Annotated in this window: 54 protein-coding genes and 2 pseudogenes (1 of these 56 cut by a window edge); 43 read left to right on the forward strand and 13 right to left on the reverse strand. The window is 45.0% G+C overall.

All coding sequences use genetic code 11. The features are described 5' to 3' along the window. Positions 1-103 precede the first annotated feature (103 nt). Positions 104-896, forward strand: a pseudogene (gene lgt / locus E8Q33_RS07095) (prolipoprotein diacylglyceryl transferase). Here the strand turns inward: lgt and E8Q33_RS07100 are convergent. Continuing rightward, the gene (locus E8Q33_RS07100; RefSeq protein WP_069294826.1) at positions 868-1227 is read right to left on the reverse strand and encodes a diacylglycerol kinase; all 360 of its coding nucleotides are present in this window, start codon (positions 1225-1227) and stop codon (positions 868-870) included. The pseudogene lgt and the gene E8Q33_RS07100 overlap by 29 nt on opposite strands. Positions 1228-1381: 154 nt before the next feature. On the opposite strand from E8Q33_RS07100, the gene mnmG reads away from it, so the two are divergent. The 17 genes and pseudogenes from mnmG to E8Q33_RS07185 all read left to right on the forward strand — a co-directional run bounded on the left by mnmG (position 1382) and on the right by E8Q33_RS07185 (position 18540). Next, positions 1382-3265 (forward strand): tRNA uridine-5-carboxymethylaminomethyl(34) synthesis enzyme MnmG, encoded by a 1884-nt coding sequence (mnmG, locus tag E8Q33_RS07105; protein WP_136553832.1) that lies wholly within the window; start codon positions 1382-1384, stop codon positions 3263-3265. After that, positions 3265-3891 (forward strand): 16S rRNA (guanine(527)-N(7))-methyltransferase RsmG, encoded by a 627-nt coding sequence (rsmG, locus tag E8Q33_RS07110; RefSeq protein WP_069294824.1) that lies wholly within the window; start codon positions 3265-3267, stop codon positions 3889-3891. Before mnmG ends, rsmG begins: the two co-directional genes overlap by 1 nt. A gap of 5 nt (positions 3892-3896) precedes the next feature. Then, positions 3897-4678 (forward strand): annotated as a pseudogene (locus E8Q33_RS07115) (ParA family protein). Between the two features lie 18 nt (positions 4679-4696). Then, positions 4697-5560, forward strand: a complete 864-nt coding sequence (locus tag E8Q33_RS07120) for a ParB/RepB/Spo0J family partition protein (RefSeq protein ID WP_136553834.1) — start codon at positions 4697-4699, stop codon at positions 5558-5560. A 245-nt stretch (positions 5561-5805) separates the two neighbouring features. Continuing rightward, complete coding sequence (locus tag E8Q33_RS16540) at positions 5806-7659, forward strand: methyl-accepting chemotaxis protein (protein WP_136553836.1); 1854 nt, start codon at positions 5806-5808, stop codon at positions 7657-7659. 261 nt (positions 7660-7920) lie between these two features. After that, positions 7921-8295 carry an ATP synthase subunit I gene (locus E8Q33_RS07130; RefSeq protein WP_136553838.1) on the forward strand — a complete coding sequence of 125 codons (375 nt, stop codon included), beginning with the start codon at positions 7921-7923 and terminating at the stop codon, positions 8293-8295. An 8-nt stretch (positions 8296-8303) separates the two neighbouring features. Continuing rightward, complete coding sequence (gene atpB / locus E8Q33_RS07135) at positions 8304-9203, forward strand: F0F1 ATP synthase subunit A (protein ID WP_069294819.1); 900 nt, start codon at positions 8304-8306, stop codon at positions 9201-9203. Between the two features lie 59 nt (positions 9204-9262). After that, on the forward strand, positions 9263-9496 hold the full coding sequence (gene atpE / locus E8Q33_RS07140; RefSeq protein WP_069294818.1) for a F0F1 ATP synthase subunit C: 234 nt from the start codon (positions 9263-9265) through the stop codon (positions 9494-9496). A gap of 52 nt (positions 9497-9548) precedes the next feature. Continuing rightward, complete coding sequence (locus E8Q33_RS07145) at positions 9549-10019, forward strand: F0F1 ATP synthase subunit B (protein WP_069294817.1); 471 nt, start codon at positions 9549-9551, stop codon at positions 10017-10019. A 12-nt stretch (positions 10020-10031) separates the two neighbouring features. Next, positions 10032-10562 carry a F0F1 ATP synthase subunit delta gene (locus tag E8Q33_RS07150; RefSeq protein ID WP_136553840.1) on the forward strand — a complete coding sequence of 177 codons (531 nt, stop codon included), beginning with the start codon at positions 10032-10034 and terminating at the stop codon, positions 10560-10562. Between the two features lie 24 nt (positions 10563-10586). Then, complete coding sequence (gene atpA, locus E8Q33_RS07155; protein ID WP_069294815.1) at positions 10587-12128, forward strand: F0F1 ATP synthase subunit alpha; 1542 nt, start codon at positions 10587-10589, stop codon at positions 12126-12128. A 14-nt stretch (positions 12129-12142) separates the two neighbouring features. Beyond that, on the forward strand, positions 12143-13012 hold the full coding sequence (gene atpG, locus E8Q33_RS07160) for a F0F1 ATP synthase subunit gamma (protein ID WP_136553842.1): 870 nt from the start codon (positions 12143-12145) through the stop codon (positions 13010-13012). Between the two features lie 46 nt (positions 13013-13058). Next, the gene (gene atpD, locus E8Q33_RS07165) at positions 13059-14435 is read left to right on the forward strand and encodes a F0F1 ATP synthase subunit beta (RefSeq protein WP_069294813.1); all 1377 of its coding nucleotides are present in this window, start codon (positions 13059-13061) and stop codon (positions 14433-14435) included. A gap of 18 nt (positions 14436-14453) precedes the next feature. Beyond that, positions 14454-14876, forward strand: coding sequence for a F0F1 ATP synthase subunit epsilon (locus E8Q33_RS07170; protein ID WP_069294812.1), 423 nt, complete (start codon positions 14454-14456; stop codon positions 14874-14876). 95 nt (positions 14877-14971) lie between these two features. After that, positions 14972-16333 carry a bifunctional UDP-N-acetylglucosamine diphosphorylase/glucosamine-1-phosphate N-acetyltransferase GlmU gene (gene glmU, locus E8Q33_RS07175; protein ID WP_136553844.1) on the forward strand — a complete coding sequence of 454 codons (1362 nt, stop codon included), beginning with the start codon at positions 14972-14974 and terminating at the stop codon, positions 16331-16333. Positions 16334-16349: 16 nt separating this feature from the next. Beyond that, positions 16350-17045, forward strand: a complete 696-nt coding sequence (locus E8Q33_RS07180; protein ID WP_136553846.1) for a hypothetical protein — start codon at positions 16350-16352, stop codon at positions 17043-17045. Positions 17046-18063: 1018 nt separating this feature from the next. Then, positions 18064-18540: a cupin domain-containing protein gene (locus tag E8Q33_RS07185; protein WP_069294808.1), complete on the forward strand. Its 477-nt coding sequence runs from the start codon at positions 18064-18066 to the stop codon at positions 18538-18540. A gap of 130 nt (positions 18541-18670) precedes the next feature. Here E8Q33_RS07185 and bfr read toward each other — a convergent pair whose 3' ends face one another. After that, positions 18671-19150: a bacterioferritin gene (gene bfr / locus E8Q33_RS07190; protein WP_069294807.1), complete on the reverse strand. Its 480-nt coding sequence runs from the start codon at positions 19148-19150 to the stop codon at positions 18671-18673. Between the two features lie 238 nt (positions 19151-19388). On the opposite strand from bfr, the gene E8Q33_RS15605 reads away from it, so the two are divergent. The 6 genes from E8Q33_RS15605 to E8Q33_RS07215 all read left to right on the forward strand — a co-directional run bounded on the left by E8Q33_RS15605 (position 19389) and on the right by E8Q33_RS07215 (position 24617). Beyond that, positions 19389-20294, forward strand: a complete 906-nt coding sequence (locus tag E8Q33_RS15605) for a TonB-dependent siderophore receptor (protein ID WP_211116117.1) — start codon at positions 19389-19391, stop codon at positions 20292-20294. Beyond that, positions 20273-21580 (forward strand): TonB-dependent siderophore receptor, encoded by a 1308-nt coding sequence (locus E8Q33_RS15610; RefSeq protein ID WP_211116118.1) that lies wholly within the window; start codon positions 20273-20275, stop codon positions 21578-21580. Before E8Q33_RS15605 ends, E8Q33_RS15610 begins: the two co-directional genes overlap by 22 nt. 32 nt (positions 21581-21612) lie before the next feature. Continuing rightward, positions 21613-21906, forward strand: coding sequence for a hypothetical protein (locus E8Q33_RS07200; protein ID WP_069294805.1), 294 nt, complete (start codon positions 21613-21615; stop codon positions 21904-21906). Positions 21907-22245: 339 nt separating this feature from the next. Next, on the forward strand, positions 22246-23406 hold the full coding sequence (locus E8Q33_RS07205; RefSeq protein ID WP_069294804.1) for a Na/Pi symporter: 1161 nt from the start codon (positions 22246-22248) through the stop codon (positions 23404-23406). A 29-nt stretch (positions 23407-23435) separates the two neighbouring features. After that, positions 23436-23657 (forward strand): hypothetical protein, encoded by a 222-nt coding sequence (locus tag E8Q33_RS07210; protein WP_069294803.1) that lies wholly within the window; start codon positions 23436-23438, stop codon positions 23655-23657. A gap of 24 nt (positions 23658-23681) precedes the next feature. Next, a complete protein-coding gene (locus E8Q33_RS07215) occupies positions 23682-24617 on the forward strand; it encodes a PstS family phosphate ABC transporter substrate-binding protein (protein WP_136553848.1) in 936 nt (311 codons plus the stop codon). Between the two features lie 96 nt (positions 24618-24713). On the opposite strand, the gene E8Q33_RS07220 is transcribed toward E8Q33_RS07215, so the two are convergent. Next, on the reverse strand, positions 24714-25205 hold the full coding sequence (locus tag E8Q33_RS07220; RefSeq protein WP_247869965.1) for a TetR/AcrR family transcriptional regulator: 492 nt from the start codon (positions 25203-25205) through the stop codon (positions 24714-24716). A 103-nt stretch (positions 25206-25308) separates the two neighbouring features. Between E8Q33_RS07220 and E8Q33_RS07225 the strand changes: the two genes are divergently transcribed. Then, positions 25309-25785 (forward strand): nuclear transport factor 2 family protein, encoded by a 477-nt coding sequence (locus tag E8Q33_RS07225; protein WP_136553850.1) that lies wholly within the window; start codon positions 25309-25311, stop codon positions 25783-25785. 50 nt (positions 25786-25835) lie between these two features. On the opposite strand, the gene E8Q33_RS07230 is transcribed toward E8Q33_RS07225, so the two are convergent. Together E8Q33_RS07230 and E8Q33_RS07235 are read right to left on the reverse strand one after the other, a co-directional pair. Further along, a complete protein-coding gene (locus E8Q33_RS07230; protein WP_136553852.1) occupies positions 25836-27098 on the reverse strand; it encodes a DegQ family serine endoprotease in 1263 nt (420 codons plus the stop codon). A 144-nt stretch (positions 27099-27242) separates the two neighbouring features. Further along, positions 27243-28133 carry a DnaJ C-terminal domain-containing protein gene (locus E8Q33_RS07235; protein ID WP_069294799.1) on the reverse strand — a complete coding sequence of 297 codons (891 nt, stop codon included), beginning with the start codon at positions 28131-28133 and terminating at the stop codon, positions 27243-27245. Between the two features lie 154 nt (positions 28134-28287). Here E8Q33_RS07235 and E8Q33_RS07240 point away from each other — a divergent pair, with 154 nt between their 5' ends. After that, positions 28288-30363, forward strand: a complete 2076-nt coding sequence (locus E8Q33_RS07240) for a TonB-dependent receptor (RefSeq protein WP_136553854.1) — start codon at positions 28288-28290, stop codon at positions 30361-30363. Between the two features lie 78 nt (positions 30364-30441). Here E8Q33_RS07240 and E8Q33_RS07245 read toward each other — a convergent pair whose 3' ends face one another. Beyond that, positions 30442-31926, reverse strand: a complete 1485-nt coding sequence (locus E8Q33_RS07245; RefSeq protein WP_136553855.1) for a RimK family protein — start codon at positions 31924-31926, stop codon at positions 30442-30444. 167 nt (positions 31927-32093) lie between these two features. Between E8Q33_RS07245 and E8Q33_RS07250 the strand changes: the two genes are divergently transcribed. The 9 genes from E8Q33_RS07250 (at position 32094) to E8Q33_RS07285 (ending at position 40016) form a co-directional block, all read left to right on the forward strand. Next, a complete protein-coding gene (locus E8Q33_RS07250; RefSeq protein WP_136553857.1) occupies positions 32094-33164 on the forward strand; it encodes a DUF2817 domain-containing protein in 1071 nt (356 codons plus the stop codon). Further along, positions 33148-34278 (forward strand): GNAT family N-acetyltransferase/peptidase C39 family protein, encoded by a 1131-nt coding sequence (locus tag E8Q33_RS07255; protein WP_136553858.1) that lies wholly within the window; start codon positions 33148-33150, stop codon positions 34276-34278. Before E8Q33_RS07250 ends, E8Q33_RS07255 begins: the two co-directional genes overlap by 17 nt. A 51-nt stretch (positions 34279-34329) precedes the next feature. Beyond that, the gene (locus E8Q33_RS07260; protein ID WP_136553860.1) at positions 34330-34785 is read left to right on the forward strand and encodes a TerB family tellurite resistance protein; all 456 of its coding nucleotides are present in this window, start codon (positions 34330-34332) and stop codon (positions 34783-34785) included. 152 nt (positions 34786-34937) lie between these two features. Continuing rightward, on the forward strand, positions 34938-35477 hold the full coding sequence (locus tag E8Q33_RS07265) for a sigma-70 family RNA polymerase sigma factor (protein ID WP_069294794.1): 540 nt from the start codon (positions 34938-34940) through the stop codon (positions 35475-35477). Beyond that, positions 35474-36448 carry a FecR domain-containing protein gene (locus tag E8Q33_RS07270; RefSeq protein WP_136553862.1) on the forward strand — a complete coding sequence of 325 codons (975 nt, stop codon included), beginning with the start codon at positions 35474-35476 and terminating at the stop codon, positions 36446-36448. Before E8Q33_RS07265 ends, E8Q33_RS07270 begins: the two co-directional genes overlap by 4 nt. 81 nt (positions 36449-36529) lie before the next feature. Next, entirely contained in the window at positions 36530-38602 is a 2073-nt protein-coding gene (locus E8Q33_RS07275; protein WP_211116119.1) for a TonB-dependent receptor, read from the forward strand. Between the two features lie 11 nt (positions 38603-38613). Continuing rightward, positions 38614-39000 (forward strand): TonB-dependent receptor domain-containing protein, encoded by a 387-nt coding sequence (locus tag E8Q33_RS16415; RefSeq protein WP_211116120.1) that lies wholly within the window; start codon positions 38614-38616, stop codon positions 38998-39000. A gap of 173 nt (positions 39001-39173) precedes the next feature. After that, complete coding sequence (locus E8Q33_RS07280; protein WP_136553864.1) at positions 39174-39695, forward strand: MauE/DoxX family redox-associated membrane protein; 522 nt, start codon at positions 39174-39176, stop codon at positions 39693-39695. A gap of 24 nt (positions 39696-39719) precedes the next feature. After that, complete coding sequence (locus tag E8Q33_RS07285) at positions 39720-40016, forward strand: Rho termination factor N-terminal domain-containing protein (RefSeq protein ID WP_069294791.1); 297 nt, start codon at positions 39720-39722, stop codon at positions 40014-40016. A 40-nt stretch (positions 40017-40056) separates the two neighbouring features. On the opposite strand, the gene E8Q33_RS07290 is transcribed toward E8Q33_RS07285, so the two are convergent. The 4 genes from E8Q33_RS07290 to E8Q33_RS07305 form a co-directional block, all read right to left on the reverse strand. Continuing rightward, entirely contained in the window at positions 40057-41232 is a 1176-nt protein-coding gene (locus E8Q33_RS07290; protein WP_136553866.1) for a DUF748 domain-containing protein, read from the reverse strand. 112 nt (positions 41233-41344) lie between these two features. Next, complete coding sequence (locus E8Q33_RS07295) at positions 41345-43417, reverse strand: catalase (protein WP_136553868.1); 2073 nt, start codon at positions 43415-43417, stop codon at positions 41345-41347. Positions 43418-43695: 278 nt separating this feature from the next. Further along, entirely contained in the window at positions 43696-46161 is a 2466-nt protein-coding gene (locus E8Q33_RS07300; RefSeq protein WP_136553870.1) for an acetamidase/formamidase family protein, read from the reverse strand. Between the two features lie 58 nt (positions 46162-46219). Further along, positions 46220-47677, reverse strand: coding sequence for an acetamidase/formamidase family protein (locus E8Q33_RS07305; protein ID WP_136553871.1), 1458 nt, complete (start codon positions 47675-47677; stop codon positions 46220-46222). 421 nt (positions 47678-48098) lie between these two features. Here E8Q33_RS07305 and E8Q33_RS07310 point away from each other — a divergent pair, with 421 nt between their 5' ends. Genes E8Q33_RS07310 through E8Q33_RS07325 form a run of 4 tightly spaced genes read left to right on the forward strand, consistent with a single transcriptional unit; the run spans position 48099 to position 50613 of the window. Next, positions 48099-48380, forward strand: a complete 282-nt coding sequence (locus tag E8Q33_RS07310) for a DUF3649 domain-containing protein (protein WP_069294786.1) — start codon at positions 48099-48101, stop codon at positions 48378-48380. After that, entirely contained in the window at positions 48377-50020 is a 1644-nt protein-coding gene (locus tag E8Q33_RS07315) for a PepSY domain-containing protein (RefSeq protein ID WP_069294785.1), read from the forward strand. The genes E8Q33_RS07310 and E8Q33_RS07315 overlap by 4 nt, the downstream gene beginning before the upstream one ends. Next, complete coding sequence (locus tag E8Q33_RS07320) at positions 50020-50370, forward strand: DUF3325 domain-containing protein (protein ID WP_136553873.1); 351 nt, start codon at positions 50020-50022, stop codon at positions 50368-50370. Before E8Q33_RS07315 ends, E8Q33_RS07320 begins: the two co-directional genes overlap by 1 nt. Positions 50371-50397: 27 nt before the next feature. After that, positions 50398-50613 carry a hypothetical protein gene (locus E8Q33_RS07325; RefSeq protein WP_069294783.1) on the forward strand — a complete coding sequence of 72 codons (216 nt, stop codon included), beginning with the start codon at positions 50398-50400 and terminating at the stop codon, positions 50611-50613. On the opposite strand, the gene E8Q33_RS07330 is transcribed toward E8Q33_RS07325, so the two are convergent. Then, positions 50610-51935, reverse strand: coding sequence for a DUF5924 family protein (locus E8Q33_RS07330; RefSeq protein ID WP_136553875.1), 1326 nt, complete (start codon positions 51933-51935; stop codon positions 50610-50612). The two genes, E8Q33_RS07325 and E8Q33_RS07330, sit on opposite strands and share 4 nt — an antisense overlap. Before the next feature lie 143 nt (positions 51936-52078). Continuing rightward, entirely contained in the window at positions 52079-53461 is a 1383-nt protein-coding gene (gene argH / locus E8Q33_RS07335) for an argininosuccinate lyase (protein WP_136553877.1), read from the reverse strand. A gap of 118 nt (positions 53462-53579) precedes the next feature. Between argH and hemC the strand changes: the two genes are divergently transcribed. The 4 genes from hemC to E8Q33_RS07355 are packed head-to-tail and all read left to right on the forward strand — an operon-like array spanning position 53580 to position 57489. Then, complete coding sequence (gene hemC / locus E8Q33_RS07340) at positions 53580-54512, forward strand: hydroxymethylbilane synthase (RefSeq protein WP_136553879.1); 933 nt, start codon at positions 53580-53582, stop codon at positions 54510-54512. Beyond that, positions 54499-55266 (forward strand): uroporphyrinogen-III synthase, encoded by a 768-nt coding sequence (locus tag E8Q33_RS07345; protein ID WP_069294778.1) that lies wholly within the window; start codon positions 54499-54501, stop codon positions 55264-55266. Before hemC ends, E8Q33_RS07345 begins: the two co-directional genes overlap by 14 nt. Further along, positions 55256-56290 (forward strand): uroporphyrinogen-III C-methyltransferase, encoded by a 1035-nt coding sequence (locus E8Q33_RS07350; RefSeq protein ID WP_136553881.1) that lies wholly within the window; start codon positions 55256-55258, stop codon positions 56288-56290. The genes E8Q33_RS07345 and E8Q33_RS07350 overlap by 11 nt, the downstream gene beginning before the upstream one ends. After that, complete coding sequence (locus E8Q33_RS07355) at positions 56287-57489, forward strand: heme biosynthesis HemY N-terminal domain-containing protein (RefSeq protein WP_136553883.1); 1203 nt, start codon at positions 56287-56289, stop codon at positions 57487-57489. The genes E8Q33_RS07350 and E8Q33_RS07355 overlap by 4 nt, the downstream gene beginning before the upstream one ends. Before the next feature lie 83 nt (positions 57490-57572). Here the strand turns inward: E8Q33_RS07355 and dnaN are convergent, their stop codons facing one another. Beyond that, on the reverse strand, positions 57573-57671 hold the end of the coding sequence (gene dnaN, locus E8Q33_RS07360) for a DNA polymerase III subunit beta (protein ID WP_247869966.1). The gene runs 984 nt beyond the window's last position; 99 of the gene's 1083 nt are visible here — the last part of the coding sequence; the start codon falls outside the window, past its right edge — the gene reads right to left on this strand; its stop codon occupies positions 57573-57575.

Raw genomic sequence — 57671 nt, forward strand, 5'->3', positions numbered from 1 at the left:
GCGATGATGAAATTGCTTTGCCCAAAAATGGTGCAAATTCTGTTAATGAAGATTAATAGCTGGCTTGTTATGATGCCTGCACCTACGAAGATGAGAACGACAAATGAATTATCCACAGATTGATCCAGTTGCCCTTGAGCTTGGGCCATTAGCCATACATTGGTATGGCTTGATGTACCTATTTGGTTTTGTAGCAGCCTGGATGCTGGGCAGATGGAGAGCCAATGATCGAGGATGGGAAAAATCCCAGGTAGAAGATCTGCTTTTCTATGGTGCGATTGGTGTAATTTTGGGGGGCAGGATTGGTTACGCTTTATTCTATGATCTACCGAATGTTATTGATAATCCACTGAATTTGTTCAAGGTTTGGCAGGGAGGGATGTCGTTCCATGGTGGTTTAATTGGTGTACTTGTTGCAATTTGGCTATTTGGTCGCAAGTCGGGTAAATCCTTTTTCGAAATCAGTGATTTTGCTGCACCTTTAGTGCCCTTGGGTTTGTTTTTTGGCCGGATAGTAATTTTATTAATGGCGAATTATGGGGGCGAGCATCGGATGTGCCGTGGGCAATGGTATTTCCTACCGGAGGACCGTTAGCACGTCATCCTTCACAGCTTTATCAGGCCATGCTGGAAGGCCTGTTACTGTTTATTATTCTTTGGTGGTTCTCGGCAAAAACGCGTCCCCGTGCAGCAGTATCAGGTCTGTTTTTATTAGGCTACGGCTGTTTCCGTTTTGTAGCAGAGTTTTTCCGGGTGCCCGATCCGCAATACGGCTATCTGGCGTTTGATTGGTTCACAATGGGCAGCTACTCTGCGTCCCGATGATTATTGCAGGTGCAGCTATGATCTTCTGGGCCTACCAAAGCGCTAATCCAACAAAATCATCAACCAGGTAGCGGCACTGAGTAATAAGGTTAATAACACCGCAAGCGATCCATAATCCTTGGCTCGGCCAGACAGTTTGTGAACATCGGTGCTCACTCTATCGACCACACACTCAATGGCCGAGTTAAGTGCTTCAACAATTAACACAGCGACCAGAGAGGCTATCATCAACAACCTTTCAGCTGGTGTGACATCAAGGAAAAAGCTGACTACGCCCAGTAATAACAGCAGAATAAATTCCTGGCGGAATGCTGATTCATAGCGAATTCCGGCATACAGTCCCTGTAATGAATAAACCAAAGCAAACATTAAGCGTTTGATGCCGGTGTTTTTTTCAATCATCGTTACACTGTCCAGTGAGTTTGTTAAAAATGGATAGCCAGATTGCACGGATTTTTAGCGAAATCTGACCATAAATGATTGAAATATTAGGCAAAGATTATGACTGACATGTTAAAATCCTCAGTCTTTTTATATGTTTTGTCATGGGTGAGTTATGCAGTATCAGGATCAATATGACGTTATAGTCGTTGGCGGCGGCCATGCCGGTACCGAAGCTGCATTAGCAGCGGCTCGTCAGGGTGTAAAAACGCTATTGCTCACACAAAACATCGAAACCATCGGTCAAATGAGCTGTAACCCGGCAATTGGTGGTATCGGTAAAGGCCATCTGGTTAAAGAGATTGATGCCCTTGGCGGCATCATGGCAAAAGCAGCCGATCGTGCCGGTATTCAATTCAGAATTCTTAATGCCAGCAAAGGCCCAGCGGTTAGAGCGACTCGTGCTCAGGCTGATCGTATTCGTTATAGAGCAGCTATCCGCGCCGTACTTGAATCTCAACCAAATCTTTATTTATTCCAACAAGCCGTAGACGATCTGATTGTTGAAAATGATCGTGTTGCCGGTGTGGTCACCCAATCAGGTTTACGGTTTGGTGCCAAAACGGTTGTACTTACCGTCGGCACTTTCCTTGGCGGGGTAATTCATATTGGTTTACAGCGTCACCAAGGTGGTCGTGCTGGCGACCCTGCTTCTGTTGCCTTGGCAGAACGTCTTAGAGCATTACCGTTCCGTGTTGATCGATTAAAAACCGGCACCCCACCGCGTATTGCGACCAGCAGTATCGATTTTTCACAGTTGGCTGAACAACCAGGTGATACGCCCACGCCGGTATTTTCATTTCTCGGCAAGCGTGAACATCACCCGCAACAGATTTCCTGCTATATCACCCATACCAACGATAAAACCCATGAAGTGATCCGTAATAATCTGGATCGTTCACCGATGTACAGTGGCGAAATCGAAGGTATTGGTCCACGTTATTGCCCTTCCATTGAAGACAAAGTGGTGCGGTTTGCTGATCGTAATTCACATCAGATCTTTCTTGAGCCTGAAGGATTGGATTGTAACGAAGTTTATCCCAACGGTATTTCCACTAGCCTGCCGTTTGATGTGCAATATGAAATTGTTCGATCAATGAAAGGTCTGGAAAATGCCCATATCACTCGTCCGGGCTATGCCATTGAATATGACTTTTTTGATCCGCGTGATTTAACACCGTGGCTGGAAACCAAACATATGCCGGGCCTGTTTTTCGCCGGACAGATTAATGGTACGACTGGCTATGAAGAAGCCGCTGCCCAGGGTTTGATTGCTGGTCTGAATGCCGGATTGCAGGCACGTGAGCTGGAACCCTGGTATCCACGTCGTGATGAAGCCTATATCGGTGTATTAATTGATGACTTGATCACCTCTGGCACTAAAGAGCCGTATCGTATGTTCACCAGCCGTGCGGAATATCGCTTGATGTTACGTGAAGATAATGCCGATTCACGTCTGACACCAATTGGTCGTCAGTTAGGCATTGTCGATGATGAGCGTTGGGCAATATTCAGTGCCAAGCTGGAAGCGATAGAGGCGGAAAATACCCGCTTGAATACCACACGAGTATCGGCAGATAAAATCGATCAGCAGCGCGCTATTTCAGTGCTGGGTGAACCTCTGGCAAAAAGCAGTACAGCAATCGAATTACTACGTCGACCCAGTGTGGATTATCAGGGCTTGATGACATTATTGGATGAAGAGCAATCAGTCGCCGATGACGTAGCCGAGCAGGTGATGATTCAAGTGAAATACGCTGGCTATATCAATCGCCAGCAAAATGAGGTGAATCGCCTGCAACGTAATGAAAGTACCACGCTACCGGCCGATTTGGATTATAAAAATGTACGTGGCTTATCCAACGAAGTTCGGGAAAAGCTGCAAAATGCCAAACCACAAAGTTTAGGACAAGCAGCGCGGATTTCGGGAGTAACCCCTGCTGCCGTTTCATTATTGTTAGTTCATCTGAAACGTTCAGGCTGGAGTGAAGCGAGCTGATGGGATTCGATTTAAAAGCACAGCTCGATGCGGGCTGTGCAGAACTGCAATTACAACTTTCCGACGAACAAAAAACCTTATTGCTGGATTATCTTGCACTGCTGCAAAAATGGAACAAGGTTTATAACCTGACCTCAGTACGTGATCCGCAAAGCATGCTGACACGGCATATCCTCGACAGCTTATCGCTCATTCCTTACCTGAACTGTAAAAGCTTGTTAGATGTTGGCAGTGGCGCTGGGCTTCCCGGTATTCCCATTGCCATCTGTTTTCCGCAAATGGCCGTGACCTTGCTAGACAGCAATATCAAAAAGACACGTTTTTTACAGCAAGTAAAAGCTGAATTGAAATTGAATAATGTCACGGTAGTACATGGGCGAGTCGAACAAATAAGCCTGCCCAAGGTAGAAGTTGTTACTGCCAGAGCATTTGCTACCATTGCCGAGATTATTGATTTAGCCGCAAGACACTGCGATGATGCGGGCAGCCTGATATTGATGAAAGGCGTATACCCTGAACAAGAACTGGCAGCGGTTCAAAACGGTTTCAAACTGCAAGATGTTGTAGCGCTGAGAGTACCGGGAGATCAGGCTGAGAGGCATCTGGTAAGACTGATTAAGGATTAGTATCAGTGGGAAATATATTTGCGGTTACCAATCAGAAAGGTGGTGTCGGTAAAACCACGACCACAGTAAATCTGGCGGCTTCACTTGCTGATTCGGGCAAAAAAGTGCTGATGATTGATTTGGATCCGCAAGGTAATGCGACCACCGGCTGCGGCATTGATAAAGATGCCATTGAAGTCAGCAGTTACGAAGTCATTATGGCGGAAGCCAAAGCCAGCGATGCCATCATTCGTCCCGAAGGTCTTGGCTTTGATGTGATGCCCACCAACACCGATCTTACGGCTGCCGAAGTCCAATTGCTGGACATCAAACTACGTGAACACCGTCTCAGATTAGCGCTGGAATCCAGCAAAGAAAAATACGACTTCATTCTGATCGACTGCCCGCCATCATTGAGCATGTTAACGGTCAACGCTCTGGTGGCCTCTAAAGGTGTATTAATACCTATTCAATGTGAGTATTACGCGTTGGAAGGTTTGACCTCTTTGCTGCGTACTATTGAAAGAGTAAAACAACGTGCCAATCCCGCTTTAGAAGTCACCGGCATGGTGCGAACCATGTTTGATGCGCGTAATAACCTCGCCAATCAGGTTTCACGTCAGTTGATCAGTCATTTTCAAAACAAAGTCTTTCATTCGATAATTCCACGAAATGTTCGCTTAGCGGAAGCGCCCAGCCATGGCCTGCCTGTGTTAAATTATGACAGGACCTCGCGAGCTCAATTGCTTACATGGCACTGGCCAGTGAATTGATGCGTCGTGATAAAAAAGCAACATCAGCAAGCTAACAGACAGGTATTCCTAGCATGGTAAGTAAAAAAAGAGGATTAGGCAGAGGACTTGATGCACTGTTAGGTGACGTCAATCAGGACGAAAACAGCCTGAACGATAGCTTGCAGCATTTCCCTCTGGACATGATCCAGCCCGGTAAATATCAGCCGCGGATGGATATGTCGCAGGAGTCCCTTGAAGAACTTGCCGACTCCATTCGGTCTCAGGGTCTGGTTCAACCTATTGTGGTTCGACCGATTGAAGGCGGACACTACGAAATTATTGCTGGAGAACGTCGCTGGCGGGCATCCAAGCTGGCTGGTTTAGAAAGTGTTCCGGTTTTAATCAAAGATGTTTCGGATCGCAATGCTATTGCGATGGCATTGATTGAGAATATTCAACGCGAAAATCTGAACCCTATGGAAGAGGCGAATGCCTTGTTCCGGCTGCGTGAAGAATTTGAATTGACTCATCAGCAAACCGCAGAGGCCGTCGGTAAATCTCGTGCCACCATCACCAATCTACTACGTTTGCGAAATCTGAATGATGATGTGAAAAAGTTGCTGGAAAACTGCGATCTGGAAATGGGTCATGCGCGAACTTTATTGGCTTTAGAAGGTGAAAGCCAGTCTGAAGCAGCATTGCAGATTGTTGAAAAAGGTCTGTCGGTTCGTGAAACAGAACAACTCGTTCGTCGTCTATTAAAACCTTCAGCTACAGATAAGCCCGAAGTGCCTCAACCTTCAGTCGAAGAAATCGAGCAAATCGAACAGCGTATTATGGAGAAGCTCGGCAATGGTTTCAGTATTAAACATCGCGCCAATGGTAAAGGTAAGCTGGTTTTTGATTATGCCAATGTTGATGAACTAAAACGGCTGATCAAACAAATTGGCGTTTAAAAGATAAGCTAATTTTTTCAGGTATTTTAATCTCTGAAACGCACAGAATTAGGGAAGCCCTGAGTCACTCTGGTGCAACTTAGTTTCATGATCTGCAATATCTAACAACTCTTGGTAAGGCACTAAGCATCAATTTGTGCTTGAAATCACATTTTTAAAGCCTTTTAATCCGTTCCACTCAATCAATCCGTTCGCTGGACTGACAATTGCATATTCCGACTTAATCAAAAGTTATGGAATCAGCAATGAAATTGTTGAACAGGATATTCAATTCATCAGAGCTCAGTGAAGCCAAGCTAAACAACGTGTTGGTGCCGGAGCTTCCTATCAGCCAGCATTTCTCTGAGGAAGAAAAACGTTTTTATCGTTCGATTCAACTGGTGAGCAGTCAGACAGCCCAACTTTCCAGACAGATTTTTCGCGCGCTGGAAGTTCAGCAAAACTTTTTATCGGAGATCGGTCAACGTACTGAGAAACTGGATACCGAATTAAAACAAGCAAATGATTATCTCAACAGTTCAAATTCCACTGTTGGTGCATTGCAAACGCAGATTGATGTTGAGGTAAATGATGTCAACACCGCAGTCGGCCTGGCAATGCAACAGATCACCGTGACTTTGAATGAAAAATCGCACAACGTTACGGATGTACTTGATGGCATTCTGGAAATTGGCCGTGGAGTTAACATGCTGGCGCTAAATGCTGCCATTGAAGCCGCGCGTGCCGGTGAGCATGGACGGGGCTTTGCAGTTGTTGCAGATGAAGTTCGACGACTGGCAGCGGTCACTATGGAAAGGGCAGAACAAGCCTCCAAACAACTCGACTTTACGCAAGTCAATGCTGAACTGGATAACATCAGCAAGACAAATGCTGAACGACTCAACAATTTTGTAGAGGTTATTCAATCTGCCACAGGTCAGTTAACTGAACTGTTTCACTCAATTAGTGAGCAGTTGACTGCGGTAATGGAAAATACCGCGGTGATCTTTGAAACGCTGGATCTAAGTAATGGCGTCATGCGGCGCATTCATAGTAAAAACACAATCATTAATGAAGTTGTTGAAGACACCTCAAAAGGCTTGGAAAAAATTGATATTCAAGCAGCAGATATTCATTCTGCCGTCAGATCCATGGATTCCACACTGAAAAAGCTCTATCTGGTGCCCGATGCAGCGCACGATCAGCTGGATGATATCTTGCTTCGTGGCAAACTTCGCGTTGCTATTGAGCCAAATTTTGTTGGCCTATCTTTCCGTGAAAAGTTGGGTGAACCACTTAAAGGAATGGATGTTGACTATGCCAAAGCCTTTGCCCGTTTTCTCGGTGTTGAATGTGAATTTATCGAAGCGCCATGGGATATGTGCACTGAATTACTTACGGCGGGTAAACGCTATGGTGAACCGCCGGCAGACATTGTAATCAGTGCGCTACCTCCATCTGCCGAATACGATAATATTGCTTACTCTGAAGCATATACCTATCTGCACTGGGTTTTGGCTCGCCGAAAAGGTGACAACAATATTAATCGGCTTGAAGATTTGGATGGCAAGGTAGTTGGCATCATCAATGATCCTGCGGCATTTCAAGTGCTCGAAGATCGAGGACTTCGTTGGAGTAGTAACGAAAGCAAAGCCGGAGGAAGAATTAAGCTGGATAATCTGATTGCCTATTCCGATCAATCACGAATTCATAATTGTCTTGCCGATGGGGTAGTGGATGCCTTTGGCGTCGATTTACCGATTTATTACTGGGCCTGTGAAAATCCTGGCAGTCCCTGGCATGGCAAAATTGAAATTGTTCCAGGTAATATTGCTCAGCAGCCTTACTACTACACCATGGCGGTCAATGCATGGGGGTCAAGTTATCGACTACTGGCAAAAGCCAATGAGTTTATTGCCTGGTTCAAGCAGCAGCCCGAACGCAAACAGATCGAGCAAAGATGGCAGGGAGCTGCGGTCACTGGCAATATCAGCTACCGTGACGAACCAGGAAATTTGATGGGCGAAGCTGAACTTAAATCCCTATATGAAGCGCATTGTCTGAAATTTGATTTGCAGCCAAAATCGCTAGAATTACCAGTAAAGTACAAAACGGCATAGTAAATTCTCTAGTCCCTGTTAACTAAAGAACAGAGACTAGTAATAGCTTGGTCGGGAAAATATCACAGACAATTTCTCTCAAAACCAGAATCCAAAAATGGAATCTTTCACAAATAAAAAATTGCGGGTGAGTTAATTCATAAATCTGCAATTTTCTTCTGCCTAGAATAAATTAACCGAGATAGTCGTTGACCATGCAAAGCATAGGTCTATATAATTCCCTGATTTGCTTAAGGCAAAACTAAGATCCAGCGGATAAAAATGGAGCAGTTAACCAGAGTTGAGCCCATAAATCGTTTGCTAAAAACTCAGTTTATAGCATTGATTATCATAGTGGCTTGTGTCTCCTGGTTACAAGGCAAGGATGTCGCCATAGCCCTAAGCTTTGGCGGAATGATCAGTTTGGCCAACACATTGCTGCTTCGGTGGCATTTACTGAAAACAGTCAAGAAGGCTGGTGCAAACCCAGAGCTTAACCTTGGGGGAGCATTCAGGTGTATTGCAGAGCGATGGTTTCTCACCATAGCTATGTTTGCAGTGGGATTTGCGGTGCTAGAACTTAGCCCATTACCTTTACTGCTCGGCTTCGCGGCAATGCAAATAATTTTATTTATTGGACATATGAGACAGGCTTGAGATAAATCATGGCAGAAGAGCTAACAGTATCATCACATATCAAGCACCATCTACAGAATCTGGCCTTTGGTCGGAAACATGAAGAGATTGAACCAGGTGTTTGGGTGCCAACTGGCGATTGGGGTTTTGCCTTATCATCTGGTGAAGCATCACAGATGGGGTTCTGGTCGATTCACGTAGACACCATGTTTATGTCCATCATGCTTGGCGTGCTGATGATGTGGTTCTTCCGCAGCGTTGCCAAAAAAGTTTCTGCCGGCGTTCCAACCCCGATGCAAAACTTCGCCGAATTAATTATTGAATTTATTGACACCACCGTTCGTGGATCATTCTCAGGTGGCAAAACCACCTTTGTCGCCCCACTCGCTTTGACCATTTTTGTCTGGGTCTTCTTAATGAATCTGATGGACCTTGTGCCGGTCGATGTTTTCCCTCAAATCGCTGCACACACTGGTTCTTTCCTCTTCGGCGTCGATCCTCACGACGTATATTTCAAAATCGTACCAACAACTGACATCAATGCACCGCTAGGTATGGCGTTGACCGTGTTGTTACTGATCATCTTCTTTAGTATCAAGATTAAAGGCTTAGGTGGATTCTTTGGAGAGCTTGCTTTCCAGCCATTTGGCAAGAAAATGCTGCCGTTCAACTTTGTGCTGGAAGTCGTAACACTGCTGGCAAAACCCTTCTCATTAGCAATGCGTTTATTCGGTAACCTTTACGCCGGTGAAATGATCTTCATCCTGATCGCCACTATGTATAGTGCCGGTCTGGTTATTGGCTCACTGGGCGCGCTGTTACAAGTTGGCTGGGCAATTTTCCATATCCTGATTATTACTTTGCAAGCATTCATCTTTATGGTGCTGACGGTTGTATATCTGGATATGGCACATCAGGAACATCACTAATTTTTTGAGTGGTTTTTAGTTTTACTTTTTATTTATCAAAGAAGTTTTAGGAGAAAGAAATGGAACTAGGTTTAATCTTAATTGCAGGTGCTTTAATGGCTGGTCTGGGCGCACTGGGTGCCGCTTTAGGTATCGGTTTGCTGGGTGGACGTTTTCTTGAAGCCGCTGCACGTCAACCAGAATTAGTACCAGTATTACGTACGCAATTCTTCTTGGTTGCAGGTCTGCTTGACGCGGTGCCAATGATTTCTGTTGGTTTGGCAATGTACGTGTTGTTCGCAGTAGCGGTTTAATAGTTTAAACATTAACTACTACAAACCATTGCGATAACAAAGAGGTACAGGCATGAATATCAATGCAACCTTGATAGGTCAAGCAATTGCGTTCCTGTTTTTTGTTGGCTTTTGCATGAAATATGTATGGCCACCGATTATGCAGGCGCTTGATGAGCGTAAAAAGAAAATTGCTGATGGCCTGGCTGCTGCAGAACGTGGCAGACATGAACAGGAACTGGCAGAGAAGCGTGCTCAACAAGTGATTCACGAAGCCAAAGATCAGGCAAGCGAAATCGTTTCCCAGGCACAACGTCGTGGAAATGAAATTGTCGACGAAGCTAAAGGTACTGCACGTATTGAAGGTGAGCGAATTGTGTCATCTGCTCGTGCGGAAATTGAGCAAGAAGCTAATCGTGCTCGTGATGAACTGAGAGTTCAAGTCGGTGCAGTTGCACTGGCCGGTGCTGGCAAAATCCTTAGTCGTGAGATTGATGATAAAGCCCACAGTGATCTGCTCGATGAGTTAGTCAGCCAAATCTAGAGGAATCATAGGATGGCAGAATCAATAACCATCGCTCGCCCCTACGCATCAGCCGTATTTGCGATAGCACAAGAAAAAGGTGACATGCAGACATGGTCTGAGCTGCTCGCAGTTTTGGCTCAATGTGCTGAAAGCAGTGAAATTCAGGCAATTCTGGATAACCCTGCCGTCAGTGATCAGCAAGCAGTTGATTTCCTGGCTGGTATTACAGGTGAGTTGAATGCGGATGCTCGTGGCTTTCTGCTGTTATTGGCAGAAAACAATCGACTGATGCTGTTGCCTGAAATTGCTGAGCTATATGAACAGTTACGCGCCGATGCGGAACAAAAACTGTTTGCAGATGTGATCACTGCGCGTCCATTGACCGATGAGCAAAAAAGCAAGATTGCTGCAGCACTGAAAAAACGTTTAGGCAAAGAAATTACGCTCAGCGAGAGTGTGGATGAAAGTCTGCTGGGCGGCGCAATCATTCGGGCAGGCGATCTGGTAATCGATGGATCTGCCTTAGGTAAATTGAACAGACTGGCCAGCGCGATAAGCTAAGCGGCCCGTAAAGAGGAAACAGAGATGCAACTGAATTCAGCAGAAATCAGTGACCTGATTAAAAAGCGAATTGAAAGCTTTGACGGGGCTACTGAAGCACGAACAGAAGGCACCGTAGTCGGTGTAACCGATGGTATCGTGCGTATTCATGGTCTTGCCGATGTCATGTCCGGGGAAATGCTTGAGTTTCCAGGCAACACTTTCGGTATGGCCCTTAACTTGGAACGTGACTCAGTCGGTGCCGTTGTTTTAGGTGCTTACCAACACATTTCGGAAGGCGACAAAGTCAAATGTACTGGTCGTATTCTGGAAGTACCAGTAGGTGAAGGCCTGTTGGGACGTGTTGTTGACTCATTGGGTAAACCAATTGACGGTAAAGGCGATATCCAGGCCAGCGGTACTTCTCCAATTGAGAAAGTCGCACCCGGCGTTATCGCGCGTAAATCAGTCGACCAACCACTGCAAACTGGTCTGAAATCTATCGATGCGATGATTCCAGTAGGTCGTGGTCAGCGTGAGTTGATTATCGGTGACCGTCAAACAGGTAAAACCGCTATCGCAGTTGATGCCATCATCAATCAAAAAGGTACAGGCGTTAAATGTATCTATGTTGCAATTGGTCAAAAAGCTTCTTCTATCGCGAACGTTGTTCGTAAACTTGAAGAACACGATGCGTTGGGTCACACCATCATCGTTGCTGCCTCTGCTTCTGATTCAGCTGCATTGCAATTTATTGCTCCTTACGCGGGTTGCTCAATGGGCGAATACTTCCGTGATAAAGGTGAAGATGCACTGATTATCTATGATGACTTAACCAAACAAGCCTGGGCTTACCGCCAAGTGTCATTGTTGTTACGTCGTCCACCAGGTCGTGAAGCTTATCCTGGTGACGTTTTCTATCTTCACTCACGCTTGCTGGAACGTGCAGCTCGTGTAAACGAAGATTACGTAGAAAAATTCACCAACGGTGAAGTGAAAGGCAAAACGGGTTCTTTAACTGCGTTGCCAATCATCGAAACCCAAGCTGGTGACGTATCTGCATTCGTACCAACTAACGTAATTTCGATTACAGACGGTCAGATCTTCTTGGAAACTGACTTGTTTAACGCTGGTATCCGTCCTGCGATTAACGCCGGTCTGTCGGTATCACGTGTTGGTGGTGCTGCTCAAACTAAAATCATCAAGAAACTTGGTGGTGGTGTACGTCTTGATTTGGCTCAGTACCGTGAATTGGCAGCATTTGCTCAGTTTGCTTCTGACCTTGATGAAGCGACTCGTGCACAAATCAGCCGTGGTCAACGTGTCACAGAATTGATGAAGCAAAAGCAATATCAGCCATTATCAATTGCTGAAATGGCGATCTCATTGTTCTCAGCCAACGAAGGCTTCCTGGATGATGTTGACGTTAGCAAAGTCGGTTCATTTGAAGCGTCACTGTTGTCAACCATGCGTTCACAGCATGCTGACCTGATGAACACTATCAACACCACTGGTAATTTTGATGACAATATCGCTGGCCAAATGCGCAGCGCGATTGAAAAATTCAAAGCCAACGGCAGCTGGTAAGCGAGGCATAATTCATGGCTAGCGGTAAAGAGATACGCACACAGATAGCAAGCATTAAAAGCACGCAGAAGATCACCTCTGCGATGGAAATGGTGGCTGCCAGTAAAATGCGTAAAGCTCAAGAACGCATGGCGGCAACGCGTCCATATGCTGACAAGATCTTAAATGTCATCCAGCATTTGGCGCATGCCAACCCGGAATACAAACATGTGTATTTGCAGGACCGTCAGGAAACGCAACGCGTTGGTTACATAATCGTTTCTTCTGACCGTGGTTTGTGTGGTGGATTGAACAACAATTTGTTCAAAGAAGTACTGCATGAAATCAAAACAAAATCAGATGCCGGGCTGCAAGTAGATATTTGTGCAATTGGACAAAAAGCTTCTGCGTTTTTTAGCCGCTTGCCAGTAAATATGGTTGCACAAGTCACGCAATTGGGTGACGCACCTCGTGTACATGAGTTGATTGGTTCGATTAAGGTGATGTTGGATGCCTTTGAGTCTGGTCATATCGATAGTCTGTACCTTGTATATAACCAGTTTGTGAACACTATGACGCAGGAAGACAAATTTATTCGTTTGTTGCCTGTAAGCTCAGTTGAGCCAAGTCAGGATTTGCTTGCTCATTGGGATTACATTTATGAGCCGGATGCGAAAGAAGTTTTGGATGATTTGCTGGTCCGCTACATCGAATCAGTGGTTTATCAAGGTGTTGTTGAAAACATTGCATCTGAGCAAGCATCACGCATGATTGCGATGAAAAATGCGTCTGACAATGCCGGCGATCTTATTGATGACCTGCAACTGGTTTACAACAAAGCTCGCCAGGCTGCGATTACACAGGAAATCTCTGAGATTGTTGCGGGTGCGCTGCGGTCTAACTGAATTAAAAGGGCTGAGCAGCCCGAACTTATTTGAAAGAGGAAGCAAGATGAGCTCTGGAAAGATTGTACAAATTATCGGTGCGGTCGTTGACGTGGAATTTCCCCGCGACAGTCTGCCAAAAGTCTACGATGCCTTGATGGTTGAAGAAGTCGGTTTAACACTTGAAGTTCAGCAGCAGCTGGGTGATGGTGTTGTTCGCACAATCGCCATGGGTACCACAGATGGTCTGAAACGCAGCCTGGCAGTGAGCAACACTGGCAAAGCGATTAGCGTTCCAGTCGGTCAGAAAACTCTGGGTCGTATCATGGACGTATTGGGTAACCCAATCGACGAGAAAGGCGACATCGGTGAAGAAGAGCGTTGGGGTATCCACCGTAAAGCACCAGCATTTGATGAACTGTCTGCCAGTAACGAATTACTGGAAACTGGTATCAAAGTTATCGACTTGGTTTGCCCGTTCGCTAAGGGTGGTAAAGTCGGTCTGTTCGGTGGTGCCGGTGTAGGTAAAACCGTCAACATGATGGAGCTTATCCGTAACATCGCTATCGAGCACAGTGGTTTCTCGGTATTTGCTGGTGTAGGTGAGCGTACTCGTGAAGGTAACGACTTCTACCACGAAATGACAGACTCAAACGTAATCGATAAAGTATCGTTGGTTTACGGTCAGATGAATGAGCCACCAGGTAACCGTCTGCGTGTAGCGTTGACAGGTTTGACCATGGCGGAATTTTTCCGTGATGAAGGTCGTGACGTATTGTTCTTCGTTGATAACATTTACCGTTACACATTGGCCGGTACCGAAGTATCAGCCCTGTTAGGCCGTATGCCTTCAGCGGTAGGTTACCAGCCAACACTGGCCGAAGAAATGGGTGTACTGCAAGAACGTATTACCTCAACCAAAACCGGTTCTATCACATCTATCCAAGCGGTATACGTACCTGCGGATGACTTGACTGACCCATCTCCTGCAACCACCTTCGCTCACTTAGACGCGACTGTTGTATTGTCACGTTCAATTGCTGAATTGGGTATTTACCCTGCGATTGACCCGTTAGATTCAACATCACGTCAGTTGGATCCGTTGGTTGTTGGTAACGATCATTATGATATTGCTCGCGGTGTTCAAAACACGCTGCAACGTTATAAAGAACTGAAAGATATTATTGCGATCCTGGGTATGGATGAATTGTCTGAAGAAGACAAACTGTCTGTATCACGCGCTCGTAAAATTCAGCGTTTCATGTCACAGCCATTCTTCGTTGCTGAAGTATTCACCGGTGCACCTGGTAAATACGTTTCACTGAAAGATACTCTGGCTGGTTTCCGTGGCATTCTGGATGGCGAATATGATTCACTGCCAGAACAAGCGTTCTACATGGTTGGCACCATTGACGAAGCGATTGAAAAAGCCAAAAAGTACTAATCTCTTGGGAGGTAGCTGATGGCTATGACAATTCATGTTGACATCGTAAGTGCTGAAGAATCCATTTATTCTGGATTAGCAGAAGTGGTAATTGCCTCGGCACAAGAGGGTGAGGTGGGTATTTACCCACGTCACGCTCCGTTACTAACGCGTTTAAAAGCGGGTGAAGTACGTTTGCTGAAAGATGGTAAGGAAGAGCAGTTTTATATCTCTGGTGGCATTTTAGAAGTTCAGCCACAAATCGTTACTATTTTGGCCGATACTGCTTTACGCGCAGCCGATGTAGATGAAGCGGCGGCGTTAGAAGCAAAAGCCAGTGCAGAAAAGGCCTTGGCAGATAAATCCACAAAAATGGAATATGCTGAAGCCCAGGCACAATTGGCAGAAGCAATGGCACAGCTACGCGCCATTGAAAGAGCACGTAAAACACGTAAGCATTAATCACGAAAGTGATGACCCAGAAAAGGCTGTCTTCGGACGGCCTTTTTTGTTTGCAGGTCTTTGCTAAACTACAGAGCTGATACAAGGAATCTTTTATGTCTCTGGCTATTATTATTCTCGCTGCCGGTAAAGGCACCCGCATGAAATCCGCCAAGCCCAAGGTAATGCATACCCTGGGTGGCAAACCCCTGTTACAGCATGTTATTGATACCGCTAAACAGCTTTCTCCAAGCAAGTTAGCCGTGGTCTGTGGTAATGGCGCAGACGAAGTCGTGCCGTACCTGCAAAATCAGCAAATCGATGTTGTGATGCAGCATGAACAGAAAGGCACTGGTCACGCTGTAGAGCAGGCCAAAGCCAGTTTTGTTAACAGTGAACAGGTGTTGGTGTTATACGGTGATGTACCGTTAATCACAGCGGATACGCTGCAGGATTTGATTGAATCAGGCGACAACAACAGCCTGAAAGTACTGACAGCAATATTGGACGATCCCACTGGTTATGGCCGTATTGTTCGCGATTATGAAGACAATATGTTGTGCATCACCGAAGAAAAAGATGCCGACGAAGAAATCAAACTCATCAATGAAATCAATACCGGCATTATGTGTATTCCAGCCAAGTGGCTGACCGAAGCCTTATCACAGCTAGATAACAATAATGCCCAAGGCGAGTATTACCTGACTGATCTGATTGCCAAAGCGGTTGCTCAAGGTATCGAAATTAACTCTGTCACCTGTGAAGATGAAATGGAAGTGGCCGGTATCAATAATCGCGTGCAGCTGGCCGAGGTAGAAAGTTATTATCAGCAACTCAAAGCAACTGACTTAATGATGTCAGGTGTCACATTCCGAGATCCGGCACGAGTGGATATACGCGGTGATATCAAAGCAGGGCAGGATATCACTATCGATATCAACGTCATTTTTGAAGGCATCAACAGCATAGCCGATAACGTCAGCATCGGTGCCAACTGCATCATCATCAATAGCGTCATCCATGAAGGGGCGGAAATACTGCCCAACAGCATTATTGAAAATGCCGAAGTGGGTACTAACTGTTCAGTAGGGCCTTTTGCCAGACTACGTCCAGGCAGCAAGCTTGCTGCCAAAGCCAGAGTCGGTAACTTCGTTGAAATCAAAAATGCCAACATCGGCCTGGGTTCCAAGATCAACCATCTTAGCTATATCGGCGATACCGATATGGGGGCTGATGTAAATATAGGTGCAGGCACTATTACCTGTAACTATGATGGGGCGAATAAACATCGTACGGTGATTGGCGATCGGGTGTTTGTTGGTTCAGATACGCAGTTGGTTGCACCTGTTACTGTTGAGGATGGGGCGACGATTGGGGCGGGATCTACTATTCGGAAGACTGCACCTGCTAATGCGTTGACGTTGACTAAGTCGGAGCAGAAGACGGTTAAGGGGTGGGTTAGGCCGGTTAAGAAATAATAGACGTAGATAAGATATGAATGAAGCTCGTTATTTAGCCTTGATAGGTTGCGTTAATAGAACGATATTGGATGTGCAATTAACTGGCGATTTCAAGATTGAAAAGTGGCCGGTTGAGAAATTCATTGAGCTTTATTGTGATTTAACAACATTACCTGAAGTTGAAGCTTGGATAAGGTTAGATAATGAGTGGGGCTATGGGATAGATGGTAGGTCAATTTATCAATTAGAAAATGTATATGTAATAAGCAAGTGTTTACCTGAATATCCAATGCCCCATTTCAGTAAAAAAATGGGTGAAAATTTTTTAACAAATTTTCAAGAAACTGATCATATCCAGTCGAAAGTTATGCTTGAAGTAAAGGATATGTTAACAAAATTAAGACTTTTCGATGATGGATCAATAGCAATATGCTATGAAGCATTTTATGGCTATGAAGATTCGCATTATGAAATGTATTGTGCAAAAGAAGAAAATTTGTTTTGTGAAAAACAAGTTTATAAAGTTAAGAAAAAGAATATTCATATAATTAATGAAATTCTTCAATCAGGTCCAATATTTACTAAACATAAATATATTAACTTTGCATTAGATAACTTTTCTGAGTCGTATAGAGTGGCACACCCGTATCTGGGGTTTATATCTCTAATGATGGCAATGGAGGCAATATTTAATGATGGTAAGAATGAGTTAAGAAATAAAGTATCTTGAGGGGGAGCCGTTTTACTTGGCAAGAACATAAATTCATCAAGAAGGATATTCTCCGATTTGAAGAAGTTATATGACATTAGGTCTTCACTAGTTCATACAGGTGATATATCAAAAATTGGAAATGAAGAATTATTACTTTTAAGATCTTATGTGCGTCAGAGTTTATTAAGAGTCATGGAATTAAATTTGTCAAAGCAGTCCCTTTCAATTCAGTTATCTGAAAATGGTTTTGGGTCATACAAAAGATTAGCGTGGTAGGTTGGGTTGAGGAACGAAACCCAACAATCGGGACCATCTCTTAATTCTATCGCTGCCGCTGGGCGTTCATTTATTTTGCTTGCCCAAAATAAACGAACCAAACAAAAGGCAGCCCATGCTTGCCCTGCGGGTTCCCTGTGCTTCTCAATCAGTTTGGAACATGACGAAAACTCGCTGCGCTCAAACACTCGTCATGTTTGATCCAAACTGATCTGCGATGCTCGGCTTCGCATAAGGGCGTTATCAGCACTTTTCGTAGGTTGGTGCTGAGCTTGCGAAGCCCAACGTTTGGAATTTCACACAAAAGATTGTTGGGCTTCATTTCATTCAGCCCAACCTGCATCCATTCCCTAACCCCCCCTTTTGTGTTGACGAGTAGCGGCTTTTTGTCAGGATTAGAGACTTACCTGTTTGAGCGCAGCGAGTTTGGTGAGTCTCCCTGACAAAAAACGCAACGCAGTGAAGCCGAAGGCCAACACAAGGGGTGCCTTTTCTTTTGGTTCGTTTTCTTTGGGCAAACAAAGAAAATGAACTCGCCCAATAGGGCGAAACCTTTAAGACATAACTTCTTGAGTTGTAGAGTTTCATTACATTCAACCCAACCTAAATTTTTAACCCAAATTCACAATTATCTTTTCAGGAAAATTCCTATATAAAATCGGATTAATACTGAGCAACTGTCTTTATCACAAAGCCTAATATTGGACGATTTCCAGAACAATGGATTTATCTCCATTTCGACTTTTAAAAGGACATTATTGTGAGAATTCTATTAATCATTTCAATGTTATTTAGTTTTACGGCAACGGCATTTGCAGAAGACCTGATTGAGCGGATGACGGCGGAGAAAATGCAGTCATTTCGTGCTGATGAGGTAAATTGGCAGCCGGAGGCGATTCTGCCAAAAGGAGCTGAAAGCGTTATTTTGCTCGGCGATCCGACCAAAGCGGGTGTGTTTATCGCCTGGTTGAAATTCCCACCAAATTATCCAATTCCAGCCCATACGCATCCATACACCGAAGTTATTACCGTGTTGAAAGGCCAATTAGGTAATGGCATGGGCGAGACGTTTGATAAGGAAAATGGTGAGGTGTTGAATGTAGGTGACAGCTTTGTGTTGCCAGCAGGGCATGCTCATTATGTATGGACTTCGGAAGAGGAAACCATTGTGGAATTGATCGCTACAGGACCGTGGGATATTACCTACATTAATCCAGAGGATGATCCTAGAAACTAAACTTACAGCTATCCCCGATCTATGGTTTTACGGTAGGTTGGGTTGAACCTGCGAAACCCAGCATCATAATTATGATTGTTGGGTTTCATGGCATTCAGCTCAACCTACCATTCGGTCATTAATGAAATTTTTAGGCTTCAGCCAGTGTCATGGCTTGCTGGTAATTTCTTAAACCCATTTTATCAATCAAGCCCAGCTGTTGTTCCAACCAGTGGGTGTGATCTAACTCAGTATCTTCCAATTGTTTCAACAACATCTGGCGGGTTTCGTAATCGCCTTCTGCTTCACACAGGGCAATACCTTCTCTCAAGGCTTCAACCACAGCGTATTCCAGATTCAGGTCGTTTTGCAGCATTTCCGGTACGGTGTGCCCAACATGTAATGGTTCGCGATGTGTCAGATCTGGCATGCCTTCGAGAAATAAAATGCGTTTGATCATGAGATCAGCATGGTGGGTTTCATCCTGCATTTCATGCGAAATGCGGTTATATAGCCTTGTCAGGCCCCAATCTTCGTACATTCTGGAATGGATAAAATATTGATCCATTGCGGTCAGTTCACCGGCAAGTAGTTTATTGAGTAAATCAATGACTTTTTGGCTACCTTTCATAAGCGTTTCCTTTTGTTGCTCGTGTTTAGGTCAGAGCGTGTTTTAATGGCAACAAGCTTGCATCATCTGCCTGTGGTCTTGTCACGGTTTGCATTAATTTTTATATCAGTGCCGATTTGTGTAGGTTGGGTTGAGCTTACGAAACCCAACATCTCAAATTGATGCGTTTTATTTGGTTTCATTGCATTCAACTCAACCTACGATCCTCAATTAATTATCCCCAGATAAACACGATAAATTGACAGGCTTGTTACACTTCTTTACATTACGCAAATCTAAATCACTATCATTTAGCTTTAACTTAAATAATCTGGGAATTGTAATGTATCCACCTGTTCATAAAATCCGGCTGTTTTGTGCTCCGGCCATATTGGCTATGTTTGTATTTACACCTTATGCAATCGCTGAGGAGACCGAAGAAAAGTCTTTGGATTTGCCAACCGTTGAAGTTACTTCTACTACGAATGATGCGTTAGGTTATATCGAGCTGGAAAAAGAGCCGAATGTAGGCAAATTGAATGTGCCAATAATGGACCAACCATTCTCAATGTCCATCATCGATGATGATTTCATGAAAGATACTGGTGCAAAAAATATCCAGGATGCTCTGCAATATACTTCAGGTGTTTACTCTGGTGCATTTGGAGCAGATACCCGAATTGACAGTGCCAAGGTACGTGGTATTTCTCCTGGACTTTACCTGGATGGTTTAAGACAGGTTTATGGTTCTTATAACAGTGTTCGAACCAATGTTTATGCGTTGGAAAGCATAGAGGTGCTCAAAGGCCCCTCATCCATGCTATATGGACAAGGAGATCTTGGCGGCGTGATTAACTCTGTATCAAAATTACCAAAGGCTAAGCAGCAAGGTGAGATATGGGGACAATATGGTTCATATAACCGTAAGCAGATTGCATTTGATGTTACAGGACCCGCGACAGATGATGGCAAACTGCTCTATAGAGTTGTTGGTTTGCAACGTGATGCTGATACTCAGGTAGATCATGTCAAAGATGATGGATATGTAATCGCCCCTTCACTTACTTGGCAACCAACTGAAGATACAACGTTTTCATTCTTGTTAAACCGTCAGGAAAATAGGGCCAGGTTTCTGCTCAATTTTTGCCACAATCCGGAACCCTAGATCGTGGGCCTTTAGGATATGTTGGTTCTGAAACCTTTGTGGGTGAGCCCGATTGGGATCGATATGATGGAGAGAAAACGGAATTTACCTTCTTTTTCGATCATAAATTCAATGATAATTGGTCATTTTCCACTACTGCTCGATATACAGAATCGAGTACTAAAACCAGAGAACATTGGGCTCGGGTGGGGGCAGTTGTTTCGCCCGAAGGTAATATTGCACGAACTATTCATACGGCCGATCGGCAGACTCGAATATTTAATCTTGATACGCGTCTTTCTGGGGTATTTGATCTTGGTATAACTCGCCATAACGTCATTATCGGCTGGGATAGACAAGAAGCATTGTGGGAGGAAGAAAATTATATCTCTAATTCGACTGGTGGCGGAATAATCAATTTATACGATCCGCAATACGGAAACTTAAATACTGCAGCATTAGCTAATCCGGTGGATCGCGATGATAATGAAATACAACAGGTGGGTTTCTATCTGGCAGATCATATTGAAATTGGAAAAGTAGTTTTATCTGCCGGTTTACGACGTGATTTCGCCAAAAACCGCAAACTTGCTGTAACTGGACCCAATACCACCAGCGATGAACAGGAAACCACCGGACGTATTGGTCTGATGTACAGGTTTGATAATGGACTATCGCCATATATTAGTTATTCTGAAGCATTTAGTATGAATCTTGGCACCGACGGTACTTCAGCAGCCAATACCTTAAAGCCAACAACGGGTGAACAGGAAGAAATTGGTATTAAATACCTCTCTCCCGATAAATCATTGGCAGTGACATTAGCCTATTTCGATATTACCGAAACCAATCGCATCGTTCAGGGACAAACCCCCGGTGGTGTTGAACAGGTGGGCTCCGTGATTGATGGCTGGGAATTGCAAGTCAATAAACGCTGGCAGAGCTTTGAAACTCAATTTGCTTATACTGATTTAAATGCCAAAAATGATAGTACTGGTGACCGCCTGTCCTCTTTGGCTGAGAAAACAGGTTCTTGGTGGAATAAGCTCTACTTGGGTAATCATTGGCGTGTCGGTGCTGGAGTCCGATATATTGGTGATGTCGTAGGTGGTAGTGGCGCTCCTGAGATTCCATCCGAAATGCTATATGACGCCATGATTGGCTATGCGATAGGAGATTGGGACTTTACAGTAGATGCAAAAAACCTGACCGATGAAGAATTTATTTCCTGGTGTCGTTATGAGGGAGGAGATTGTGGTTATGGCGAACGCCGATCTGTTGCTGCCAATGTGCGTTATAGCTTCTAACTCAATAAGAAAGCCCCGAAAGGGGCTTTTTTATGTTGAGCAGAAAATGGCTTCTTTGTTGGGAGAGACTGCTGCTTATCGATAATAACGGTGGTTCCGATGTCCGTAATCACGATGGTGGCCTCGAGATTCATATCGATAATGGTCACGGTGTTTTCCATGTCCACGATAGGATTTTGGATGATGATGTTTGTGCTTTGAATAATATTTTTTTGGTTGATGATAATGGTGTCGGTTATAACTATAAACCGGTGCATGGTGATGCACGATATAACCATGGTGACGATGATCTATATAGCCGATGGGATAACCTAAACCAATATTAATTCTTACATCAGCCCTTGCCTGATTAATTGAGAAACCAACGATAAATAATGAAAACATGAGCAATAAAATTGTTTTTGTCATTTTTGAATTTTGCATTGTCATTACCTCTTTTTATAAGGCCTGTCACTGGAAATCAGACTAGGCCTTTTTTCTGTAAGTTTGGTTCAAGCTGTGTAAATCTTTGTAAGTCTTGAGAAATTAACAAGATCTTAAAACTTTTATGAATATCAATTCGCGAGGCTTAACAGATATACAAATTAATAAATGAGAATCATTCATCAAACTGTCATAGAAGATAATTAAATTGCTTGAGTGAATTTCTATAAGAGTGATCACTCATGTCTACCATTACCCAGCAAAACCCTTCATTAAACGCACAGGCATCACAATCGAATTGGCAGGCATGGTTGATGGTTGCAGCATTAATTTATCTATTGCTAGCCTCTGTCGGGGCCATTGGCAGTGGATTTAAAATGGCCACAGCCAGTAATGCCAAAGAATTATTCTCTTTTGCATCAAACCCGGTAATTGCTTTAATTATCGGTATCGTTGCTACAGCATTGATTCAAAGCTCAAGTACCGTGACATCGATTATTGTTGGTATGGTGGCTGGTGGCTTACCCTTAAGCATTGCTATCCCGATGGTGATGGGCGCGAATATCGGTACCTCATTAACCAGTACATTGGTCAGTTTGGGACATGTTCGTAACGGTGAAGAATTCCGCCGTGCCTTTGCTGCTGCCACAGTCCACGATAGCTTCAACATCCTTGCAGTGGCAATATTGCTTCCCCTCGAGCTTTTGTTTAAACCCTTGCAGAATACCGCTGAGTTTATGTCCGGATTTTTCATCTCAGATGCCAGCGTCAGCATGAGTAATATGAATTTCATGAAGACTCTGCTGGCACCTGCCGATGATGCATTGAAGTTTATAACAGGCTGGCTACCAGAAGTTTGGGCGGGCATTGCGTTGATTGTGATTGGTATAGCATTAATTCTGTTTGTAGTTTCAGCGATTGGTAAACTGCTGCGTAAGGTGATGGTCGGCAAAGCAAAAGACATTTTGCATAAGGCAGTGGGTCGTGGTCCGATTGCCGGCATGACTTCCGGTTCAATTATTACTGTTTTGGTCCAATCCTCTTCTACAACAACTGCCTTAATCGTTCCTCTGGCGGGTACCGGTGTGTTTTCGATTAAACAGATTTATCCGTTCACCTTAGGTGCAAATGTCGGTACTACCATCACGGCATTACTTGCTGCTACAGCAATATCGGGTCCAACGGCTGAACTCGCTTTACAGATAGCGCTGGTCCATCTGTTTTTTAATGTGATGGCGATATTGTTGATATATGTGCTGCCGGTATTTCGCCAATTGCCCATCAAGATGGCTGAGACACTGGCTATTTATGCCCAGAAAAACAAACTGTATGTTGTTGCCTATATAGGTGGCGTATTTTTTGTGATTCCATTGTTGATCATTGGCCTGAGTCAGATCTTCTAATTATTACAAATTATTTTGAGGTTTAAGCCATGTCCAATTTGACACCACAGGAAAGACAAGTACGTATTCGTGAACTCAAGCATGCGATTGAAGAGCTTGAAGCAGGCATGCCAAGTGAAATGGATGAACAGCAGCACGAAAAGATTGATGAGCTGGAACAATATTTTGATGCTGTTGAAACCAAATTCACCAGTTTGAAAATTTTCTGGGAAGATTTGAAGCAATCCTTGAAAGATTCCAAGCAAGACTAACTCGACGAGCCGGAGTAAATCTCAGTGAAACAACAATATGTGAGCGTGATTGCTGGTCTTGTTTTGGTTATGTTGGCTGGGTGTTCACAGCGAGATGATCTATCAGAAACCAGCATTACAGAAAATACCATTGTTATTAATGGTTCTAGTACGGTTTTCCCGATCTCTACTGAAGCTGCAAAACGTTTTATACGTCAGCAACCGGAAACCGAAATTTCGGTGAAGTTTTCAGGAACAAATGCTGGTTTTCGTTTGTTTTGTGAAGGGAAAAGCGATGTCAGTAATGCTTCCAGGCCTATCAATGCCGAAGAAGTTGCTTTATGTGCAAAAAATCAGATTGATTATGTCGAGCTCCCATTGGCTCAGGATGCCTTAGCGGTTGTTGTGCACTCGGCTAATGATTGGGTTGATTCTCTGACCATGAGTGAATTAAAGACCATCTGGTCGAAACAAAGTGATGGCGAAATCTTAAACTGGAATCAGGTTAGATCGGAGTGGCCAGATAAACTGTTGTCGTTGTATGGCAGAGGTCAGGATTCAGGTACCTTTGATTACTTCACCACTCATGTGACCGGGGTTACTCGGGAAAGTCGTTCTGATTATGTTGCCAGCGAAGATGAAGAATATTTAGCAGCACAGATAGCCAAAGATAAAAATGCATTGGGATTTTTTGGTATCGGCGGCTATCACCGTCATTGGGATACTTTAAAGCTGGTGCCGATTGATAATGGAAATGGTCCTGTTTATCCTTCGATTGAAACAGTTGCGAATGGTCAATACACACCGTTTTCAAGACCACTGTTTTTATATGTTAATAAACAGTCTTTAGAGGATAAAGCTAATCTTAAGGTGTTTTTAACACACTATTTTTCCAACATTGTGACGTGGCTACATTTCACCGGCTACATGCCGTTAACCCAAGAGCAATATGCTGAGAATATCCAACAATTGCTTAAATAATTAATTAGAACTTCTAGCTCAGATAAGCGGCTAACACAATCCAGGCCATATCTTTTGCTTTGTTTGCTGCAGTTAAATCTCCTTGTACGTGGGCCATTACGATGGCCCTTCTTTTAATAGACTGATGGAATCAGTGACATGATGAGTCGCTGGTTCAAGTATTCCTAAAGCCCGGATCTGTCTTTCAATTAAGCTATTAATTTTCTTTTTATGATGCTGGCATTGTTGATATATCGGCTGTTGTGGATCATTAAATTCCGCACAGGTGTTAATAAAAAAGCAGCCATGGAAATCTGATAGTAAATCCACACGATTATTGATCCAATCATCCACTGCATCAAACAATTCATTGAGTCCGTCGTAGCCCGGTTTTACCAGTTCCAGGCGTGATGCTAACCAGCTGTAAAATTTCTCATCACGATATTCCACCACTGCCGCAATCAATTCCTCTTTGCTGGCAAAGTGATGATAAAGCGTTTTTTTGGCAACTCCCGCTGTTTGCAGAATCTGATTGATACCCACAGCATGAATGCCATTTCGATAAAACAATTCAAAAGCGCTATGAATTAATTGCTGACGTTTATCCATGGTGGTTTCTCATAAAATTTCATGTCAGTTTGACAGAGGTATACCGATCTGTCTATTCTTCTGGTAGACAAATCTGTATACCTTGTTGGTGGAGAAGAAAATCATGTTACAAACCGAACAAAAACAACCATTTCCGCCGTTTACAATTGAGACAGCAAAACAGAAAGTCCGCATGGCCGAAGATGGCTGGAATAGTCGCGATCCGGAAAAAGTCTCCTTAGCGTATGCCACTGACAGTGAATGGCGTAATCGATCAGAGTTTCCGGTTGGTCGAGAGCAAATAAAGACGTTTTTGCAGAAAAAATGGCAAAGCGAATTGGAATATCGATTGGTAAAAGAGCTCTGGGCATTCACTGATAATCGCATTGCAGTGCGCTTTGCCTATGAATGGCATAACGAGAAAGGCCAATGGTTTCGATCATATGGCAATGAAAACTGGGAGTTTGATGACAACGGTTTAATGACAAAACGTTATGCCAGTATTAATGATTTGGCGATTGAAGAAAGTGAACGGAAATTAACCTGGCCTTTAGGTAGACGACCAGATGATTATCCTGGTCTGAGCGAGTTGGGTTTATAGGCCGATATAGATGTTACAGGGCGCGGAGTTGAAACTCCGCGCCAGTTGATTTATCGCAGTAACAAGAACATCGCCTGATTTTCCCGAACGATATTTAATAATAGTTCAGGTTGATTAGTGACCATTTGTTTGAACTGTTCCAGATTATTAACCGGCTGGCGGTTTACTGAGGTCACGATGTCATAGCTACGTAAACCGGCATTCCACGATGGGCTGCCACGTTGAACGGAGTAAAGCATAATACCTTCAACTTTGCCGTAAGCCGGTGAGCTTGGTTCAATATCACCAAACGTAGCTCCAGCTAGTTTGGGGTGCACTTCACCCGTTTGAGTTGCTGCGCTACGTTGAGCTTCTGTTACTTCAGCAGTTAAGGTTTGCGCTTTACCATCACGAATGATTTCCAACTGGATAGTTTGCCCAACCATTAACAGTCCAATGGTATTACGTAGATTATCGGCATTAACCAGCGAAACGCCGTCAACAGCTGTCACTACATCACCCACTTTTAATCCGGCTTTTTCAGCAGCAGAGCCCGGGATCACATTGGTTACAACCGCACCACCACGATTTTTTTCAATACCAAAGGCTTGGGCAAGTTCGGGTGTAATATCCTGCATTTGCACACCTAAATAAGCGCGGCGTACTTCCCCATGTTCCAGTAGTTGATCGGTGATTTGTTTGACCAAATTGCTAGGAATAGCAAAACCAATTCCGATATTACCGGTTTGACCCGGTGAGAAAATGGCGGTGTTAATACCGACCAGTTCGCCGCGTAAATTCACCAATGCACCACCCGAATTACCTGGGTTGATTGATGCATCAGTTTGAATAAAGTTTTCATAGCCTTCGAGACCTAAACCACTACGACCCAACGCACTGACAATTCCCGAAGTCACAGTTTGTCCGAGTCCAAAGGGATTACCAATTGCTACAACGAAGTCCCCTACACGCAGGCTATCTGAATCCGCCAAGGGCAGAGCAGTAAGGTTTTCAGGAGGAATACGAATTACAGCAACATCAGTGGCTGGATCGCTACCAACCACTTCAGCCTGGAAACTACGGCCATCATGCAGTGAAACAGTAATTTCATCAGCACGTTGAATCACGTGATTGTTGGTTAATACCAAACCTTCTTTGGCATTTACGATAACGCCACTTCCCAGGCTTTGCGCCTGACGGGTACGAGGCTGTTGTTGTTCAGGTAGGTTAAAAAAACGCCGGAAAAAAGGATCGTTTAATAACGGGTTATCCTGAATTCTCACTTCGCTTCGTGTTGCAATATTAACAACAGCTGGTTTGGATTGATCCAGCATTGGTGCAACGTTGGCATTTGGTTGTCATCGCCGAGCCATGGGAAAGGCAGTGCAGCAACAGCAACCTGTGTTAAAAGTGTAATACCAGCTAACCAGACAACAGCAGATTTTAGCTTGTTCATCATCTTGTTTTCCTCAAATGCTTCAAATGTTCTCACGAGGGTTAAAGGGTAATTTTTCAGCCATTTCTTGGTAAAACTTTTTAGCTTCAGCAGTGGTTGCCGGAGGCGTTATGATTTGTAAAACGACAAACTGATCTCCAGCGGTTTTGCCGGGCAGGCCTCGTCCTTTCAAACGCATTTTTTGACCACTTCTAGCACCTGCCGGGATATTCAGACTAATTTTTCCGGCTAAAGTTGGCGCAGTTATTTTGGCACCTAAAGCGGCTTCCCAAGGGGCAATAGGCAGGTCCAGATAAACATCCCTACCTTCGAGACGATAAAGCGAATGCGGGGCAATCTGAATTTCCAGATATAAATCTCCGGGTTTGCCGCTCATTCCGGCTTTACCTTGTCCGGTTAAGCGAATTTTTTTACCAGGTTCAATACCGGCAGGAATCTTCACATTAACGGTACCAGACTGAGAGGCTCCCGCAGGTCGACGAATGGACTTGTTAGCACCATTAAACGCATCTTCTAATGAAATAGTGATTTTGGCGTTAACATCTTCACCTCTTGCAAAGAAATTATCACTCCGGCCGCCACCCATTCCGCCCATGCCACCGAACATGTTTTCAAAAAAGCTGCTGAAGTTACCTTGTCCAAACCCGCCAACGTTTTCTTCCCAGCCTGGTGGAGGAGAAAACGATTGGCCATGGCGGAACTGACCACCAAATTGATCGTATTGAGCACGCTTTTCTTTATCTCGCAGCACCTCATAGGCTTCACCGACTTCTTTGAACTTCTCTTCGGCATTTTCTTCTTTACTGACATCGGGATGAAACTTACGCGCCAGGGTGCGATAGGCTTTTTTAATTTCCTCTGGTGTCGCGGTGCGGCTTACGCCGAGGATCTTGTAATAGTCTTTATATTCCATGGGCTCATTCGGATTTAAAATTGATCTGGGTCAATAGATGGGGATGATAGGACGTTTTTCAACGTTATTTAAGGATTTTTCTGATGTGTTGCAAAAACACAACATGAGAGAATGCGTCATCTTTTTACAACACATTGCTCAGGAATCATAGCTCATGCCGACTTTACGGAAGTTGCCACTCTTAATGGCGTTAGCCAGTTTGAATATTGCTTTGCCAGCTCAAGCTCAGGAAGATCAGGATTTATCTCTTGACGAGTTGGTTGTCACCGGAACTCGCTCTGGTACACCCATTCTGGAATTAGCAGGCAATACCGGCAAAATTTCAGAAGAAGAAATCGATCTGGTACGTCCTGATCACATCACCGAAGTGATTAATCGTATCAGTGGTGTCAATATTCAACGGGGTAATGGTCAGGAACATTTGACCTCTATTCGTTCTCCTGTGTTAACCGGTGGCGCTGGTGCAGGTTCATTTTTGTTTTTGGAAGACGGCATCCCATTGCGCGCGGCAGGTTTTGCCAATGTAAATGGTTTGTTTGAATCTAATTATGAACAGGCTGGCGGCATTGAAGTGGTACGTGGCCCAGGCAGTGCGTTTTATGGTTCCAATGCGGTTCATGGTCTGGTGAATGTGTTAACTCGTGCGCCGTCATTAAACCTTGAACGGCAAGTTGATCTGTCAGTTGGCCCGCATGATTTATACAAATTCAAAGGGACCGTCAGTGACACAGTTGGGCGTCATGGCTACCGTGTCAGTGTTAACGGCACAACGGATAATGGTTATGCTGAAGATGCCGGATATGATCAGCAAAAAATCACTTTGCGTCATGACTATTACGGCGATCAGGACAGTTTCAAAACCATTTTCAGTGCAACCAATCTCAATCAGAAAACAGCGGGTTACATTGAAGGTTTTGAAGCGTACAAAGATGGCAGTCTTGCAAGAAGTAATCCTAATAAAGAGGCAGGTATTGATGCCTACCGTAATGCAAAGGCTTTCCGTTTATCAACTGAATGGGAACGCCAACTTAATGAAACAACTTCATTTCGTTTGACACCATATATGCGTCATACCGAAATGGATTTTTTAATGCATTTCTTAACCGGTCGACCGGTTGAAAAAAATAAACATACTAGTGCGGGATTGTTGTCGGCATTAACCCATGAGCTCGATGGCGGTCATACCATTATCGTGGGTACTGATATTGAATACACAGAGGGCGATTTATCCGAAGTGCAATTTAATCCAACTGTATTTTTTGGCCCGAATCCTAGTGATTTTGTCCAAGGGGTGCATTATGACTATGATGTGGATTCGACAGTGCTAGCTCCATACATTCATAGTGAGTGGCAAGTCATGGATAAAACTCGTGTAACCGCCGGTGTTCGTTATGAATATACAAAATACGATTACACCAACAACACAGATTCTGAGACGATACCTGGTAATAATCGTTATTTACGTCCTGATAGTGGTAAAGATACCTTCAGTAATCTCAGTCCAAAGCTGGGGCTGGTGCAAGAATTGACAGACAATACTGCTGCATTTATCAATTATGCTCGTGGTAATCGCGCTCCACAAACGACCGATTTATATCGAATCCAACAACGTGGTGCGACCGGTGGTGCTGCAGATTCTGAAACAATTGATAGCGTAGAGATCGGTGTCCGTCGGGTGGGTGCTGGTTTGCAATATGAAATTGCTGCCTATCAGATGAAGAAAAAAGATTATTTCTTTACTGACAGCACTCAAATAAACGTCCCAGATGGTAAGACCAAGCATACTGGTATTGAACTGGGTGTTTTTTATCCTTTCAACGAATTGTTTGATATCGGTGCCAATGTCACTTTTGCCAAACATGAATATGACTTTGATAGAGCCACTAGCAATATCGATAAAGGCAATTATCTGGTTACTGCACCAAAACGTATGGGTAACATACGTTTAGGTTGGAATGTGACGCCAAAAAGTCGTGCTGAACTCGAATGGGTGCATATGAGTGAGTATTACCTTAATGATGCAAATGATAAAAAATATGAAGGTCATGATTTATTCAATCTGCGTGCTTCACATGCCGTTACAGAGAGCTTAACGCTTTATGGACGCGTACATAATCTGTTCGATACTGACTATGCTGAGCGTGCAGACTTTAACGGTTTTAGCCAGCAATATCGCTACTTTGTTGGCGAGCGTCGCGGCTTGCATGTTGGTGCCAGTTACTCGTTTTAATTAAACGATAGGCTCCAAACAAAAAAGCGGTGGTTGAGTTATCAACCACCGCTTTTTTTATATTTTTAATCTGATGTTTTACTGACGATGCGATTTTCTGGCTTCAAGTCTGCGTAAAAACTCTCGCATTATATCGTCGTAAAGAGCGGGTCCCAGATAAGCATCTTCAACACCGCTTTCAATGCTGGGATTATCGTTGATTTCGATTAATACCACGCGACTTCCACTTTGCTTGATATCTATACCGTAAAGACCATCTCCAACCAATTTTGCTGTTTTTATGGCAATTTTCAGTACTTTTTCCGGAACTTCGGAAATAGGTACGGCAGCTGATTTACCTGAATCAGTGCCTTTTTTGGTGTTGTGGTTATAAATCTGCCAGTGGCCCTTACTCATAAAATACTGACAGGCGTAGATCGGTTTATTGTTAAACACACCGATGCGCCAGTCATAATCAGTAAACATAAATTCCTGTAACAGAATGATCGCTGATTGCTGGAAAAAATCGGCGGCATTACTGCGCAGTTCATCGGCATTATTGACCTTGATAACACCTTTAGAAAACGCGCCATCAGGGATTTTCATCACCAATGGAAAGGTCGCTTCGGTGCAGATTTTTTCCAATCCAACTTTGTCATTCCGATATAAAAGATGCGATTCCGGCATTGGTAAATTATGCTTTTCCAGCAATTCTTTCAGATAAATCTTATTGGTACAGCGAATAATCGAGGTGGGATCATCAATAACCACCAAGCCTTCGCTTTCTGCACGTCGGGCAAATTTATAAGTGTGGTTATGAATCGCTGTGGTTTCGCGAATAAACAGGGCGTCATATTCAGCGATACGGATATAGTCTCTTGGGGTTATCAGTTCAACATCAATGCCAATACGTTTGCCGCTGGAGATAAAGCGTTTTAATGCTGTGGCATCACTGGGCGGCATTTTTTCATCTGGATTATGCAAAATCGCCATGTCATAACGATACTGTCGGCGTTTAGATGGTTTACGCCATAGTTTATGACTAAACGCATCCAGCGCATTGGCAAAGTTATCCTGTTCGCTATCACTGAGCTGATTCAGTGGGGCTGCTTTGATGGCAGAAATTAACCAATGGCCTTTATGACTGAATTCGATTTCAATGATCGGGCAGGGATACTGTTCGAAAATCTGTCTTGCCAGTTTTTGCAGGCCTTTAAATTCACACTGGCCAAAGAATACTTTCAGATTAAAGCTGGTTTCAGATTGCTTATCACTGGCTGCAATGACTTTATCAAGCTGTGTTCCAAAATCTGACAAGTCATAGGCATAGAGACTTTTACGTGACAGATCATTGATAGTTCGCAGACTCGGCATTACCCGATGCCCGCGTGCTTCGGCCACCATTGAACAGTAGTAGCCTGGACTTAAGTATTCCAGACCGTGACAAAGGTTAATAATTTGCGCACGACCGCTCGCGATATGAGATGGGGTTTGCAGATAATCATCCACTGCGATGACTTGTGCACTGGGAAAATAAGGCGCCCAGTCTTCGATATTTTCCAGAATTATCAAGTGGTTAGTCATATGACTTTAACGGTGCTCCGATTCAGGTTAGCCAGACGATTTGTGCATCATAAAGTGATTGTGTCATGGTTGTGATAAATATTTTTGCCACTGCGCCGATTATCTGGTCAAAATCATAAAAGTCGCCTATTCTTCGCCGAAAATTTAAGTACAGGAGAGTTGTTGTCATGTATGCAGAAGCCGTTCTGAGTGTGTTTTCTCAACGCTATGCTGGTGCACGAGACAAGTTCATATCAGCAGTGGAAACAAGCTCCATTGTCGAACGGGTCAACAATATTGTCCACCCCGTTCGTGGACCTAAAAACGAACGTTTGTTCTGCGATATTGCCTGGGCCGGCAGTCCCAAGGCAAAAAATGTTTTAGTGTTGGTGTCCGGCATCCATGGTGTAGAAGGCGGCGTCGGCTCTGCCATTCAATCTGATTTTGTTGGTCGTCATCGACGCTTACCTGCCGATGTTTGTGTGGTGATGGTGCATGCCTTAAACCCTTGGGGATTCGCCTGCGCCAGCCGAAATGACCATGAAGGCATTGATATCAACCGTAACTTCGTCGATTTTAATGCCAAGTTGCCTGACTCAACTGAAGCCGTGGCAATTTGGGATAAGCTGAGCAAAAAGACCGATTCTATTGAACTGATTGGTGAGCAACGTGAACAGTTCGATAAACTTAGCCAGGGTCAATACAGCAAGGCCGATGCACTTTATTATGGCGGTGAAAAAGCCAGCTGGTCACGACAAACGATTGAGGATCTGGTCGCTCAACTGAAACCAGACAAACGCGATAATGTCATTGTTATTGATATTCACAGTGGACTCGGACCATATGGCTACGGTGAATTAATCTGCGATCATCCCCCTGAAACGGCTGGACAGAAAAAAGCACGAGAATTATTTGGCGCGACAGTAACCGAACCTGCTCTGGGCACATCAACTTCAGGTGTTAAACACGGTCTGCATGATTATTACTGGCACCAGCAAGGCGACAATGTGTGTTTTCTGACATTGGAATTCGGCACTTTTGGTAATCAGCAAATGCTGAACGTGCTTTTTGCCGATCAGCAATTGCAACATTCTGGCAAGATTGACTGGTCTGATCAGAAAACATTGGATATCAAACATGCGATGCAGGATTTTTTCTGTCCTGCTGAAACGCAGTGGCAGGAGCTGGTATTGTTTCGTGGACGCCAAGTCATCGAAATGGCTTTGGAGGGTTTGACCACTAATGCAAATGGCAGCTAAACAGCAGACAGATTCGATAACATTTCGTGCGGCCACTTTAGCGGATGTAGATGCCCTGCTGGCGATTGAAAATATCTGTTTTGACAGCGATCAGCTATCTCGTCGCAGTTTTAAATGGATGATCAATAAGGCCAACGCCTTGTTACTGGTCGCCGAACAACAACAAAACATAATGGGATATGTATTGTTGCTTTACGCCAGAGGCACCTCGTTGGGGCGCATATACTCGCTGGCGGTTTTACCCGAATATCGCAATCAGAAAATTGCTCGTGCTTTAATGCGTGAAGCCGAGCAGGCAGCATTGACGGCCGGTCGTAGTTTTATTCGTCTGGAAGTACGCCCAGATAATGTTGGTGCGATAAAGCTTTATGAAAGCCTTGGCTATCACCAGTTTGAAATTGTCAGTGACTACTACGAAGATCATGCCAACGCATTACGCATGATGAAAGTGTTACAGCCACAACCCGAAGAACTGCATCAGCAGGTATTTCATTATTCACAAAGCACGGACTTTACCTGTGGCCCGGCCAGTTTGATGATGGCGATGAAAACGCTACAACCGGTAATGCATCTGGACCGTGGTCTGGAATTACAGCTTTGGCGGGAAGCCACGACCATATTTATGACCTCCGGGCATGGTGGTTGTAGTGCTCAGGGGCTGGCCTTGGCAGCTTGGCGACGTTATTTCAAAACCACATTGATAACCAATAGTGCCGAGGTACCGTTTGTAAATGGCGTGCGTAGTGAAGATAAAAAAGCGGTAATGGAATGTGTGCATCAAGACTTTATGCAGCAACTGGAAACATCGGAAGTCGAGCAGCAGATGCGGCAAATCGATGTGAATTTACTGCGTGACTATCTGAACCAGGGAGCACTGGCAGTAGTGTTGATCAGCTCTTACCGGCTCAATCAGAACAAATCACCGCATTGGGTGGTTTTGGTATCCATTTCAGATACCTTTGTGTATTTTCATGATCCGGATATTGATTGGGATGATGACAAAACCCTGACTGACAGCTTCTATGTGCCAGTGACTCATAAAGAATTCAATCGCATGTTGGGCTACGGCAAGCCGCGCTATCAGGCGGCGGTGATTTTGCACTCGACAAAATAATCTGTACGAACTGCTATGTAATTAATCTGTCATTTGAGTACAGGAGAACCTATGCTCGATAAGCTCAAACAACTGTTACAACGCGAATTACTCGATGATGAGGATACCGGTGATGCCGCGCATCTCTCCGTCAGACTTGCCGCTGCCTCACTGATGGTGGAAGTAATTGCTGCAGATTATCATTTCAAAGATGAAGAGCGGGACATGCTGTTAGCCATTTTTCAGAAACGTTTTTCACTTGATAAAGCTGCAGCTGAAAGCCTGCTGGCTGAAGCTGAAAAGGCACACAAATCTGCAACAGATTATTTTGCCTTTACCTCAGAGATCAACCGTCGTTACAGCCAGAAAAAGAAAATTGAACTGATCCATATCCTTTGGCAACTTGCCAACGCCGATCACGAAATCCATCAAATCGAACAGCATGTCATCCGTCGCATCAGCAACCTGTTACATGTTGAACACAGTGATTATATTGCTGCGAAACTGGCAGCTACCGGACATAGTTAACCCAATAATATATAAATATTGAAATTCACGGGATGAATTTTTGATATGAAGGGGACAATTAAAAAGTAACAGTTCATGTTATTGCTCAACACAATTTATTATCATAGAATGCAACTGCGAATCATTATCATTAACGGTTGTGAATAATTTCTATGAATGCCCCTTTGTCGCCACCCCCTACAGAAAGCTTGGAAAAACTTTATCAAAACAATTTCAGCTGGTTGCAAAACTGGTTACGTGAGCGTTTGAATTGTTCTCATCAGGCGGCTGATCTGGCGCAGGATACTTTTGTCAGATTACTTACTGCACCTGATTTTGAGGGTAAAGTTGAGTCCATACGCGAACCGCGCAGTTATCTGGTAACAGTTGCCAAGCGGGTGATGATCGACCATTTTCGGCGGCGCACAATTGAGCAATCTTATCTACAAGCATTAATGCAGCAACCAGAGCAGGAAGGTATTTCGTCTGAACAGAGCATGATTTTGCTGGAAACCTTATATCGCATTGATGCAATGCTGGATGGCTTGGGTGCAAAGGTGAAAAAAGCCTTTTTAATGTCTCAACTCAAGGGCATGACTTACCGTGAAATCGCGGATGAGATGGGAATGTCTGAAAGCTCGGTGAAAAAATATATGGCAAAGGCCACCCAGCATTGCCTGTTATTTTCATTATATGAGCAGCTCGATGCATGAAAGCGGCTTTAGCGAGATTAACACCGCAGCAACAGAAGGCGCTGGCGGATGCTGCCCAATGGCATGTGGAACTCACGGCAAACACCAATATCGACAAAACGCAGCAAGCCTGGCAAAGCTGGTTATCGAAACAACCTGAAAATCACTGGGCCTGGCAGCAACTGGAAAAACTGCAACAACAACTCAAGCAACTTCCCGGAGATGTTGCATTTAATTCTCTTACACCAGATTCAGAAGAGCATCCTTCAAATACTCGAAGGAACGTGCTCAAAAGCATCGCCGGTATTGTGGGTATTTCTTCATCAAGCTGGCTTGCCTGGCAATATTCACCTGCTGGTTTGATGCTGGCAGATCATTCCACGCACACCGGAGAAATCCGGGAAGTGCAGCTGACGGATGGCTCAACCATCATGTTGAACAGTGCGTCGGCTATCAATGTTCATTTTTCTGAAGTCGAACGACGGATCAACTTGCAACAAGGCGAGATCATGATCTCCACCAGTTCGAATAGTGATATCCGGCCTTTTTATGTGCAAACCCGCCAAGGTTTATTAAAACCATTTGGGACGCGGTTTTCTGTTCAGCAACAAAAAGATTACACGATTCTGTCGGTGTTTGAGCATCAGGTAAAAGTCAGTTTGCCTAATAAACAGCAGACCATTTGCAGGGCGGGTAACAAGTTGATTTTTAGCCAAACAAATTTTGAACCTCTTACAGCACTTGTGGAGGGTGAGGATGCCTGGTTGCAGAAAAAGCTGATTATCAATGATATGCCGTTGGATATTTTTTTAAATGAGCTGGCCCGGTATCGTCCTGGTGTAATTCGTGTTGAACCTGAGCTGTCGAAATTTCATATCAGTGGCACATTTGATGTGAGCAATACCGACCAAGCGTTAATGGCGGTAACGCGGTTATTTCCAGTAGCTGTAACATTTCGAAGCCGTTACTGGGTGACAGTTCATTCGGCGTAATTCAATAACTTACACCTTTTCAAATGCTGACTCGTCTTTGTGGGTAACCCATTAACTTGCGTTATTCATACACGAGGACTTATGCAAACCACTCTATCGATACCCCAAAGAACGCCTATTGTTCGTGCCATTCAGCGGATAACTGGCTCCAGCAGACATTTATTGTTATGCAGTGCGTTATTAATGCCGGTCATGGCATATTCGACCAACACTTATGCAGAGACAGTCACACAGAGTTATGCCATTCAGGCCGGTGAACTGGGCAGTGTGTTAAATCGTTTTGCCAGTCAGGCAGGTGTGAACATTTATTTTGATGCTGCGTTAACGCGTGGTCTTCAAAGCTCAGGCCTCACTGGTGAACATTCAATTGATTCGGCTTTGCAACAATTACTGCAAGGCACTAATTTGCAGGTGGTGAAAACGTCTGCCGATAGCTATCAGCTACAAGCCAGTTCTACTAAATCATCCTCAGTAGTGGACAGTGTCAAGTTAGCGCCTGTCCAAGTGAGCGCTACCGGTATAGGCGGCACTACCGAAGGTACCCTTTCCTATACTACTGGCTCAATGAGTACTGCGACAGGTTTAGCTCTTTCTCAACGGCAAACTCCCCAGTCAGTTAGCGTTATCACTCGCCAGCAAATTGAAGACCAAAACCTCAACGACATTTATGAAGTCTTAGAACAGTCAACCGGTATCATTACCAATGAAACTGGCCCATCAGGAAGCGATAGTAATCAGATTTATGTTCGTGGGTTACAGCTACAAGGAATCCAAGTTGACGGTGTGAATCGTCTGAATTCATATGGTTTCAGTGATGATCTCGCTGATATGGTGACTTACGATCGTGTAGAAATTGTCCGAGGTGCGACCGGTTTGATGTCAGGAGTTGGTGACCCGTCAGGAACCATCAATCTGGTGCGTAAAAAGCCAACTCTGGAAACTCAACGTTCCATCACGTTAAAAGCAGGTTCATGGGATAACTATCGAACAGAAATTGATATGTCTGGTAGTTTGTCAGAAAGTGGAAATGTAAGGGGACGGATAGTAGCAGCCTATCAGGATAGCCAGAGTTATATTGACCGCCAGGAATTGGAGAAACAAGTTGCTTATGGCGTCTTGGAGTGGGATGTTACTGATCAAACCATGCTGACCATTGGCGCTGAATATCAAGACATTTATAACGATCAAGCATCGAATCACGGTTTTCCGATGTTCAAAGCGGATGGATCCTATTTTAATCCATCTTATTCGTTTAACCCAACCGCCGATTGGACCTATCATAAACGTGACAGTAAAACGTTTTTTGGGAAGGTTGACCATATATTCGATAACGGCTGGCAGCTAAGATTTAGTGCTGAACATAGCCGACGTTCTTATGACGATGTATTAGGTACATCTGCAAGCGGCTATCCGGCTGAAGATGGGAGCGGGGTGTCTATTTGGGCCGGTCGTTGGGCGGCGGAGCCAAGACAGACATCATTTGATCTAGCGGTGTCTGGCAAAATCAATCTGTTTGGGCGTGAACATGATATTTATACAGGGGCAAGCCACTCTAAAGCTTATCATCGCAGTTATGGTTACCCACTCTGGACGATGCTCAGCGTAGATAATATTTATACATGGAATGGTAGTGTTCCGAGGCCTGATGCCATTGTGACGAGATCTGATGAGTATGCCATTGATGAAGACCAGACTGGGGTGTTTGCCTCTGTCCGTTGGAGCTTATTGGATACAGTGTCATTAATAACTGGAGCAAGAGTTATTGATTGGCAGCGCGATGAAATGTCCCACAACTTTAGCTCTGGGGCGGTGTCACGTGAACATCGAGAAGAAAATGGCATTGTCACTCCATATCTAGGTTTAGTGTATGACTTTGCCGATAACTGGTCAGCCTACACGAGCTATACAACTATCTTTAATCCTCAAAGTTATCTGGATGTAAATGGCCGTTATATTGATCCCAAAGAAGGTGAAAATTATGAGCTGGGACTTAAAAGTGAGTTTTGGGATAAGCGTCTGACAGCAGCATTAAGTATTTTTGAGGTTCATCAAGACAACTTAGCTGTGGCAGATGGTAATGCTCTAGCTCCTGATGGTAATCAGGCTTATAGAGCAGAATCTGGAACAAAAACCGCGGATTTGAAATTGAAGTAGCGGGTGAAATATTGCCTTTATGGCAAATTTCGGCGAGTTATAGCTATGCCGAAATCCATGATGCAGATGATGATCGTTTAGTGACACAGCTGCCGAGAGACACTTTCAAATTATTTACTAGCTATCAAATTCCAGCCCTGAATAACTTGAAAATTGGAAGCAGTGTCCGTTGGCAAGGCGATGCTTATTATGAAGATGCGGGTCCAAATGGTGAAACATTCAAGCAAGGTAGTTTTACGATAGTGGATTTAATGGCTCAGTACGCTTTGAATGCAGAAACTTCTCTGGCGTTGAATTTTAATAATATCTTCGACGAACGATATTACACAGCCATTGGTACGCGAGGATGGTATGGCACACCAAGGAATATTACTGCCAGAATGAAATATGATTTTTAAGTAAATTAGAAATTAGTTTGAACATCAAGGCTCTGTCGGTCTCCCCCGGCAGGGCCTTTTTGCTATTTGAAATAAGATGTTACCATCAAAAATCAGGCATATTCTCTGTGCCTTTCAGAAGTAATCTTCCAACACTTTTACACAACTGAAATCCACCGATAAGGAGGTTTCCGATGAGTCAGCCCGCTTTTAAACAACGTCAGCAGGATCGTGGTAAACATCTGAAAGATTACTGGCCATTACTGGCATTAATTTTAACCAGTGCAGTTGTTGCGCTGGCGATAAGTTATTCAACTCAGGTCACTATGCTCAATTGGATGCACTATTTTATGGGCATCTTTCTGTCAATTTTTGCATTGTTAAAACTGTTTCATCCTTCGGCCTTTGCAGATGGCTTTCAGATGTATGATTTGCTGGCAAAGAAAAGTCGAGTTTATGCCTATGTTTATCCATATCTGGAGCTGGCTCTGGGTCTTGGCTATCTGTCTTTTTTTATGCCACAACTGGTTTACGCGCTAAACATCTTACTATTGGGATTTGGTGCTATCGGAGTGATTCTGGCATTACGCAAAGGGCTGGATATTAATTGCCCTTGTATGGGGTCGATTCTGGATGTGCCGCTTAGTACCGTTACTTTAACCGAGGATATAGGCATGGTGCTGATGGCCTTGGTAATGTGGATGATGCTGGTTTAATACGATGAACAGGAGGAACACATTATGGTTGCCGAATGGACAGATAAAGACGAACGTCAATATGAGCATATAAAAGAACAACAGCAGAAAAGTGGTAAAAAGACGGATAAAGCTGAAGAAATCGCGGCTCGAACAGTGAATAAACAACGCCGTGAAGAAGGCCGCACACCCAGAAAAACAACTCAGGGAACAGGCAATCCTAATTCCTCATTGGAGTCACGGACACTTCAGGAGCTGTATAACCGGGCCAGTCAGTTGAATATCAAAGGGCGTAGCAAAATGAGCAAGTCGGAACTGGTGACCGCTATTCGAAATAACTGACGAATAGCGGCTTATTATCAAAGCGACGACACGTTATTAATTAATCGCATTGTTCCCACATAGGTCTGAGACTGCAATCCACTGAATCGGTATCAGCATCAGATTCGGGTTCCGACTGGGAGCGTGTTTCAGATTCATCGGATTTGTTGTTTTGTGATGGTGAAGATTCTGGATCGGTTTCCCGACCAAAGTCACTTTCAAATGCGTTGACAAAAGCATTTTGCAGGATAGCCAGAAACGCTTGCCAGGCACTGACATCAGGGTCATCCAAATCGCCGCGGATTTCAATCTGAGTGGCAATGCGGTCTCTGGGGTCGTTGCGGAATATCCGACCAAAGGCACCGACGATAGCCTGCCAGGCAGCATTGAAAATGCCTTCTTCGAGATCTTTTTCCAAATCAAAAATTTCGACATTATCCAAGATGGGTTTAGCGTAGCCGGTTAACTGAGCATCTTCAGCTTGCAACTCCATCACAAAATCGCCCTTGCCGGATTTGAAATTAAAATTGCCATAGGCTTCGGAGACTTCATTGAGCCTGGTCAGCTCAATTCCGGTGATTTTTAGATTTAGCGCAAAATTATGAAAATCCCCTAAAGGATCTAATTCTCCGTTCAGATTGGCATTTGCGTTATCAAATAACAGACCCTGCAGATCAAAATCGGCATATTCCAGCCCATCACTGCGATCGGCATTACTCAAGTTGGTGATTTCACCATTGAGTTGATGAAACACCAGATGTACTGGAGGATCAGATTTGAAGTTATGAAAATGAATTTCACCATTGTCTATATTCAATCGATCAATCTTTAACGGGATAATCTCCTGCACCGTCTGCCGCCAGGTGGATTCTTCTACAGGTTTGTCATCTGCTTTGTCATCGACCAGGTGGATTTCGGCATTAATCAAGTCAACATCGGCTACGATTTTGCCTCTTAATAAAGCGGTCCAGCTGACCGATGTATCTATGGTTTCTGCTTTAAAAAATACTACCGAAGGCTGGTCTTTTTTGGTGATTTCCAGTTGATCAACAGAGTAGGCGCCTCGCCACAGATGAATGTCGACATCAGCGATTTCACCTTGATAATTTCCCATGTCGGCCATTTTGTCGTTCAAATAATCCTTAACCAATGACGGCAATTGCATACGCAGAATAATTAACACGACAACAAGCAACGCTAGAACAATCAGCGTATAGGAATAGCGTCTGGCGATCATGGCGATCTCCTTCTAAGACGTTTTAGTTGAACTAAAAGCTAACGAAAAATCACCCGTTTAAACATTCAAACGGGTGACCTGATTCAACTTGTTATTTCATCATAAAAACCGACTAGCCAGCACGTTGCCAAAAACGAATATCACGACAGTTTTGGGTAAATTCGTCCGTGGTTTTAGTATTGGTCAATTGCAGACAACCTTCATCCAACATCTCACTGATACCGGCTTTTTTCAAGAGCGGCATCGCATCCTCAGCGTAACCGATAAATTTCTTGTGATTAAAGGCATCACTGACAAAGGTTAATGCCGGTGGCATTTCTGCCAGCATTTTCACACCGTCGCTACCGGGCAAAATCACAATGGCATCAAATAACACCGAAGGCCCACCATCAACTTTTTCATCGACTTTTACCATATCGCCAGCACTGCTTTTAATTTCCCCACTATGAGGGGCAACAACTTCAAACATTGCTCCTTCTGCTTTAAGTGATTTCTCAAGCGATTTGAAAATATCTGCATCAAATCCATCGGTCATTAAGACACCAACTTTACGGCCTTTAAAACTATCAGGGCCATTCTTGAGAATACTTAACTTATCCGAAACCGGGAGATCATCCCGTGTTGGCATCGCTGCATCAGCTGGTTTAGGCAACGGATTGATGCCCAATTTCTCAGCGACTTCTTCAGCCAATTGTTTATCAACATTCAGCAAGTGACTGACCATTCGTTCGCGAATTGCCGGTGTTTTGACTTTACTCAGCTCAAATGCAAACGCATTAATAATATGTTGCTGCTCGGTGTCAGTCTGGCTTATATAAAACTGCCTGGCCTGGCTGTAGTGATCAGCAAAGGTCTCGGAACGTTCACGGACTTTTGGTCCTGATACATCTTCAGGATAACTTTCAAAGCCCCTGGCCGGATCTTCACGAGGACCACCTTCTTCTTCAACCCAGCTGTTGGGCTCATAGTTGGCCCGACCTGTCGGGTTACTCATTGCCATATGACCATCTTGCTGGAAATGATGCATCGGGCATTTCGGTGCATTAATTGGGATCTGGGTGAAATTGGGTCCACCTAAACGTTTTAACTGTGTATCAAGATAGGAAAAGTTTCTACCCTGCAGCAATGGATCATTGGAATGATCGATGCCTTTGACGATATTCTGGGTACAAAAAGCGACCTGTTCGGTTTCAGCAAAGAAGTTGCTGACCACTCGATCCAATACTAAACGACCGACAATGCGAATCGGCACCTGTTCTTCGGGAATAAGCTTGGTGGCATCCAACACATCAAACTCAAATTTCTCAGCAAACTCATCATCGAAAATCTGCAGTCCCAATTCCCACTCAGGGTAATCTCCCTGATTGATGGCATTCCATAAATCACGACGATGGAAATCCGGATCGGCCCCGTTGATTTTTAACGCTTCGTCCCATAAAACTGACTGCATGCCTTGTTTCGGCTTCCAATGGAATTTTACAAACTGGCTTTTGCCATCTTTATCAACTAATCGAAAGCTATGAACGCCAAAGCCTTCCATAAACCGAAATGAGCGTGGAATCGTGCGATCTGACATTTGCCACATCAGCATATGCATGCTTTCCGGCATCAAAGTCGCAAAATCCCAGAAGTTATCATGGGCAGACTGAGCCTGCGGAAATCCGCGATCAGGTTCTTCTTTGACGGAGTGAACCAAATCAGGAAATTTAATCGCATCCTGAATAAAAAATACTGGGATGTTGTTACCCACGATGTCCCAGTTACCTTCTTTGGTATACAGCTTGACGGCAAAGCCACGAACATCACGCGCCAGATCAGCTGAGCCTTTACTGCCGGCAACGGTTGAGAAACGCACAAAGGCAGGTGTTCTTTCGCCTTTACGCTGGAAAATATCAGCAGAGGTAACGTCTTCTAATGATTCGGTGGTTTCAAAATAACCGTGAGCACCAAAGCCACGGGCATGCACCACTCGTTCTGGAATACGTTCATGATCAAAATGAAACAGTTTTTCGCGAAGAATATGATCTTCGATTAAACCTGGACCACGAGCTCCAGCTTTTAATGAATTCTGATCGTCGGCAATCGGGCCGCCTTGTTGAGTGGTGAGAGTGGAGGTTTTGCCGGTGGCCTGCTGATGAGTTTCACCACCATTACCTGGATTTGTTTTCGGATCGGTTTTGTCCATGACTTCTCCTTGATTATTTTTTGGGTGTACAGGGGACGTGTCGCGAGAGATTTCGCGATTGGTAAAGGCCTGTTAATCTTTGATCGCAACGCTTGGTTGCAAGTAAAGCCTCAACCCATTCTGCGCCGGCCCCAACTAATCACATTAACCTGAGTAAAGTGAACTGCGTCACAAAACGCACAAGCAGCGGCAGTCAGCGGATCGCCGCTAAAAATAATTTTTAAAAGTGTCTTGCAGGGAGTTTTGAGAGGTTTATTGGTGAAATAGCAAACTGAAAGCTAACTATGTGCTTTTGGAAGATGATCGGGGTCATAGTCTGGAAAAATGGCTTTGCGGATAATTGCATGCACACCCAGATTGCCATCCACTACCTGGGTAATGCCAAAATCAACCGCTACTGAAATCAGTGAGATAGCTTCATCTTCACTAAGCTGATGTTCTTTCATTAAGTAGTGACGGGCTTTTCTGAAGGCGTCACGCATCGCCGCTTCCATAGAGGAATTTTTGTATACCTGTGTTTGGGCGTTCGGGCCAAGTTCAGCCTGATAGTCGGAGAAACTCATGCCCTGCAATACCCATTCATCCGGTGTTTCCAAAAAAGGATGATTGAGGCCATCCATATAACTGCCTTTTAAATCACGTTGTTTGTGCAACACCAATTGAAATACACCGGTTAAAGAACATTCAATGGCGGTGCCGCATAATTCCGAATCCCCTTGAGAAGCATGGGGATCACCGACCGAGAAGAGGGCTCCCTGGGTGGCAACAGGCAGAAATAATTTAGTACCTTTGCCAGCACGCCAGTTATCCATATTGCCGCCAAAATAGCTAGGCGGAATGGAATCAACCATACCGGTTTCACGCGGGGCGACGGCCATCACGCCAAAATGTGGTCTGACCGGAATAACGGCTTTGTCGAGAATGCCGAACTGTTTGTCTATAGTGGAATGGTCAACCGGTATGCCGGGGTAATCAATGGTTGGGTGCACAATGCCGTAGGGATCGGTTTGCGGAGTCCAACGAAAGTTATAAATCGCCTTGGCATGCGGTGGATGGGTGTGTTGATGTACTTCATATACCGTGACCACCTCACGTTTTTTGGGCTCAGTGAGCAAGTCATCATATTGAAAACCCCACCAGGTGGCGGCATTGCTGCCAAAGTGTTTACCTTGATGCTCCGGGCTGCAACTGAGGCGCGGTTGAATATCGAGTATGCGTATTTCCAACACATCGCCAGGTTCAGCATCGGTGACATAGACTGGCCCGGTACAAATATGCACCCCAAAACCTTCTCCGGCACCGCGACCAAATATCGTGGCATCCATCGGCCCGGCCCCCCGCCGGTCAACATTCTTTGTTGTACCAGTCCAATGAAAAACGCTTTGTGCTCCGGCATCGCCGTCGATCATGCGTTCGCAGTCATCTGAGGCATGCTGGGATAAGGTTTCAATGGTCACAATATCGCCGGATCGGATGGTTAATACCGGTTTGATCGCATTGCTGAAATAGCCCCAGTGAACGGTTTTATCGGACACCGGCAGGTAATATTGTCGTGGAGACTGAGCGACGGTTTGAGCGGGCGCAGTGTTATCTATGTCCGAAAACCGTTTAGGGGCGAGTCGCAATGAAAGCGCATATTTAGCATGATCATCCAATACTTCCTGAAATGGCCTGCGACGTTTTTGAATGTCATCATCTTGCAAAAAGGATTGCGGATCGGTGACAGGAGAACGAGCTGACGGTTTGGTTTGCGGACAACCACGGCGAAGTTGTTCATGCAGATCCTGTGGCGGTGAGGCGCGATAGCTTTTCGGAGACATGCCCATAAACTGCGAAAAGGTACGGCTGAAGTTGGCCGCGTCATTAAACCCCCAGCGATAGCACAGCTGGGCTATGCTGAACTGGGCAAGGGCAGGGTTAGCCAGATCAATACAGCAATGCTGTATGCGCCGGCTTTTTAAATATTCACTGAAGGTTGTGCCACTGTTTTTGAACAGTTTTTGTAAATATCTGGGGGATAAACCTTCCTGCGCAGCGATTTTTTCAATATTCAGATCCGGGTCGTCCAGCCGTGAATCCACCGTTCTGCACACCCTACGTAAATGGGCCAATTGCACATCAGTAGCTTCTTCATTGGCAGCAGATTGTTTATGGGAAAGACAAGCCACCAATAACTCAGCCAGCGTTACCTCTAATGCAGGCAGCTCATTGTTATCCACATGGGGTAACTGTTCGGTAAGCGATTGCAGCATGTTCAGACATAACGCGCCGATACCTTGTTGTGTACTGATGCGATTTGCTTCCTGTCGTCCGGAACGCACCAGCCTGAGCAGAAAACTGGATGACTCCAGTTTGATCAGCATGATGCGAAAACGGGTTTGCAAAGCCAGTCGCCAGGATTGGCTAGGATCTAGCAACATGATATCGCCGGAACGTAATTTGACTGTTTGATCGGCATCCAGCACCTGCGCGGTGCCATCAAGCAAGGCGAGCACCAATACAGTGCCTTGTAAGGGTTGGGTTGATTTGGCTGCGATCGGTGACAGAATCTGTGGAGATGCGGTGAGTTGTACAAATACAGAGTCGCGTGCTGAGACCGACAATGCCATATGGCCACTGTCGTCATTACGAATGGAGCTTGCAGCATCACTCGCCAGCCCGAGCCTGGAAAGGATTTCATTCCAGGCCGGCTGGCGTAGCTCTGCGGGTATAGCACTGGCAGAAAAGCGTTTCAGGTCAGTCACAGTAAAGTGTTATTCCTTGAATACTGAAGCATCCTTTCGCAAGTGTTATGCCATAACCCTAACCGCGGGCCGGGAACATGGATTTTTTCAGAATCGCATGCACGCCCCAGTTGCCATCTACTACTTGGGTGATACCAAAGTCGACTGCCACCGTCATCAGTGATATCGCTTCGTCTTCATCCAGATGCTGAGTGGTCATTAAAAAGTGTCGCATCTTGCGATAGGCATCACGTAATGCTTTATCAACCGAAGATTTGCTGTAGATATCATCCTGAGCATTGGGGCCCAGTTCAGCCAGATAGTTGGCATAACTGAAGCCATGTAACACCCAGTCATCCTGGGTTTCCAGCAAGGGATAATTGAGTTCAGCCAATGAGGTGCCGGGCAAGTCAGCTTTTTTGTGCAAGATAAACTGGAAAGTCCCCGTTAAAGAGCACTCAATGGCGGTACCGCACAACTCAGAGTCACCCTGTGATGCATGTGGATCACCTACCGAGAATATGCCGCCATCCACTGCGACCGGGAAATAAATCTTCGCACCCTTGCCAATCCGCCAGTTGTCGATATTGCCGCCGGTGTAGTTGGGCGGAATCGAGTTCACCATATCGGCTTCTGCAGGAGCCAGGCCAATGGTGCCAAAGTGAGGCCGGATCGGAATACGGATATCACGCAGAATATTTTCTTTTTTGGTGATGGTACTGTGATCAACCGGTACGCCCGGATAATCGATAGTCGGATGCACCACACCGAAAGGATCGGTTTGCGGTGTCCAGCGATAGTTGTAGACCGCCTTGGCCCAGTTACGCTCGCCAGTGGCATCGACTTCATAAATGGTGACGACTTCACGTTGTTTCGGTTCGGTAAGCATATCGCCGTAATGAAAGCCCCACCAGGCAGCGGCATTACTACCAAAGGTCTTACCTTTGTAATCAGGGTTACCACTCGGTCTGGGGGTAACATCAACTATGCGCACCTCAAGAATATCGCCCGGTTGAGCGCCTTTGATGCGTACTGGTCCGGTACAGATATGCACGCCGGCTCCACCACCTGCTCCAATCTTGGCATCCATCGGGCCAGCACCACGCCGATCGACACCTTTGCGTTGGGCATCCCAATGAAAAATACTTTCTGCGCCAGGGTCACCTTTTACCATCCGTTCTGCATCATCGTTGGCATGATGGGTGAGTGTTTCCATGGTGACAAAATCACCGGACTCGATTTCAACGGTAGGCTTGGCATTCTTGCTGAAATAACCCCAGAGAACCGTTTCCGGGGTGGCAGGAATGTAATAATGCATCTGGCCGGGTGCATCAGCATTAATTGGTGTATTGGCGCCTGCGGCAAAACTCATTGGTGACATGGACATGCCCATGGCACCCAGAGAGGCGGCACCACCGCCAACAAAAGCGTTACGGATAAATGAACGTCTTGCCGTATCAAATTCTTCGACTACGTCTTTTTTATTTTCTTCGGTGATGCCGTGCGTACAACCTGGAGTGCAAATATGCTCTGTCATGATAAATCCCCTCGGATAACTGCTTGATGTCGGAGGTGCCCCGGCAGTGCGGCACGTGCAGATATTATGTTCCTGAGGGTGAGATTTCTTCTTGTCGGCTGGCGCACTAATTCTTGTCGAAGATAGTTAATTTAGGTTTGTTGCTACTGCTCAATAACCCTCAGTAAAACTCTTTCTGGAAGTTACCCAATCCAAACTTTTACCGTTAAACATTTACGGATAGAAAACGCGATACTTGTTAATTACGAATGCAAACGATAATCTATCGCATTAACTGTGTTGAAAAACACAATAAAAATGGCCTTTTTCTACGGGTCATTCGACTTGTTATTAACTGAAAACTTCTGAGTCGGCAGCGAAGCCGTTATCTAATCGAAAAAGGCTTTGCTCGCTTAAAACCGTTTGTATGGAAAATCCTTATATGACTTTGTCTTATCCAGGCCGAATTTTTTCGCTGCTGCTGGCCGCTACATTTGGTGGCTATTTGCTAACTTCGGCAGTGGTGATTCTGGTCGCCGCTATTTTGCCGTTATCGCGTGCTGATGCGGTTATTACTAGCTCATTACTGAGTTTTGCTGTGTATACCGCAGTCATTATCTGGGTGTTTGCAGTTAAAGATGCCAAACGTGCCTGGATAGGCATGTTATCGGCGACAGTGATTATTGGCGGAACAGGTCTGCTACTGACGGAGTTGTTGCGATGAAACAAACAATAGCAGTGAATAATGAACCAGGCCGCTTCCGTCAGGCTATGGCCTGGTTGCACACTTGGGGTGGTTTAGTCGCCAGCTGGGCATTATTTGCTATTTTTCTGACCGGTACTATTGGTGTGTTTGATGATGCTATTACACATTGGATGAACCCTGAAAGAGCAATGGTGGGTGAGTTTGATCCTCAGACCAACACTCAGCAGCAGCGTTTGGTTGCGGTAACAAAAGCTGAAGCCTATCTGCGAGATATTGCTCCACAAAGCCATCTTTGGAGAATACGTTTACCCAGTGAAGCTGATCCGGCTATCGGTTTGTCATGGGAAGATGAAAACGAGGAGTTTCAGCAAGCTCGATTAGATCCGGTCAGCGGTAAATTACTCACCCAACAGCAGGAACGTGAAACTCAGGGCGGACATCATTTTGTGCATATGCATTTTGAGTTTCATGCCGGTACGGCTGGTATCTGGTTGGTAGGCTTTTTTACCATGATCATGCTGGTGGCGCTGGTCAGCGGCATTATTATTCACAAGCGTATATTCAAGGACTTCTTTACCTTTCGCCCCGGCAAAGGGCAACGCAGCTGGCTTGATGCTCATAATGCCTCATCGGTTTTATCCTTGCCGTTTCAATTGATGATTGCTTATACCGGCCTGATCGTCTTTGTCACAGTTTATATGCCTGTTGGCGTAATAGCTAATTACGACCACCCACGAACCTTTTTTGCCGAAGTATTCAACCAACCTGAACATCGACCTGAAACCGGTATTGAAGCCGAAGTCTATCCGGTAACGGAATTGTTCGAAAAAGCAGAAGCATTGATGGAAAAACCCGCTAGTTTCATCAGTGTGGAGCATCCCGGCGACAGCAGTGCGGTGGCCAAGGTGTTTGGCTTATTCGAAAAAGAAAAAAATACCGGACGCCTGTTATTTTTAAGTTCCGGCCAGGTGATTCTGGACGCTGTCACTGGTGAGTTGCTGCATATTGAAGCACCGGATGTATTTGATAAAAGTAATGCGTTTGCCGCCCAGCGCATTATGCGGACCTTACATTTTGCCAACTTTGGCGGTTATACCGTGCGCTGGATTTATTTTATTCTGGGCATGGCGGGCACCATCATGATGGCCACTGGCGCCATTCTGTTTATGGTGAAACGTCGTCAGAGATCGCTGAATGAATTTGGTGTACAGACACCCAAAGTTTACCGGGCCATTGAAGTGCTCAATATCAGCGCCATCAGTGGATTAATGGTGGCCTGTATAGCGTTTTTCTGGGTGAATCGCCTGTTGCCTCTGGAAGTAGCCGATCGAGCCGGCTGGGAAATTAAGCTGTTCTTTTTTATCTGGCTGGGCAGTTTGCTGCATGCAGCATTACGACCTGCCTCACGTGCCTGGATAGAGCAATTAGCCGGTTTTGCTGCTTTATCTCTGTTACTGCCAATCGTTAATTGGCTTACCACCGGCCAGCACTTATTCCATTATTTTGCCCAGGGGGACTGGTCAAACGTGGGATTTGAGCTAACGGTACTGCTGTTCGGGGTGTTAGGAATATTCACGATAAAAATACTCAAACGCAAACAACAAAAAACCATAAAAGAAGTCTCCAGAGTCTATAAACCTAAATCGGAGTCAGCGTAATGCAGATGTTGCTGATGATGTTGCTCGGAACGGCATTGTGTTATGCCGGCATGGCCGGTTTGAGTTTGGCGATGCCACGGCATTATTCACAACTGAATTCGGCTAAATTATCGGCCGGATACAGTCGTCTGTTGCGACTGGTTTCAATTGCATTGTTGGTATTTTCTCTGTGGCCGGTGATCAGCATGTGGGGCGTTGTGGTCGGCATTGTAGTCTGGTTGGGATTGCTTTCAGTGGCCGCAGTTTTGTGGGTCGGTTTATTGGCATATTGGCCGCGTTTTGCAGCGGCAAAGGCATTAATTTTAGCGTTTATCGGCTTAGCCAGTTGCATCATTTTGTGGTTAAGCTGAGCTCATTGTATGGCTACGGGGGATACGATGAAAAAATATAGACTAGATACAGTTTTAAGTGTCACAGCGATCATTGGATTGTCGATTAATATTGCCTTGAATCTGTATGCCTATCTGCATATTGATCCGGTTTCATCCTCGCCGTTGGAAGAAGGCTGGTGGTCGATCTGGCTGCCCAGTTATCTGGTGTGGATGTCATTTTTAACCATCGCCTCGTTTATCGGTGTTAACCGAAAAGATTAATCCTCAAGTTTGAGGATTTGCTGCTCTGGAGCATTTTCTTGCTCTTCGGCATTTTCCGGTTCTTCAACGTTTTCCAGTGCTTCAGAACTCTCAAGCTCTTGGGTATTATCAGAGCCTTCAACGTTCTCCTGACTTTCGGTCATCTCCTGAATAAACTGCGGCGCTAGCCGCTGATACAGACTTTCTTGTTCTTCAGTGCTCTCCAGCTCCTGAGTATTGTCTGTTTCTTCCATGTCCTGCTGATCTTCAGTCGACTCCTGAAAGAAAGGTGGTTTAAGACGCTCAAGCAGGCTTCCCTGTTCATCAACGCTGGTTTCAACAGTAAAGCGTTTGATACCAATCAGCTGGCCCGAATCTGTCACCACTTTTACCTGCCATTTACCGACCGGATCTTTGGGGAAATTCAGTTTCTGTGTCCAGGCCCGATAGCCTTGTTCACTGCCACCTTCGATATTCAGTGTGATTCGATCTACCTGTTTGCCGTTATGCATCCAGATGTGATGAATTTTTTCCTGTAAGCCGCGAGGTGCACGGATAGCTGTCCAGGCATATATGCCATCGCGCTTAAGTGATTCCACATCAATGCGATCAATGTGAATGCTGTGCGTCCGTTCTTCACGATCAACCTGTTGTACCAGATTGAATTCGGTTAATCGCAAAGAGGCAGGAGGAACCAAGGTTGGCACCTGCCACAATCCGGCAGCTAACAAGGCCAGCATTAATGCCATTAAAGGCCGCCGCCACCAACGGCCATTGGCGACAAATTTCACTAAACTAGGCAGGCTGAATAACAGAGAAATGATCAGGGCGAACGCCATACTTTGGCCGGTGGTCAGCTGCAGTAATATAGGTAGAGCTACCAGTAAAACAGCAAATAATGCCAGGGCATGAAAGATAACAAACAGCGAGCGGCGCGGTGCAAGCTGTTTGTAATACAGCGGATCAATCACTGAAATCAACGCGCATAAAATCAATAATCCGGTAAACCCAGCCTGAGTATGATTCCAGGTGGTAACGGCAATAAAAAACGGTAGCGCAAAAAAAAGGCTTTCCTGATGCACCAGTTGCGTCACATAATGCATCAATGCTGGCGGAATATTGAGGCCAAAGCGGTTTTTGAAGCTTTCGCGTAACCAGTTTTCCAGTACCAAAAATACCCAGCTGACCAGCATGACAATAGCAATCACCTGTGCCAGTGATTCTTTACGTTCCACCAGAAAATAACTGGCCACACCGGAAATAAAACCAATCGCTGCAATCAGCCAAGGCCAGCGTTTCGCCAATTCAATCAGCGAAAATAGTAATGATTTTAATGTGGCCATTTGGGTTTAGACACCGATCAGTGATGATGATAAATGATGATATTCAACTTAATCATCGTATATCGCTTTCAGTCTGATTCTTATCAATGGTCATCTGACTGAAAGGCGAATACTGAACCAGTCCATCTGTTCAGGCAGTGGATTTAAAGTTCGCTTCGGGCGATTTGAATAGCTTTTTTAACCTGTTCTGGTGCTGTTCCACCCAGATGGTTACGAGCTGCTACTGAGCCTTCCAGGGTTAAAACAGAAAATACATCGTCGCCGATCTGATCGCTGAATTGCTGCAGTTCCTGCAGTGTTAACGCCGACAGATCTTTTTGCTGTTTGATGGCAAAGGCTACTGACAAGCCAACCACTTCATGTGCATCACGGAACGCAACGCCTTTCCGCACCAGATAATCAGCCAGATCGGTAGCAGTTGCATAACCTTTCAGAGCCGCCAAGCGCATATTGTCTTTTTTGACGGTAATCACCGACAGCATATCGGCGTAGACACGTAACGAGCCGAGCAAGGTATCAATGGTGTCAAACAAGGGTTCTTTGTCTTCCTGGTTATCTTTGTTGTACGCCAAGGGCTGATTTTTCATCAAAGTCAGCAAGTTAAACAGATTGCCGTAAACCCGGCTGGTCTTGCCGCGAACCAATTCAGGAACATCCGGATTTTTCTTTTGCGGCATGATTGAAGAGCCAGTACAGAATGCATCACCCAGATCGACAAAATCAAACTGGGCCGAGGACCAGATGATCAGTTCTTCTGAGAACCGAGATAAGTGCATCATCAGTAATGAGGCGAAACTGTTAAATTCAATGGCAAAATCACGATCACTGACCGCATCCAGCGAGTTGCGACAGATACGTTCAAAACCCAGCAATTCAGCCGTGTATTCACGATCAATCGGAAAGGTTGTGCCAGCCAGTGCTGCCGCACCTAATGGCAAACTGTTGACCCGTTTAGTGCAGTCATCCAAACGTTCCAGATCACGGCTGAGCATCTCAAACCAGGCCAGCATATGATGACCAAAGGTGACAGGCTGTGCAGTTTGCAGATGGGTAAAACCAGGCATGATAGTAGCGAATTCACGTTCGGCCACATCCAGCAAAGTAGAACGTAGCCGCTGTAATTCACTGCGAATAGGCACAATCATGTCACGCAGATATAAACGCACATCGGTTGCCACCTGATCATTTCGTGAACGGCCGGTATGCAGTTTTTTGCCGACTTCGCCAATCAGTTTGATCAGTCTGGATTCGATATTCATATGCACATCTTCCTGTGCAATCGACCATTCAAACTGATCGTTATCGATTTCATTTTCTATCTGTTGTAAGCCGGTGATGATTTGATCACGTTCGCTTGCCGTTAGCACATCTACTTTGCACAGCATGGTGGCATGAGCGATGGAACCCTGAATATCCTGCCGATACATGCGTTTATCAAAAGTAACTGAGGCAGTGAATTCCTCAACAAACTTATTGGTGGGTTGCGTGAGGCGAGCGGAAGAAAGCTTTTTATCGGATGCGGTCATGGCACGGGCCTGTGATTGCTGGCAGAAAAAGACGGCATTATAACGCGGCTGTTCGTGGATCCGCAGGGGAAAATGTTAGAATCGAACACACTATCAATTATTAACTGGTGTTTGTTTCATGAGTCAACGTACCGTTCGTATTGCCACCCGTCGCAGCCCGCTTGCCATCTGGCAGGCCGAATTTGTTCGTGACAGTCTGTTGGCGCTTGATCCTCATTTAAATATTGAACTGGTCCGTATTAAAACGCAGGGCGATATTATTCTCGATACCCCGCTGGCCAAAGTGGGTGGTAAAGGCCTGTTTGTTAAAGAACTGGAACAGAGCATGCTGGCAGGGGAAGCCGATATTGCGGTGCATTCGATGAAAGATGTGCCAGTGGAGTTTCCGGAAGGTCTGCATTTACCAGTCATTTGTGAACGTCACGATCCACATGATGCGTTTGTATCCAATCTTTTTGAAAATGTTGATGATTTACCACTGGGTGCCACTGTTGGTACTTCCAGTCTGCGCCGGGAATGTCAGCTGCGCCACTATCGTCCAGATCTGAAAATCGTGCCGTTACGCGGTAATGTGAATACCCGGCTGGCCAAACTGGATGCTGGCAATTTTGATGCAATTATTCTGGCCAAAGCCGGTTTGGAAAGGCTGGGTTTTGATGAACGTATTCGCAGTGCCTTAACCCCGGAGCAAAGCCTGCCAGCTATTGGGCAGGGTGCATTGGGCATTGAAACACGTATTAATGATGATGCAATGAATGCATTAATTGCCCCGCTAAATTGCGAGTTGACATCTATTACAGTAAAAGCAGAACGTGCATTAAATCGTCGTTTAAAAGGCGGCTGTCAGGTGCCTATCGGTGGCTACGCCATGTTAACTGGTGATGATATCTGGCTGAGAGGATTGGTTGGTCGTCCAGATGGCAGTGAAATGTTGCACCAGGAAATTCGCGGTAAGGCCAGTGAAGCCGAGCAACTTGGTTTAATGCTCGGAGATATGTTGTTAAAACAGGGCGCTGATAAAATTCTCGAGGAGGTTTATGGTGGCTCATGACCCACAACAAAAGCTAACCGGACAAAAAATTCTCGTGACTCGGCCTGCCGCACAAGCGGATGGCATGGCAACTTTGATTGAACAGCAGGGCGGAGAAGCGATATTGTTTCCGGTCATTGAGATTGTTGCTATTGATGTGATTGACTGGCAGGTTTGGCATCCGGAACAAACTGATTGGCTGGTATTTGTCAGCCGTAATGCGGTTGACTGTTTTATGGCGGGATTTCAAGGCCATTTGCCGGATAACATTAAGCTGGTCGCCGCTGGCGAAGGAACCGCTCAGGCACTCAACCACCAGGGATTAGCAGTCGAACTGGTACCCGAAATATCCAATGGCAGTGAAGGTTTGTTGCAATTACCACAATGGCAACAAATGCACGGTCAGCATGTCGTAATTGTTCGCGGTGATGGCGGGCGAGAATTGATGGCGGATACCTTAAGGGCCAGAGGTGCTAGTATTAGTTATCTCGAAGTTTATCGGCGACAATTACCTTCTGTATCAGTCAGTCTTGTACAACAGGCCTGTTTAGCGGATTCATTAATAGCGACCAGCGCTGGTAGTGTTCACAACTTGTTGCGTTTATTATCGACTGAATGCCCACAAATACTGCAAAAGCCGCTATGTGTTGTCAGTGAACGAATCAGGGATTTTGCTGTTGAACAAGGGTTCAAGCAGGTATATGTCAGTCTCGATGCCAGTGATGAGGCAATCATTCAACGATTAATTGAAATGGGATCAGATCATGGAGCCTAGCAGTAAACCTCAACCGGAAAAAAAACCGGCCCCAAAGATTGAACAAAATAAATCAGAAAAAACAAACAAAGCTTTTCCAGTGAAATTAGTGCTGCTGGTGATCGTTGCCATATTGATCACTCTGCCCGGCGCAGGTGCGCTCTGGCTTATATCGCAGCAGGAAGAGAAATTACTGGAAGTTGAAAGTCGGCTGGATGAAATCGCTGATCTTAAAAACGATATTTCCCAATTGAGCTCTGCACAACGCCAGCTTAACGATCAATTGTCGACCTTTAAACAAACACAGCTAGAACAGGGTGATGTACTGACCAAACTGCAAAATCAGTCTCCCTTAAGCAGTGATGAGATTGAACTGGAATGGGCCTTAGCCGAAATCAAATATTTATTAAATCTTGCCAATCAACGTGCTTTATTGGCTAGTGATGTCAGTGGTGCGCAATTGGCTTTATCACTAGCGGATCAACAGATCCGTGAAATTGGTGATTACCGTATGCAGCCGTTACGTGAATTAATTGCAGAAGAAGAATTAGCACTAAAAGCTGCTGGAGATACCGATGTCGCTGGTATTGCTGCGGATATGCTCGGCTTGATCAAAGCTATTGATAATCTGCGAGTGGTCAGCGGACCGAAACAGACATTTAACAGTCAAACTGATGCCCAGGAAATGGATCAGTCAGCCTGGCGTGAAGCCGTTTCCGAAATTTGGACACAATTGCGTTCTTTAGTAGTAATTCGTCAGCAGCAAGATGCACCGGCTGCGGTATTAATGCCTGAACAGCGATACTTCCTCTATCAAAATCTACGCCTGCAAATGGAAACTGCACGGTTTGCCGCTTTATCCGGTAACCAGAAAATGTTTGAGCAAAGTCTGCAATCTGCTATCAGCTGGCTGGAACAATATTTTGTCGGTGATCATCGTGATGCCATGCTGGAGAGTTTGCAAAATATGCAAAGTCAGGCCATCAGCATCGAGACGCCGGATATTTCCGGTTCACTGCGCTGGTTGAAAGGATTTGAACCATGAGATGGTTGATCATCATTGGGCTGGCTCTGGCCTTAGGTGGCATTTTTGTCTGGTTGGCTGATTTTGAGCCGGGCTTTGTGTTGGTTCAGTATGCTCAATGGACATTAGAAACGTCATTGATCGTGTTTGTCGTTGCTATGCTGTTGTTATTAGCGTTGATGTATTTCACTTTACGCAGCTTTGCCGTGTTAAAAAATACCCCGAACCGTATATCGCATTGGCAGGAGAATCAACGCCATAAACGTGCGACCAAAGCCTTAACCAAAGGTTTGATTACCCTTGAAGAAGGGCGATGGGCGGAAGCTGAACGACTTTTGGTTCGTCATGCCGGTAACAGTGAAACACCGTTACTGCATTATCTGGCTGCGGCCCGTGCGGCACAAAAACAGCAGGCACCAGAGCGTCGCGATTCCTATTTGAAACTGGCGCATGAAACGACTCCCAGTGCAGATATTGCAGTGGGTGTAGTCCAGGCGGAATTACAGCTCTCGGCGGGGCAGAAAGAGCAGGCATTAGCAACGTTGCAGCATTTACGCGAAGTCGCTCCCAAACATCCGTATGTTTTACAACTGTTGCAACAACTGTATCAGGACACTGATCAATGGCAGGAAGTGCAGTCAGTGTTACCGGATTTACGTAAACGTCATGTTTTGGATACCAGTTCCGCCAATGCGTTATCGGCAGAAGCGACGGTGGGACAGCTACAAAATGCGTTAATTAGGCAAGAATGGCAGCGAATGGAGCAGATATGGTTGCAATCTCCGGCGAAAAGCAGACAATCCGAACAGGTGCTTAAAACGTATATAAATGGCTTGTTGTTACAAGGTGAACAGCAACAGGCGATGGAAATGATTGAAGAGTATTTACGTAAAAACTGGAGTGATGCGCTGATTTATCAGTATGGCAAAATCCTTCAAGGTGATTTGCTAAAACGTCTGGCGACGGCGGAAAAATGGTTCAAACAACGTGAAGAAAACCCATGGTTATTGTTGACCTTGGGAAGACTCGCTCAGGCGAATAAGTTGTGGGCTAAAGCGGAAGCCTATTTGCGTGCCAGTATTGAACACGGGCCGCGAGGTGAAACCTATCAGGCGCTTGCCGAAGTATTAATGGCACAGGACAAACGTGATGCGGCTGCAAATACTTATAAACAAGGCCTGGATGTGATGTTGCAGAACAATCCGAATAAAGTGATTTAAATATTACCTGCAATAAAAAAAACGGCGCTTTAAGCGCGTTTTTGTGAGTATGAAATTAAATCATTACAGCCGCATCGGCATAACTACATACTGCCGAGTGAACTTGGGTCATTTGGCGTAATCAGCGCGCTACTATTTTCATCGGTAAACAGTAGTTTTACTTTGTTATCCGGAATCGCATT

Source organism: Methylophaga sp. SB9B, assembly GCF_004832235.1.
Taxonomy (GTDB): domain Bacteria; phylum Pseudomonadota; class Gammaproteobacteria; order Nitrosococcales; family Methylophagaceae; genus Methylophaga; species Methylophaga muralis.

Coding starts and splice junctions, on each gene's coding strand:
- E8Q33_RS07280 (WP_136553864.1), top strand. CDS start 39,174: ATGAGTCAGCCCGCTTTTAAACAACGTCAGCAGGATCGTGGTAAACAT.
- E8Q33_RS07325 (WP_069294783.1), top strand. CDS start 50,398: ATGAAAAAATATAGACTAGATACAGTTTTAAGTGTCACAGCGATCATT.
- E8Q33_RS07220 (WP_247869965.1), bottom strand. CDS start 25,205: ATGGATAAACGTCAGCAATTAATTCATAGCGCTTTTGAATTGTTTTAT.
- hemC (WP_136553879.1), top strand. CDS start 53,580: ATGAGTCAACGTACCGTTCGTATTGCCACCCGTCGCAGCCCGCTTGCC.
- E8Q33_RS07100 (WP_069294826.1), bottom strand. CDS start 1,227: ATGATTGAAAAAAACACCGGCATCAAACGCTTAATGTTTGCTTTGGTT.
- atpB (WP_069294819.1), top strand. CDS start 8,304: ATGGCAGAAGAGCTAACAGTATCATCACATATCAAGCACCATCTACAG.
- E8Q33_RS07345 (WP_069294778.1), top strand. CDS start 54,499: ATGGTGGCTCATGACCCACAACAAAAGCTAACCGGACAAAAAATTCTC.
- E8Q33_RS07290 (WP_136553866.1), bottom strand. CDS start 41,232: ATGATCGCCAGACGCTATTCCTATACGCTGATTGTTCTAGCGTTGCTT.
- E8Q33_RS07200 (WP_069294805.1), top strand. CDS start 21,613: ATGTTGAGCAGAAAATGGCTTCTTTGTTGGGAGAGACTGCTGCTTATC.
- E8Q33_RS07180 (WP_136553846.1), top strand. CDS start 16,350: ATGAATGAAGCTCGTTATTTAGCCTTGATAGGTTGCGTTAATAGAACG.
- argH (WP_136553877.1), bottom strand. CDS start 53,461: ATGACCGCATCCGATAAAAAGCTTTCTTCCGCTCGCCTCACGCAACCC.
- E8Q33_RS07265 (WP_069294794.1), top strand. CDS start 34,938: ATGAATGCCCCTTTGTCGCCACCCCCTACAGAAAGCTTGGAAAAACTT.
- E8Q33_RS07150 (WP_136553840.1), top strand. CDS start 10,032: ATGGCAGAATCAATAACCATCGCTCGCCCCTACGCATCAGCCGTATTT.
- E8Q33_RS07315 (WP_069294785.1), top strand. CDS start 48,377: ATGAAACAAACAATAGCAGTGAATAATGAACCAGGCCGCTTCCGTCAG.
- E8Q33_RS07225 (WP_136553850.1), top strand. CDS start 25,309: ATGTTACAAACCGAACAAAAACAACCATTTCCGCCGTTTACAATTGAG.
- E8Q33_RS07130 (WP_136553838.1), top strand. CDS start 7,921: ATGGAGCAGTTAACCAGAGTTGAGCCCATAAATCGTTTGCTAAAAACT.
- E8Q33_RS07260 (WP_136553860.1), top strand. CDS start 34,330: ATGCTCGATAAGCTCAAACAACTGTTACAACGCGAATTACTCGATGAT.
- E8Q33_RS07170 (WP_069294812.1), top strand. CDS start 14,454: ATGGCTATGACAATTCATGTTGACATCGTAAGTGCTGAAGAATCCATT.
- E8Q33_RS07350 (WP_136553881.1), top strand. CDS start 55,256: ATGGAGCCTAGCAGTAAACCTCAACCGGAAAAAAAACCGGCCCCAAAG.
- E8Q33_RS07320 (WP_136553873.1), top strand. CDS start 50,020: ATGCAGATGTTGCTGATGATGTTGCTCGGAACGGCATTGTGTTATGCC.
- E8Q33_RS07285 (WP_069294791.1), top strand. CDS start 39,720: ATGGTTGCCGAATGGACAGATAAAGACGAACGTCAATATGAGCATATA.
- atpG (WP_136553842.1), top strand. CDS start 12,143: ATGGCTAGCGGTAAAGAGATACGCACACAGATAGCAAGCATTAAAAGC.
- E8Q33_RS07310 (WP_069294786.1), top strand. CDS start 48,099: ATGACTTTGTCTTATCCAGGCCGAATTTTTTCGCTGCTGCTGGCCGCT.
- E8Q33_RS07145 (WP_069294817.1), top strand. CDS start 9,549: ATGAATATCAATGCAACCTTGATAGGTCAAGCAATTGCGTTCCTGTTT.
- E8Q33_RS07120 (WP_136553834.1), top strand. CDS start 4,697: ATGGTAAGTAAAAAAAGAGGATTAGGCAGAGGACTTGATGCACTGTTA.
- E8Q33_RS07270 (WP_136553862.1), top strand. CDS start 35,474: ATGAAAGCGGCTTTAGCGAGATTAACACCGCAGCAACAGAAGGCGCTG.
- atpE (WP_069294818.1), top strand. CDS start 9,263: ATGGAACTAGGTTTAATCTTAATTGCAGGTGCTTTAATGGCTGGTCTG.
- E8Q33_RS07245 (WP_136553855.1), bottom strand. CDS start 31,926: ATGACTAACCACTTGATAATTCTGGAAAATATCGAAGACTGGGCGCCT.
- E8Q33_RS07305 (WP_136553871.1), bottom strand. CDS start 47,677: ATGACAGAGCATATTTGCACTCCAGGTTGTACGCACGGCATCACCGAA.
- E8Q33_RS07240 (WP_136553854.1), top strand. CDS start 28,288: ATGCCGACTTTACGGAAGTTGCCACTCTTAATGGCGTTAGCCAGTTTG.
- glmU (WP_136553844.1), top strand. CDS start 14,972: ATGTCTCTGGCTATTATTATTCTCGCTGCCGGTAAAGGCACCCGCATG.
- rsmG (WP_069294824.1), top strand. CDS start 3,265: ATGGGATTCGATTTAAAAGCACAGCTCGATGCGGGCTGTGCAGAACTG.
- E8Q33_RS07250 (WP_136553857.1), top strand. CDS start 32,094: ATGTATGCAGAAGCCGTTCTGAGTGTGTTTTCTCAACGCTATGCTGGT.
- E8Q33_RS07210 (WP_069294803.1), top strand. CDS start 23,436: ATGTCCAATTTGACACCACAGGAAAGACAAGTACGTATTCGTGAACTC.
- E8Q33_RS07275 (WP_211116119.1), top strand. CDS start 36,530: ATGCAAACCACTCTATCGATACCCCAAAGAACGCCTATTGTTCGTGCC.
- E8Q33_RS16540 (WP_136553836.1), top strand. CDS start 5,806: ATGAAATTGTTGAACAGGATATTCAATTCATCAGAGCTCAGTGAAGCC.
- atpA (WP_069294815.1), top strand. CDS start 10,587: ATGCAACTGAATTCAGCAGAAATCAGTGACCTGATTAAAAAGCGAATT.
- bfr (WP_069294807.1), bottom strand. CDS start 19,150: ATGAAAGGTAGCCAAAAAGTCATTGATTTACTCAATAAACTACTTGCC.
- E8Q33_RS07355 (WP_136553883.1), top strand. CDS start 56,287: ATGAGATGGTTGATCATCATTGGGCTGGCTCTGGCCTTAGGTGGCATT.
- atpD (WP_069294813.1), top strand. CDS start 13,059: ATGAGCTCTGGAAAGATTGTACAAATTATCGGTGCGGTCGTTGACGTG.
- E8Q33_RS07255 (WP_136553858.1), top strand. CDS start 33,148: ATGCAAATGGCAGCTAAACAGCAGACAGATTCGATAACATTTCGTGCG.
- mnmG (WP_136553832.1), top strand. CDS start 1,382: ATGCAGTATCAGGATCAATATGACGTTATAGTCGTTGGCGGCGGCCAT.
- E8Q33_RS07330 (WP_136553875.1), bottom strand. CDS start 51,935: ATGGCCACATTAAAATCATTACTATTTTCGCTGATTGAATTGGCGAAA.
- E8Q33_RS07205 (WP_069294804.1), top strand. CDS start 22,246: ATGTCTACCATTACCCAGCAAAACCCTTCATTAAACGCACAGGCATCA.
- E8Q33_RS07235 (WP_069294799.1), bottom strand. CDS start 28,133: ATGGAATATAAAGACTATTACAAGATCCTCGGCGTAAGCCGCACCGCG.
- E8Q33_RS07230 (WP_136553852.1), bottom strand. CDS start 27,098: ATGCTGGATCAATCCAAACCAGCTGTTGTTAATATTGCAACACGAAGC.
- E8Q33_RS07295 (WP_136553868.1), bottom strand. CDS start 43,417: ATGGACAAAACCGATCCGAAAACAAATCCAGGTAATGGTGGTGAAACT.